Source organism: Tistrella bauzanensis (assembly GCF_014636235.1).
Lineage (GTDB): Bacteria > Pseudomonadota > Alphaproteobacteria > Tistrellales > Tistrellaceae > Tistrella > Tistrella bauzanensis.
The window spans coordinates 1-47463 of sequence record NZ_BMDZ01000044.1; the positions used below are offsets into that span (position 1 = coordinate 1).

The 47463-nt window shown below is 67.1% G+C and carries 47 protein-coding genes and 1 tRNA gene; 19 read left to right on the top strand and 29 right to left on the bottom strand.

Annotated elements, in window-relative coordinates; translation table 11 throughout:
* Nucleotides 1-194: 194 nt before the first annotated feature.
* The 4 genes from IEW15_RS16800 to IEW15_RS16815 form a co-directional block, all read right to left on the bottom strand.
* Nucleotides 195-467, bottom strand: a complete 273-nt coding sequence (locus IEW15_RS16800) for a hypothetical protein (RefSeq protein ID WP_188579979.1) — start codon at nucleotides 465-467, stop codon at nucleotides 195-197.
* Between the two features lie 138 nt (nucleotides 468-605).
* Nucleotides 606-1496, bottom strand: a complete 891-nt coding sequence (locus IEW15_RS16805; RefSeq protein ID WP_229708190.1) for a S49 family peptidase — start codon at nucleotides 1494-1496, stop codon at nucleotides 606-608.
* Nucleotides 1497-1635: 139 nt separating this feature from the next.
* On the bottom strand, nucleotides 1636-2481 hold the full coding sequence (locus IEW15_RS16810) for a methyltransferase (protein ID WP_229708191.1): 846 nt from the start codon (nucleotides 2479-2481) through the stop codon (nucleotides 1636-1638).
* Nucleotides 2478-2819, bottom strand: a complete 342-nt coding sequence (locus tag IEW15_RS16815) for a putative signal transducing protein (RefSeq protein WP_188579981.1) — start codon at nucleotides 2817-2819, stop codon at nucleotides 2478-2480. The genes IEW15_RS16810 and IEW15_RS16815 overlap by 4 nt, the downstream gene beginning before the upstream one ends.
* Before the next feature lie 287 nt (nucleotides 2820-3106).
* Between IEW15_RS16815 and IEW15_RS16820 the strand changes: the two genes are divergently transcribed.
* The 8 genes from IEW15_RS16820 to IEW15_RS16855 all read left to right on the top strand — a co-directional run bounded on the left by IEW15_RS16820 (nucleotide 3107) and on the right by IEW15_RS16855 (nucleotide 11938).
* Complete coding sequence (locus IEW15_RS16820) at nucleotides 3107-4108, top strand: polyprenyl synthetase family protein (RefSeq protein ID WP_188579983.1); 1002 nt, start codon at nucleotides 3107-3109, stop codon at nucleotides 4106-4108.
* A 57-nt stretch (nucleotides 4109-4165) separates the two neighbouring features.
* Nucleotides 4166-4242 (top strand) — tRNA-Pro (locus IEW15_RS16825).
* Nucleotides 4243-4576: 334 nt separating this feature from the next.
* A complete protein-coding gene (locus IEW15_RS16830) occupies nucleotides 4577-5866 on the top strand; it encodes a sensor histidine kinase (RefSeq protein ID WP_229708193.1) in 1290 nt (429 codons plus the stop codon).
* Between the two features lie 385 nt (nucleotides 5867-6251).
* The gene (locus tag IEW15_RS16835) at nucleotides 6252-7349 is read left to right on the top strand and encodes an acyl-CoA desaturase (RefSeq protein WP_188579987.1); all 1098 of its coding nucleotides are present in this window, start codon (nucleotides 6252-6254) and stop codon (nucleotides 7347-7349) included.
* 96 nt (nucleotides 7350-7445) lie between these two features.
* Nucleotides 7446-7733 (top strand): acyl carrier protein, encoded by a 288-nt coding sequence (locus IEW15_RS16840; protein WP_188579989.1) that lies wholly within the window; start codon nucleotides 7446-7448, stop codon nucleotides 7731-7733.
* A 45-nt stretch (nucleotides 7734-7778) separates the two neighbouring features.
* A complete protein-coding gene (locus tag IEW15_RS16845) occupies nucleotides 7779-8675 on the top strand; it encodes a class I SAM-dependent methyltransferase (RefSeq protein WP_188579990.1) in 897 nt (298 codons plus the stop codon).
* 51 nt (nucleotides 8676-8726) lie between these two features.
* On the top strand, nucleotides 8727-10649 hold the full coding sequence (locus IEW15_RS16850) for a fatty acyl-AMP ligase (protein WP_188579993.1): 1923 nt from the start codon (nucleotides 8727-8729) through the stop codon (nucleotides 10647-10649).
* Nucleotides 10649-11938, top strand: a complete 1290-nt coding sequence (locus IEW15_RS16855) for an enoyl-CoA hydratase/isomerase family protein (RefSeq protein WP_229708194.1) — start codon at nucleotides 10649-10651, stop codon at nucleotides 11936-11938. Before IEW15_RS16850 ends, IEW15_RS16855 begins: the two co-directional genes overlap by 1 nt.
* Before the next feature lie 49 nt (nucleotides 11939-11987).
* On the opposite strand, the gene IEW15_RS16860 is transcribed toward IEW15_RS16855, so the two are convergent.
* Nucleotides 11988-12194 (bottom strand): hypothetical protein, encoded by a 207-nt coding sequence (locus tag IEW15_RS16860; protein ID WP_188579995.1) that lies wholly within the window; start codon nucleotides 12192-12194, stop codon nucleotides 11988-11990.
* 151 nt (nucleotides 12195-12345) lie between these two features.
* Nucleotides 12346-12765 carry a hypothetical protein gene (locus tag IEW15_RS16865; RefSeq protein ID WP_188579997.1) on the bottom strand — a complete coding sequence of 140 codons (420 nt, stop codon included), beginning with the start codon at nucleotides 12763-12765 and terminating at the stop codon, nucleotides 12346-12348.
* 169 nt (nucleotides 12766-12934) lie between these two features.
* Here IEW15_RS16865 and IEW15_RS16870 point away from each other — a divergent pair, with 169 nt between their 5' ends.
* Nucleotides 12935-13750, top strand: coding sequence for a helix-turn-helix domain-containing protein (locus IEW15_RS16870; RefSeq protein ID WP_188579999.1), 816 nt, complete (start codon nucleotides 12935-12937; stop codon nucleotides 13748-13750).
* Here IEW15_RS16870 and IEW15_RS16875 read toward each other — a convergent pair.
* Together IEW15_RS16875 and IEW15_RS16880 are read right to left on the bottom strand one after the other, a co-directional pair.
* Entirely contained in the window at nucleotides 13738-14319 is a 582-nt protein-coding gene (locus IEW15_RS16875; RefSeq protein WP_229708195.1) for a YbhB/YbcL family Raf kinase inhibitor-like protein, read from the bottom strand. The two genes, IEW15_RS16870 and IEW15_RS16875, sit on opposite strands and share 13 nt — an antisense overlap.
* A gap of 117 nt (nucleotides 14320-14436) precedes the next feature.
* The gene (locus tag IEW15_RS16880) at nucleotides 14437-15309 is read right to left on the bottom strand and encodes a helix-turn-helix transcriptional regulator (RefSeq protein ID WP_188580001.1); all 873 of its coding nucleotides are present in this window, start codon (nucleotides 15307-15309) and stop codon (nucleotides 14437-14439) included.
* A 108-nt stretch (nucleotides 15310-15417) separates the two neighbouring features.
* Here IEW15_RS16880 and IEW15_RS16885 point away from each other — a divergent pair, with 108 nt between their 5' ends.
* Entirely contained in the window at nucleotides 15418-16335 is a 918-nt protein-coding gene (locus IEW15_RS16885) for a DMT family transporter (RefSeq protein ID WP_188580003.1), read from the top strand.
* A 7-nt stretch (nucleotides 16336-16342) separates the two neighbouring features.
* Here IEW15_RS16885 and IEW15_RS16890 read toward each other — a convergent pair whose 3' ends face one another.
* The 3 genes from IEW15_RS16890 to IEW15_RS16900 all read right to left on the bottom strand — a co-directional run bounded on the left by IEW15_RS16890 (nucleotide 16343) and on the right by IEW15_RS16900 (nucleotide 18136).
* Complete coding sequence (locus IEW15_RS16890) at nucleotides 16343-16981, bottom strand: LysE family translocator (RefSeq protein ID WP_188580005.1); 639 nt, start codon at nucleotides 16979-16981, stop codon at nucleotides 16343-16345.
* A 90-nt stretch (nucleotides 16982-17071) separates the two neighbouring features.
* Nucleotides 17072-17518, bottom strand: coding sequence for a cold-shock protein (locus IEW15_RS26780; RefSeq protein WP_188580006.1), 447 nt, complete (start codon nucleotides 17516-17518; stop codon nucleotides 17072-17074).
* A gap of 33 nt (nucleotides 17519-17551) precedes the next feature.
* Entirely contained in the window at nucleotides 17552-18136 is a 585-nt protein-coding gene (locus IEW15_RS16900; protein WP_188580008.1) for a hypothetical protein, read from the bottom strand.
* Between IEW15_RS16900 and IEW15_RS16905 the strand changes: the two genes are divergently transcribed.
* Nucleotides 18126-18473, top strand: a complete 348-nt coding sequence (locus IEW15_RS16905; protein ID WP_188580010.1) for a hypothetical protein — start codon at nucleotides 18126-18128, stop codon at nucleotides 18471-18473. The two genes, IEW15_RS16900 and IEW15_RS16905, sit on opposite strands and share 11 nt — an antisense overlap.
* 92 nt (nucleotides 18474-18565) lie before the next feature.
* Here IEW15_RS16905 and scpA read toward each other — a convergent pair whose 3' ends face one another.
* The 5 genes from scpA to IEW15_RS16925 form a co-directional block, all read right to left on the bottom strand.
* Entirely contained in the window at nucleotides 18566-20770 is a 2205-nt protein-coding gene (scpA, locus tag IEW15_RS16910) for a methylmalonyl-CoA mutase (protein ID WP_188580062.1), read from the bottom strand.
* A 46-nt stretch (nucleotides 20771-20816) separates the two neighbouring features.
* On the bottom strand, nucleotides 20817-22721 hold the full coding sequence (locus tag IEW15_RS16915; RefSeq protein WP_188580014.1) for a methylmalonyl-CoA mutase family protein: 1905 nt from the start codon (nucleotides 22719-22721) through the stop codon (nucleotides 20817-20819).
* Nucleotides 22722-22960: 239 nt separating this feature from the next.
* A complete protein-coding gene (locus IEW15_RS16920; protein WP_188580016.1) occupies nucleotides 22961-23647 on the bottom strand; it encodes an enoyl-CoA hydratase-related protein in 687 nt (228 codons plus the stop codon).
* A 133-nt stretch (nucleotides 23648-23780) separates the two neighbouring features.
* A complete protein-coding gene (locus IEW15_RS26830) occupies nucleotides 23781-23867 on the bottom strand; it encodes a small membrane protein YohP (protein WP_443742821.1) in 87 nt (28 codons plus the stop codon).
* A 159-nt stretch (nucleotides 23868-24026) separates the two neighbouring features.
* Complete coding sequence (locus IEW15_RS16925; protein ID WP_188580018.1) at nucleotides 24027-24539, bottom strand: DUF1344 domain-containing protein; 513 nt, start codon at nucleotides 24537-24539, stop codon at nucleotides 24027-24029.
* Nucleotides 24540-24813: 274 nt separating this feature from the next.
* Between IEW15_RS16925 and IEW15_RS16930 the strand changes: the two genes are divergently transcribed.
* A complete protein-coding gene (locus IEW15_RS16930; RefSeq protein WP_188580020.1) occupies nucleotides 24814-27111 on the top strand; it encodes a TonB-dependent hemoglobin/transferrin/lactoferrin family receptor in 2298 nt (765 codons plus the stop codon).
* A 6-nt stretch (nucleotides 27112-27117) separates the two neighbouring features.
* A complete protein-coding gene (locus IEW15_RS16935) occupies nucleotides 27118-28923 on the top strand; it encodes an ABC transporter ATP-binding protein/permease (RefSeq protein WP_188580022.1) in 1806 nt (601 codons plus the stop codon).
* A 4-nt stretch (nucleotides 28924-28927) separates the two neighbouring features.
* Here the strand turns inward: IEW15_RS16935 and IEW15_RS16940 are convergent, their stop codons facing one another.
* Together IEW15_RS16940 and IEW15_RS16945 are read right to left on the bottom strand one after the other, a co-directional pair.
* Nucleotides 28928-29878 (bottom strand): aldo/keto reductase, encoded by a 951-nt coding sequence (locus tag IEW15_RS16940; protein ID WP_188580024.1) that lies wholly within the window; start codon nucleotides 29876-29878, stop codon nucleotides 28928-28930.
* Nucleotides 29879-30003: 125 nt separating this feature from the next.
* A complete protein-coding gene (locus tag IEW15_RS16945) occupies nucleotides 30004-30762 on the bottom strand; it encodes an SDR family oxidoreductase (RefSeq protein ID WP_188580026.1) in 759 nt (252 codons plus the stop codon).
* Nucleotides 30763-31132: 370 nt separating this feature from the next.
* Here IEW15_RS16945 and IEW15_RS16950 point away from each other — a divergent pair, with 370 nt between their 5' ends.
* On the top strand, nucleotides 31133-32596 hold the full coding sequence (locus IEW15_RS16950; protein WP_188580028.1) for a thioredoxin-like domain-containing protein: 1464 nt from the start codon (nucleotides 31133-31135) through the stop codon (nucleotides 32594-32596).
* Nucleotides 32593-33168, top strand: coding sequence for a GNAT family N-acetyltransferase (locus IEW15_RS16955; protein WP_188580030.1), 576 nt, complete (start codon nucleotides 32593-32595; stop codon nucleotides 33166-33168). The genes IEW15_RS16950 and IEW15_RS16955 overlap by 4 nt, the downstream gene beginning before the upstream one ends.
* Here IEW15_RS16955 and IEW15_RS16960 read toward each other — a convergent pair.
* From IEW15_RS16960 to IEW15_RS16980, 5 genes are all read right to left on the bottom strand, one after another.
* A complete protein-coding gene (locus IEW15_RS16960; protein WP_188580032.1) occupies nucleotides 33108-33854 on the bottom strand; it encodes an NAD-dependent deacylase in 747 nt (248 codons plus the stop codon). The genes IEW15_RS16955 and IEW15_RS16960 overlap by 61 nt on opposite strands.
* Before the next feature lie 36 nt (nucleotides 33855-33890).
* A complete protein-coding gene (bluB, locus tag IEW15_RS16965) occupies nucleotides 33891-34538 on the bottom strand; it encodes a 5,6-dimethylbenzimidazole synthase (protein WP_188580034.1) in 648 nt (215 codons plus the stop codon).
* Between the two features lie 3 nt (nucleotides 34539-34541).
* On the bottom strand, nucleotides 34542-34958 hold the full coding sequence (locus IEW15_RS16970; RefSeq protein WP_229708196.1) for a hypothetical protein: 417 nt from the start codon (nucleotides 34956-34958) through the stop codon (nucleotides 34542-34544).
* Between the two features lie 104 nt (nucleotides 34959-35062).
* Nucleotides 35063-37198, bottom strand: coding sequence for a sensor histidine kinase (locus IEW15_RS16975; protein WP_229708197.1), 2136 nt, complete (start codon nucleotides 37196-37198; stop codon nucleotides 35063-35065).
* Between the two features lie 180 nt (nucleotides 37199-37378).
* Complete coding sequence (locus IEW15_RS16980; protein ID WP_188580036.1) at nucleotides 37379-38482, bottom strand: DUF2336 domain-containing protein; 1104 nt, start codon at nucleotides 38480-38482, stop codon at nucleotides 37379-37381.
* A gap of 355 nt (nucleotides 38483-38837) precedes the next feature.
* Here IEW15_RS16980 and IEW15_RS16985 point away from each other — a divergent pair, with 355 nt between their 5' ends.
* Together IEW15_RS16985 and IEW15_RS16990 are read left to right on the top strand one after the other, a co-directional pair.
* Complete coding sequence (locus IEW15_RS16985; protein WP_188580038.1) at nucleotides 38838-39251, top strand: c-type cytochrome; 414 nt, start codon at nucleotides 38838-38840, stop codon at nucleotides 39249-39251.
* Nucleotides 39252-39348: 97 nt separating this feature from the next.
* On the top strand, nucleotides 39349-39981 hold the full coding sequence (locus IEW15_RS16990) for a uracil-DNA glycosylase family protein (RefSeq protein ID WP_229708202.1): 633 nt from the start codon (nucleotides 39349-39351) through the stop codon (nucleotides 39979-39981).
* Here the strand turns inward: IEW15_RS16990 and IEW15_RS16995 are convergent.
* The 3 genes from IEW15_RS16995 to IEW15_RS17005 form a co-directional block, all read right to left on the bottom strand.
* Nucleotides 39978-41105: a serine aminopeptidase domain-containing protein gene (locus IEW15_RS16995; RefSeq protein WP_188580040.1), complete on the bottom strand. Its 1128-nt coding sequence runs from the start codon at nucleotides 41103-41105 to the stop codon at nucleotides 39978-39980. The two genes, IEW15_RS16990 and IEW15_RS16995, sit on opposite strands and share 4 nt — an antisense overlap.
* A 68-nt stretch (nucleotides 41106-41173) precedes the next feature.
* Nucleotides 41174-41986 carry an enoyl-CoA hydratase/isomerase family protein gene (locus tag IEW15_RS17000; RefSeq protein WP_188580043.1) on the bottom strand — a complete coding sequence of 271 codons (813 nt, stop codon included), beginning with the start codon at nucleotides 41984-41986 and terminating at the stop codon, nucleotides 41174-41176.
* A 129-nt stretch (nucleotides 41987-42115) separates the two neighbouring features.
* A complete protein-coding gene (locus IEW15_RS17005) occupies nucleotides 42116-43300 on the bottom strand; it encodes a thiolase family protein (RefSeq protein WP_188580045.1) in 1185 nt (394 codons plus the stop codon).
* A 255-nt stretch (nucleotides 43301-43555) separates the two neighbouring features.
* Between IEW15_RS17005 and IEW15_RS17010 the strand changes: the two genes are divergently transcribed.
* Nucleotides 43556-44593, top strand: a complete 1038-nt coding sequence (locus tag IEW15_RS17010) for an NADP-dependent oxidoreductase (RefSeq protein WP_188580047.1) — start codon at nucleotides 43556-43558, stop codon at nucleotides 44591-44593.
* Nucleotides 44594-44931: 338 nt separating this feature from the next.
* Nucleotides 44932-46221 (top strand): sensor histidine kinase, encoded by a 1290-nt coding sequence (locus IEW15_RS17015; protein WP_229708198.1) that lies wholly within the window; start codon nucleotides 44932-44934, stop codon nucleotides 46219-46221.
* Between the two features lie 28 nt (nucleotides 46222-46249).
* Here the strand turns inward: IEW15_RS17015 and IEW15_RS17020 are convergent, their stop codons facing one another.
* The 3 genes from IEW15_RS17020 to IEW15_RS25995 all read right to left on the bottom strand — a co-directional run.
* Nucleotides 46250-46705: an META domain-containing protein gene (locus IEW15_RS17020; protein WP_229708199.1), complete on the bottom strand. Its 456-nt coding sequence runs from the start codon at nucleotides 46703-46705 to the stop codon at nucleotides 46250-46252.
* A gap of 187 nt (nucleotides 46706-46892) precedes the next feature.
* Complete coding sequence (locus tag IEW15_RS17025) at nucleotides 46893-47045, bottom strand: hypothetical protein (protein WP_188580052.1); 153 nt, start codon at nucleotides 47043-47045, stop codon at nucleotides 46893-46895.
* Nucleotides 47046-47058: 13 nt separating this feature from the next.
* Nucleotides 47059-47463, bottom strand: a 405-nt coding sequence (locus IEW15_RS25995) for a hypothetical protein (protein WP_229708200.1), incomplete at its 5' end; no start/stop codon positions are given.

Sequence of the window (47463 nt, forward strand, 5' to 3'; positions counted from 1 at the left end):
CCAGGCGCAAACTTGCTACGTGGGACACACAATACCTCATGGCGGCTCTGCAAGCGCGTTAACCTGGACTCGTTGCCCTGGCGCTTCACGCAAGAAGCTGTCGCGGGCCGTCAGGCCGTTCTGCGAGCCATCCTGACCACAGGGTGTCGATAGATCATCGTGTCAAAAAATGGACACCCCCGGAACGGGGTGGATCATCCGGCGACCGGGCAGCCGCTGCGACCGCATGGCGCGGCACCTGGCACCACGAAGCTGCCGCATCGGGCGCAGCGGTCGGCTTCGGCAACCGCCGGCGCTTCGCGTCGGCGGCGGCTGGTGTGGCGGGGGGCGGCACGGTCGTCACGCGCCCTGCCACCCTCGCCCGCGATGCCGGCGCGGCGCTCGCTGAAGATCCGGCTCACCCGCGCGCCCACGATGACGGCAAGCACGACCAGCACCAGAAGCAACAGCTTTGACAGGCTGAGCATCACATCAACTCCGGGTAAACAAGCGGAAGACAGCGGGCGCGATGCGGCGCCTCAGGCGTATCGCGGGCAGGCATTATCGCACAACCCGCCGAACGATGCATGCGCGGCGCGACAGCCACGGCAACCGATGACGCCGGCCTAGAGCCCGTAACGCTGCCAGAGGGCGCGGCTGTCGATGGCATCGGCCACCCCCGACACCATGGCGGCAACCCCATCGGCCCGGGCACCGGCCCGCGCCGTAACGCCGATGCCGACCCGTCCCAGCAATCCCTGCTTCTCGCGGATCGCAACCAGCTTCACGTCGTCGCCGAACCGGTTGCGCAGCACGCCACGCAGGTCGCCCACACCATCGGCCAGTCCCACGTCCACAGCCGCCTGCCCGACCCAGACATCGCCATTGAACAACGGCGTGTCGCCGGCCTTGTCCAGCCGTTCGCCCCGGCCGGTGCGGACAATCTCGATGAACCGGTCATGGATCTGCTTCTGTATCGCGCCCAGCCAGCTCACGTCATCAGGGTTCTCGGGCTGAAACGGATCGAGCCGCATCTTGTTCTCGCCAATGGTATGCACCCGCCGGTCGACCGCCAGCCGCGCGATCGCCCGATCGAAGCCGAAACCCGCCGAGACCACCCCGATCGATCCCACCATCGTGGTCTCGTCGACATAGATCTCATCGCCGGCGACCGCCAGCCAGTAACCACCGCTTGCCGCCACATCCTCGACGAAGGCCAGCACCGGCAGCGTCTTTTCGGCCGCCATCGCCCTGATATGCTTGTAGATCAGCGACGACTGGGCGGGCGATCCGCCCGGCGAATTGATCACCAGCGCCACCGCCTTCGCCTCCGGCACCTTGAAGGCGCGGTCGATCAATGGCTGCAGACCTTCATAGGACAGGTTCGATCGAAAGCCGCGACCGGCCATGATCGTGCCGTCCAGGCGCAGCACGGATACCACCGGTGGCGGATTGCGAAAGCGCTTCACTGGCAGAAAACGCAGCAGGCGGCGCAGGCCACGGCGGTTGGTGCTCAAGCGGATGATCTCCTGGAACGACGTGGGAAGGCTTGGACGCGCGCAGGCGGCGCGCCGGGTGATGGCGCCGGATCGACCTTCCATATCGATGCCGCGCACGGCACTGTCAACGCCGCGATGGCGAATAGGGCGGCCGGTGTCAGCCGCGCACCGCGCGCGGGTCCAGGACCAGCGGTGCCGCGTCTTCCAGCACCGCACGCGCCACAGGCAGCCACGCCCGCCCCTGCCCGGCCAGAACCAGCGGTGCCAGCAGCGACAATGGCGTCCGACGGCCCTTCACCGCCTGAACGATCACCCGCTTGGCCGGCCGGCCATCGGCGACCGTATGCACCGGCAGCACCCGGATATCGCCGGCCGGGCCCGACAATGCGGTCAGAACCACATCCAGCCGGTCCGCACGCATCACAATGGTGATGCTGCCGCCGGGCTTCAGCCGGCGCAGACCGGCCGCGATCCAGTCGCTGAGCCCGATCGCCGCTTCGACATGCGCGGCACGGCGGCCGCCATCGGGCGGCGGATCGGCGCGGCCGGGCTCAAGATAGGGCGGGTTGGTCAGGACATGATCGAAGGACAGCCCGCGCGGGTCCGCGGCGTGGGTCGCCCTCGCGCCCACATCGGCTTCGACCACCGCAAGATCGGCACCGTTCAGCACCGCATTGGCGCGGGCCAGTGCTGCCGCCGACGCGTCGCGTTCGATCCCGACCAGCGAGACGCCCGGCACCCGGGCCGCCAGACAGAGTGCTGCCGCACCGGCGCCCAGGCCCAGATCCAGCACCCGCTGCCCCGGTGCGGCCGGAACCGCCGCCGCCAGCAGCACCGGGTCGACGGCCGCGCGATAGCCGTTGCGTGCCTGGAACAAGGCGACCCGTCGCCCAAGCAGATGATCGAGCGTCACCCCCGCCGGATCGAGGCCATGGCCGCGGGCCAGTTCGGCGGCATCCCCGGCCGATCTGCAGGCGGCCGGCCCGATCTGCCCATCGCTCACGATGCCGGACCGAACAACCGGGCGGCAAGGCGCCGCCAGATCCCGGTATCGGCCCGGGTCGGAACAGATCGGGCCGGGGCAGATCGGGCCGGGGCAGATCGCGATGGCGTGGAGACCGGCGCCCCCTCGTTGAGATCATGCGCCGCGTCGTCCAGCAGCCGGCGCGCGCGGACGGCGTCGTCGCCGGCCACCATCAGCCGGCGCGGAAAGGCCCCGATCGAGCCTTCCGCCATGCTCATCTGTTCGTCGAAGACCAGGGTTTCTATGCCCTCCGCAGCCAGCACGGCGCGCGCCCAGGACAGGCGCACGGGGTCTGTGGTCACCAGGATGGCATCCATGAACGGCCCTCGACGTCGAAAAATGGTGGCCGGACACAAGGGCCGGCGGTGATTGCGGCAGGCGACGCGGCCGCGCGGCACATCAGCCGTGCACCACCCCGCTTGTGCATTGCACACGGGCGCGGCAGGATGGCCGGGCGACGTGAAACCGTGCTCCTTTACCTCTCAGCGCATCTTGACCGCGCAGCACGGCACTTCATATGCTCCCCAGCGCCGCGCGGAGCGTCAAGCCCTGCCGGCCCCGGGCGCTTCTTTGCCCTGAAACAAGACGGATCGGCTGCTCTCTCGTGGATGCGCGCGCACACTCCTCGCAAGAGGTTCTCTCCACGCTTCAGGCTCTGGTCGCAGATGACCTGAGGCGTGTCAATCAAGTCATTATCGACAACATGCAGAGCGAGGTGGGGCTCATACCCCAGCTCGCCGGCCATATCGTGTCGTCCGGGGGCAAACGGCTGCGGCCCTTGCTGCTGCTGATGTCCGCCCGGCTGTGCGGCTATCAGGGCCGCAGGCACGTGCCTCTGGCCGCCTGCGTGGAGTTCATCCACACAGCGACCCTGCTGCACGACGACGTCGTCGACGAAAGCGCGCTCCGCCGGGGCAAGGCCACCGCCAACGCGGTGTTCGGCAACAAGGCGAGCGTGCTGGTCGGCGACTTCCTGTTCAGCCGTGCGTTTCAGCTGATGACACGCGACGGTTCGCTCGAAGTGCTTCAGATCCTGTCCGACGCCTCGGCGGTCATCGCCGAGGGCGAGGTGATGCAGCTGCTCACCTCGAACGATCTGGAAACCAATGAAGCCGCCTATCTGCGGGTGATCGAGAGCAAGACCGCGAAGCTGTTCGAGGCGGCCTGCCGCATCGGCCCCGTGGTCGCCGACCGCCCACGGAGCGACGTCGATGCCTTGGCACGCTATGGCATGGCGCTGGGGGTGATCTTCCAGCTCACCGACGACATCCTGGACTATTCGGCCGAACAGGCGGCGCTGGGCAAGACCATCGGCGACGATTTCCGCGAGGGCAAGATCACCCTGCCGGTTATCGTCGCCTATGAGCGCGGCACCGAGGACGAGCGCCGCTTCTGGTCGCGGACGATGGAGCAACTGGAACAAAGCGATGACGACCTCGATCACGCTATCGGCCTGATGCGCCGCCACGACGCCTTCGGCGAAACCCTCAGGCGCGCAGAGGCTTACGGCAATACCGCCCGCCAGTCGCTGGCGGGTTTCGATGACGGCATCGAGCGCCGCACGCTCGACGATCTGATCAGCTTCTGTATCGCGCGCGGTTTCTGAACAAATCCCCCTTGCAGGGGCCGCTTCTTCCCGTTATAAGGCGCCCCACGGACGCACCGGAGTGTAGCTCAGCCTGGTAGAGCACCGTCTTCGGGAGGCGGGGGCCGCAGGTTCGAATCCTGCCACTCCGACCAACTTCGGTATGTCCGATCTCAACGCCCCGGCAGGATTCCTGCCGGGGCGTTGTCGTTTCAGGGCCGTCAACCTGGAACCGCCACACATCCGGACCGCCGGCCACACCGACCGACGGGGTGCGTCCTCCGGTTGTTGTACCTCTGCGCCCGCCACTTTTCTGTGCATGACGAATATTGAATCAGAAAACGCCGAGGCACATTGCAACTCGACGTCGATCGCGGCACGATATGGATAGGATGTGGTTCAAATGCTGTGCGCTGGTGCCGCGGGTCCACATCCCTGACCGCTGATCGTCGGACGGGAATGGTCGACGGATACCCATTGGAACGCACCATGAGCGACCAGACGCAGCACGCCGACAGGCTGTTGCGCATGGCGGTGAACCGCCTGCCCGAAGCCGTGATCATTTACGACACCGACGATCGTGTCGCCTTTGTGAACGAAGCCTATCGGAAATTCTTTCCGCACATGCCGCCGGTCGAGGATCTGCTGGGCCTGCGCTTTGAAGACGTGATCCGCTACAGCATGGACACGTCCGGCGTGGTGCTGGACCCGCTGGCGCGCAGCGACCCCCATGGCTACATCGAAAAGCGGCGACGGCGCCTGCACCACCCGCAGGCCAACCCGTTCGAACAGCTGACCGGCGGCCGTTGGCATCTCGTGCGCGAATTCAGGGTGCCGGGCGTCGGCTTCTTCAGCCTGCGCAGCGACATTACCGAGATCAAGCAACGCGAAATCGAGCTGAAACTCACCCGCGACCACCTGTCACGTCAGGCCCAGCAACTGGCGGAGGCCCGCGAGCTGGCGGTGAGAGCGCGTGAAACCGCCATTGCCGCACGGCTGGAGGCGGAACGGGCAAATCGGGCGAAATCGGACTTCCTGGCCCGGGTCAGCCATGAACTGCGCACACCGCTGAATGCCATTCTGGGCTTCGCCGAAATCATCCGCGATCGTCTGCTGGGGCCATCCGCCACCGATCGCTATGCCGAATATGCCGCCGACATCCACGGCGCCGGCAATCATCTGCTGAAGCTGATCGACGACATCCTGGACATGGCCAAGATCGAGGCCGGCCGTCTGGAGCTGTCGATCGACTGGTTCGATGTCCGCAGCCTGTTTCGCGACCTGCTGCATACCTGCCGGCCACTGGCCGCCCGCAACGACAATCTGGTGCTGGCCGATCTGGCGCCGGATCTGGGCGCGATCAACGGCGACGTCACCCGCGTCCGTCAGGTGCTGCTGAACCTGCTGTCCAATGCCTGCAAATTCACCCGGGGCGGCGAGATCCGCATCACTGCCCGGCGGATCGTCGCGGATGACGGCGGCGAGCGCGCATCGCCGGGCGACTGGATCGAGATCGTTATCGCCGATACAGGCATCGGCATGACCGAGACACAACTGGAACGGGTGTTCGACGATTTCGTTCAGGCAGATGCCACGATCTCCCGTGCCTATGGCGGCACCGGCCTGGGTCTCGCCATCTGCCGCCGGCTGTGTGACGCGATGGGTGGTGACATCCGGCTGACCAGCGCTGTCGGCTTCGGCACCTCGGCCACTCTGCGCCTGCCGGTCGATATCGCCCGCAGCGATCTGTCGCCGCAGGATGGCCCTACGATGTACTGATCCGCATGCGCAGACAGAGACCGTGACGGAGGGCGCCGTGACGACGGGGCATATCCCCGTCCACGACCATCTGAACCGGCATCTCAACCGGCCTTTGACGGCGGCGAACGCGGCTGCATTCCCGGCCGGCCTGTCGGGAAAATTCGACATGAAATGGGCTTGATGAATCCCGCATAAGTTGCTCAAATATATTCCTACACAACGGACAATACATGTCCGATGTCGCGCCACCGAAGATCGGACATAAGCTCCCACGTTGCCCGGCGGCGATCACGCGCCGATCGGGATGCGGAGAGGAGAGGCTGCGACCCATCAGGCACAAGGCGCATCGTCGCGACAGCGATCTGCCTCTGGCCATTGCCGGAATGATCTGAGGGGGGACACCATGTCGTCCGACCAGTCGACCCCGGCCGGGGCACCGCCCGGCGGCGGACGTGCGGCCAGGGACGGCGGCCGCGCGGCCCCATCCGCGACGCGGGCGACAGCCCTGCGTGACCCGCGGTTGATGCGCGCGCAACGCCGTCATGCCTGGGCCATCCTGGCCTTGCCGCTTGCCGGCAGCGCTCTGGCCATCGGGCTCGCCATCGGGGATGGCGGCGTGCCCTGGCAGGCGCTGGCGATCCTGGGCGTGTGCTATCTGCTGACCTATGCCGGGATCACGGTGGGCTTTCATCGCCTGCTCAGCCATCGCGCCTTCGAGACCGCCACCTGGCTCCGCAATCTGCTGGCCGTTCTGGGATGCATGGCCGCACAGGGGCCGGCGATCTATTGGGCGGCCAATCACCGCCTGCACCATATCCGGTCGGATCGCGACGGCGACCCGCACTCGCCACGCATCGCCCATGGACGGGCACTGGGGCGCTGGGAGGGTTTCTGGCACGCCCAGATCGGCTGGACCTTCAACCACACACCGGCCGATGTCTTTGCCAATGCACGCGACCTGACCCGCGACCGGTCGCTGATGAAGATCAACCAGCGCTATCTGTGGTGGGTGGCGCTGGGGCTGGCCGTGCCGGCCCTGGCGGGACTGCTGATGCTCGGCGATGCCTATGGGGCGTTGCTGGGCCTGCTCTGGGGCGGCGCGGTGCGGCTGACGCTGAGCTACCACTTCACCAATGCCATAAACTCCGTCACCCATATCGTCGGCACCCGCCCCTTCGGCGGCCGCAACACCTCGACCAATTTCTGGCCGATCGCGCTGCCGACCTTGGGCGAGGCCTGGCACAACAACCATCACGCCTTCCCCACCTCGGCGCGCTTCGGGCTGGACTGGCGGGAGCCGGATATCGGCTGGTGGATCATCCGCGGCCTGGAAGCGGCCGGGCTTGCCCGCAATATCCGCCGTCCCGCGCCTGAGAGCATCGCCGCCAGACGGGCGGCGGCCGCCGATCAGCGCGCCATGCCCGGCCCTTCCGTCGATCTCGGCCGACCCGACGCCAAGGATGGCGACGCGCGGGATGGCGACGAGGATCTGGCAGCCTGACCGCGCCGCCTGTCCCGCATGACATCCCTCACGGCCGGTCCCGGCCACGACGTGTCCGCATCACGCCGGATGCCGGCGTTCAGGAGATCAGAGACCATGACCACCCAGACCACGCTTCCCGCCGCCCGGACCGCCGCCCGGGCCACCGAGCGTCCCGATGCCGCGGCCATCGAGGCCTGGCTCATCGCCTATCTTGCCGATCGCCTGGGCCATGACCCCGCAGAGATCCGCCGCAATGTCCGTTTCGAGCGCATGGGCGTCGACAGTCTGGCGGTGGTGTCGATGACCGGCGAGTTGGAGGAATGGCTCGGCGTGAAGGTGGAGCCGACCACCGCCTATGACAATCCGACCATCAGCGACCTTGCGGCCGCCCTCGCCGCCTGACGGCCCACGGCCGAATTGCGGCCAACCACGATCGGAGGCAGTGTCATGGCGCCCGACACCACCCAGGCAACCCATCTCGGCGGCGGCCACCCCGGCACCTCGTCGGATGCGCTGCGTTCGCATTACGACATCGGCACGGATTTCTTCGGCCTGTGGCTGGACCCGTCGCTGACCTATTCCTGTGCGCTTTATGAAGACGGCGACACCGACGACGCCGCAGGTTTCCTGAAGGCGCAACTGCGCAAGCTGGATATCCACATCGACGCCGCCCATGCGGCGGGTGCCGATCGCGTGCTCGATATCGGCTGCGGCTGGGGGTCGATGATGCGGCGGCTGGCCGATGACCGGGGCGTGGGGCACGTGACCGGCATGACGATGACCGAGGCCCATCGAACCCATGTCAATGCCCTGGGCAATCCGAAGCTGGCGGTGGCACTGACCCCCTGGGCGGGGTTCGAGCCCACAGCACCCTATGACGCTATCGTCTCGCTGGAAGCCTTCGAGCATTTCGCCCGGCTGACATCGACCGAGGACGAGAAGCGCGCCGGCTATCGCGCCTTTTTCGAGCGCGCCCACGGCTGGCTGAAGCCGGGCGGGCGGATGTCGATCCAGACCATCGTCTATGGCACCGCCACCAAAGCCGATTTCAGCACCTTCTGTGCCACCGAGGTCTTTCCCAACAGCGATCTGCGCCGGCTGCACGAGGTGATCGAGGCATCCGACCGGCTGTTCGAGGTGGAGCGGCTGCGGATGGACCGACAGATGTATGTCCGCACCATCCAGAGCTGGCTCGACGGCCTGCGCGCCAACCGGGGCCGGGCCGAGGCGATCGTCGGCGCCGACGTCGTCAGGCGGTTCGAGAATTATTGCGGCGTGTTCATGATCGGCTTCCACACTGGCCGCATGAATCTGGCCCGCATCTCGTTCCGCAAGCTGGGTTGACCGGCACATCCGCATGGGACAATCCACCGGCGACAGGGAGACCGGGCTTCAATGAACGCACGCAGTCATGCCGACGGCTTCGTCGAGACGCAGGCCCCGACGCTTGCACACCGGCTCGATGAACTCGCCCGCGGTCGGGGCGTCCATGGCGGCCATGACGGGTTGGCCTATGTGTTTCTGGGCGATGGTGAGCACGAGGACAGCCGCCTGACCTATGCCCAACTGGCCACCCGCGCCCGCGCCATCGGCCGGCACCTGCTCGACATGGCCAGGCCCGGCGACCGGGCATTGCTGATGCATCCCCCAGGCATGAGCTTCATCGAAGCGTTCTTCGGCTGCCTGATGTCGGGCATCGTGGCGGTGCCGGCCTATCCGCCGCGCCGCAACCAGTCTCTCGATCGGCTGGGCGCCATCGTCGGCGGCTGCGCACCGCGCCTGATCCTGGTGGCCGAAGAACAGCGCGGCCAGCTTGAACCCCGCTTCGCCAATGCCGGCGACGAGGGCGTCGCCGCAATCGCCTGCGCCCAGGTGACCGCCACCGACACCATCGCCAACATGGCTGCCACAGGCACACTCCCGACAGGCACCCACCCGACCGGCACATCCCTGGCCGATACGCCACCGCCGGCGGTGCGCCCCAATGATCTGGCCTTTCTGCAATTCACCTCGGGTTCGACCGGCGATCCCAAGGGCGTGATGCTCCATCATGGCGCGCTGATGGCCAACCAGCGGCTGATCCGTCATGGCATGGGCCATGGCGCCAATACCGTCTTCGCCGGCTGGCTGCCGCTCTATCACGACATGGGGCTGGTGGGAAATTTGCTGCAACCGCTGTATCTCGGGATACCATCGGTGCTGATGGCACCGGCCGCTTTCCTGCAGAAGCCGATGCGCTGGCTGCGGGCGATTTCGGACTGGCGGGCCACCACCGCCGGCAGCCCCGATTTCGGCTATGACCTGTGCGTGCGGCGCTTCAGGGCCGATGCCTGTGCCGGGCTCGACCTGTCATCCTGGACGGTCGCCTATAATAGCGCCGAACCCGTCCGCGCCGATACGCTCGCCCGCTTCGCCCGGACCTTCGCGCCCTATGGCTTCCGGGCCGAGGCCTTCTATCCCTGCTATGGCATGGCTGAAACCACGCTGATGATCACCGGCGGCCGCCAGGGGGTGGCACCACCGGTGCTGACGGTCGACGGCGTCGCCCTCGACAGGGGCTTGCTGATGCCTCCGCCGCCGGCCGACACGCCGGCCGCCACCCTGACCCCGCCCCGGCGGCTGGTCGGCTGCGGGCAGGCCGGGCTCGGCCTCGACATCGCCATCGCCGACCCTGAGACCGGCCAGCGGCTTGGTGACGGCCGGGTCGGTGAGATCCGCGTGGCTGGCAGCAGCCTCGCCCGCGGCTATTGGCAGCGTCTGGACCAGACCGCCCAGGTCTTCGGGCAACCGCTGACCGGGGCCTCCGACACCGGTCGGGCCTGGCTGAAGACCGGCGATCTGGGCGCGATCATGGATGGCGAGCTGTATGTGACCGGCCGGATCAAGGATCTGATCATCATCCGCGGCCGCAACCATTATCCGCAGGATGTGGAGGCAGCGATCACCAATGCCTGTCCCGATCTTGCAGCGGGGGCCGCCGCGGCGGTTTCGGTCGAAACCGGCGGCGCCGAGAGCGTGGTGGCGATGGTCGAGGTCGAGCGGGAACGCATGCGCCGCTTCGACGGCCCGATGCTCTATGGCGATGCCATGGAAGCCGTGGCGACGGCCCTGGAACTCAGACTGGACCGGCTGGTGGTGCTGCGTCCCAACACCATCCTGAAGACATCCTCCGGCAGGGTCCGCCGACGCGAGATGCGCCGCCGCCTGCTCGACGGCACGCTTGACGTGCTGTGGGACAGCGCGCCGCCGCGGCCGGTCGTGCCGGCGGACGCGCGCACCGAGGTCATGGCCGACATCATCGCAGAGGGGCTTGGCTGATGACCGGACGGCAGCACGACCAACAGGCCATGGGGCAGCAGGCCAGGGAGCAGCAGGCCTTGGGGGCGGCATTGGACACCCTGCCTGCACGGATCGCCGGCGCTGGTGACACCGTGGCCGCCACGACGACCCGCCGCGATTTTCTGGCCCGACACGCCATCGGCCTCTACGACCGGCTGACCGCCGGTCGCAGCCGCTTTCTGCGGGTGGGCGAGCTGTTGCTGGCCGCGGCCGATGCAGCACCGGGGCTGGTGCCCGATCGCCAGGCCCTTGCGGCCGAGGCGGCGCGGCCGCTCTCGGCCAAGACCGGCATCGAGATGGCCCAGGCCGAGTTTCTGGCCGCCATCTTCGCCGATCGCGGCGCCGGCCTGCATCTTTGCCACGCCATGATGCTGCCCCGGCCCGAGGCGCCAGAAAATGCGGCCCGTCTGGCCCGCGACGGCGTGCTGGATCTGGGACTGGTGCGGATCATGCGCCAGGGCCGGCTGCTGATCGTGGAAAACCGCAATACCGGCCGGCTGAACGCCGAGGACGTGCCCACGATCGACGCGCTGGAACATGCGGTGGATGCCGCACTTCTGGATGCCGACAGCGCCGCCTGCATCCTGCGCGGCGGTGTCGTCGACCACCCGCGCTATGCCGGCCGCAGGCTTGCCGGCGCCGGGCTGAACCTCACCGATCTCTACGAGGGCCGCGTTCCTTATGTGATGTATATCGAACGCGAGATGGGCTGGGTGTCCAAGGTGTTCCGGGGGCTGGCCTCGCCCGGCGAACTGCCCGACGAAACCGCCCAGACCGTCGAAAAAGCCTGGATCGGCGTGATCGACACCTTCGCGATCGGGGCCGCCGCCCAGGCGCTGCTGGTCTGCGATGCGGTGGTGGCGGAAGCCGGTAGCTGGTTCAACGTGCCGGCCCGCAAGGAAGGGCTGGTGCCCGGCGCCACCAATCTGCGGCTGCCGCGGATCATGGGTGACCGGCTGGCGCGCCAGATCATCATGACCGGCCGCACCATTCAGGCCGACAGCCCCGAAGGCCGCCTGCTGGTCGACCGGGTGGCCCCCGCAGGCGAACTGGATGCCGCCATCGCCGAGGTCGCGGCCGATCTGGTCGATGGCGGGGTGGTGTCGGTGGCCGGCAACCGCCGCGCGTTCCGTGTGGGCCAGGAGCCTCTGGACCTGTTCCGCGCCTATCTGGCCACCTATACCCGCGAGGTGGCGATCTGCCATCTCAGCCCCGCCCTGGTCGCCAATCTGGAACGGCACTGGACCGGGCGGCGCAAGGCCGGGTGACCGCACCGGTTCCGATGTGACCGGCAGCCGCCGATCATCGCCGGTTGCGTCATCGCCGGTTGCGGGCCCGTCTATAGGCCAGGGCACGGGTCAATGCCGGCAGATCGGCCGACAGCCCGCGCTCGGTGGCAAGCTCGGCCACGATTGCATCCACTTCAGCCTGGCCTGACGCGCTGGTCAGGCGCGCGACCGCCAGATGGTCGTCGCGGATGCTGTCGATGAAGCGGTTGATGACCGGGTCGGCGGCACTGGTCATGAGGCGGGTCTCCGCAGCGGGACTGGCAGCGACATTCCGCAAGCGGATCATGCCATCCGGTCACATGACAGCATGACCGCCCCCCTGGTATCCAACCGTTTACATCACCGCCGCAACCGATGGCTCACACTGCGCCGGCCATCATATCGGCTCAGACCATGCCCCCGGCCGGCCGGCCCCGCTTCAGGCCGATGATCTGGATCTCGGCGATCACCAGCACCGCCACCGCCTGCACGATCACGAAGGCGAGCCCCAGGCCGTTGGGCTCGACCCAGCCCAGCGCCAGGATCAGCAGGCTGTCGATCGCCCACAGGATGTTCACCACGGCGATCGCCCAGACACCGGTGCGAGGAATGACCGGCCGGCTCGCCACCGCCACGACGACGGCGGCAAAGCCGATCAGGATCAACGCACTGGCGGTGAGCAGGCCCACCGGCAGACCAAGAAAGCCGCCAAGCCCGCTGCCGCCGATCAGCAGCAGGGCCGCCATCAGCAGGCAGGTCGCCGCGTCGAAATAGAGCACGGGCCGCAGGAAGCGGGGTTCCGTTCGGGCGGATGTCGACATCGACATGATCGGTCTCCTCAAGGATCGATCGGCCGGGCCCCATGCCCGCCGTCTGCCATCCATCAGGCACCGCTTCGTGCCCGAATGCGATTACCCGGCAGGTCATGGCCGGCAGGCCCGGCCCCCGCTAATCTTGAGCCTGAGCCCGCAGCCTTTGCCTTGAGGACAGCCCCTGATGACCACCGCCACCCTGAACGCCACCCGCCCGTTCGGCGAGCAGTTGCGCGACTGGCGCCAGCGGCGACGGCTGAGCCAGATGGCGCTGGCGCTGGACGCCGATATCTCGACCCGGCATCTGAGCTTCATGGAAACCGGCCGCGCCACGCCCAGCCGGGCCATGGTGCTGCGGCTGGCGGAACAGTTGGAGATCCCGCTGCGGGAACGCAACGACATGCTGATCGCCGCCGGTCATGCGCCCGCATTCGCCGAACGGCGGCTGGATGATCCGGCACTGTCGGCGGCACGCCGGGCGATCGATCTGGTGCTGAAGGGCCATGAGCCCTATCCGGCACTGGCGATCGACCGCCATTGGACGATGGTTGCCGCCAATGCCGCTGTCCCGCCGCTGCTTGATGGGGTTGCGCCGTTCCTGCTGGAGGGGCCTGTCAACGTGCTGCGCCTGAGCCTGCATCCCGACGGGCTGGCGCCGCGCATCCTGAATCTGGCCGAATGGCGCACACATCTGCTCGACCGGCTGCGCCGGCAGATCGATATGAGCGCAGATCCCGTGCTGATCGACCTGCTGGCGGAGCTGAAGGCGCTGCCGGCACCCGTTCATGTCGCCAGCCCGTCGATCGCGCACGATCCCTATGGCGGGCTGGTGGTGCCGGTCAGGCTGTCGACCGCGCAAGGTTGCCTGTCGCTGTTCACCACCACCACGGTATTTGGTACCCCCTTGGACATCACCCTGGCCGAACTGGCGGTGGAGGCCCTGTTTCCGGCCGATGCCGCCACCGCCGAGGCGCTGGCGCGAATGGCTCAGCGGCCGTAACGCGCCTCCAGCCGGGCCGTGCCAAGAGCGTTCGCGCCGGCCAGGAAGCCGACCAGCGCCGGCATCGCATCCGCCGTCACCGGTGGCAGGTGATCGACCGCCAGCGCCGTCAGCGTAAAGACATAACGATGCGCCGAACCTTCCGGCGGACATGGACCGCCATAGCCCGGCGCGCCGAAATCGGTGCGGGTTTGCAGGGCGCCGTCTGGCAGCATCGCCGGATCGCCGGCGGCTCCCCGCGGCAGGCTGCCGGCATCGGCCGGAATGTTGGCCACAACCCAATGCGTCCAGCCGATGCCGGTCGGGGCATCGGGATCATGCAGGGTCAGCACGAAACTGCGCGTTCCGGACGGCGCACCCTGCCACGACAATTGTGGCGACTGATTGCCGCCATCACAGCCGAAGCCATAGTCGGCGCTCAGCACGTGGTCGCGGCCGATACGGCCATCGGCAAGATCCGTGCTGGTCAGGCGGAAACCGTCACCGGCTAGGGCGGGCACCGCTGCCACAACCAAAGCGCAAGCCATCGTCAGGGCCGCGACCCCGGCCTTCATTGTCATCATGGTCATCGCGACCACCTCCGCCTCGTTTGTCATGTGGCGGAAAGTCTGACCGGGTCTGCACACCATCGCGCGCCTGATCCGCTCAGATCCGATGCCGGTCCGATCAGTCGGCGCCCTTTGACGTCATTTGGCTGAAATACCAGTATTTTCATCAGTGTAAGGTTGCACCGTCATCCGGTCCGCGACATGCTCGCGCACGGCCGCCGGCGGATGTCCGAAGCGCTGCCGGAAACGGGCGGCGAACCGCGACGGGCTGTCATAGCCGACATCGAAGGCAATGCGGGTGATGCCCAGATCGGTTGCCTGCAACAGCATCAGAGCATGCGACATCCGGATATCCGCCAGCAGGCCGGTCAGCGACAGCCCCTCGGCGGCCAGTCGGCGACGCAGGGTCGCCTCGCTCATCGCCAGCCGGCAGGCCAGATCATTGCTGCGCCATGTGGCGCGCAGATCGCGTGAGACCAGCGCCCGTATCCGCGCCGCCACCGATGGCGGGGGCGGTGCCGCAAACCGGCCGCCATGATGCCCGATCCAGCCCAGAACCTCGCGGATACGCTGCACCGCCACCATGTGCGGCAGATCGCCGCCGGCAAACACGGCGGCCCGCGCCCGATCGAAGGCCGATGTGAAATCAGGCGCCATCGCGCCGATCGCCATGGCCTCGGCAATCGGCCGGCCGGCCCCCTCGCCGTCTGCGGCGAAGCCGGCGATCACCGTCGGATCGCAGACCAGCCATTCGGCCTCATAGATGCCGCCGGCGGCGGGACGATTGATCACGTCGAAGATCCGCCCGCCGGCGATGGCCGCGGCCCCGCCGGCCGGGATCGTGATCTCGCCGCCCGGCCCGATCAGCCGCTTGCTGCCCTGGCGCACCACCATCAATGTCGGCAGATCCACCACGATACGGGTCAGCAGCAGGGCACGCCGCTGAATGATCCGCGCCGTGGCACCAACGCCCTCGCGCTGCACCACGCACCGCTCCGAACCGCTCGTCATCACCGTCATGGCTTATGCCAGCCCTTCCATGTCGCCACCGACGCGCTATCCTGCCCAGCCGCCAGTCTCCACGACACCCTCCCCGTCCTGCAAGGCATCACCGATCACATGGCCCTTTCATCACAGGCGCGCGGCACATGGCTTGCCACCGCAGGTATCCTGACGCTGACCCCGGATACACTTCTGGTCCGGTTGATCGATGCCGATCCGTGGATCCTGCTGGCCTGGCGCGGCAGCCTGATGGCCCTGATGGCACTGCTCGGCTGGTGGCTGATCGGGCGTCAGGCGCCATGGCAGGCGCTGGCCCGCATCGGCCGCCAGGGCTGGGCGTCAGGCATCGCCTTCGGACTGGGATCGGTGTGTTTCATCCTGTCGCTGGCCCATACCAGCGTCGCCAACACGCTGGTGATCATCTCGTCGGGATCGCTGTTCGGCGCGCTGCTGTCGCGCAGCTTTCTGGGCGAACCGGTGCCCGGCCGCAGCTGGGCCGCGATCGCTGCGGCCACCGCCGGCATCGCGATCCTGGTCTTTGGCGGCACCGACAGTGATGGGCCCGGCCGGGGCAACTGGCTGGGCGACATCATCGCGGTGGGCGCGGCCCTGCTGATCGCGATCCATTTCGTGATCCTGCGCGCGGGCGCCGGACGGATATCGTCCACGCCCGTCGTGGCCGTGGGCGGACTGACCTGCACCGCCGTGGGGCTGGTGGTGGCGCTGGCGACCGGTGTCCGGCCCCTGCTGCCGGCGCCCGATGTCCTGCCGCTGGTGCTGGTCTATGGTCTGGTGGTCCTGCCGCTGTCCTTCGCGCTGATCTCGGCCGCTCCCCGCTACATCCCGGCGGCGGAGGTCAGCCTGATCATGCTGGCCGAAGCGGTGATCGGCCCGTTCTGGGTGTGGCTGGCGGTGGATGAAGTGCCGGCCACCGCCACCTTCATCGGCGGCGCGGTGGTTCTGGCGACGCTGCTGCTGCACGGGCTCGCCGGCTATCGCGCCGAACAGCGCCGCCGGGCCGCAGCCATAGGCTGATCAGCCGTCAGCCCGCGCCCCGCCGCCAGCCGGCCGCCATCACACCAGCCCCGATCATCAGCGTGCCGCCGGTGCGGTTGACCGCACGCTGCACCGATGGCCGCCGGATCAGACGTCGCGCCCGCGTGGCCAGCAGGCCATAGGCGGTGACATTCGCCACCACCAGCGCCAGGAAAGTCGCCTCCAGAACCATCATCTGGCTGACCAGCGGCCGGCCGTGATCGATGAACTGCGGCAGGAAGGCCACGAAGAACACGATGCCCTTGGGGTTCAACGCCGACACCAGCCAGGCATGGCCGAAGATCCGCCAGGGCCGGGTCTCGGTGGGGGACGATGCCACCATGCCATCGGCACCGACAGCGACCGGCGCCCGCCACAGCCGCAGGCCCAGCCAGACCAGATAGGCGGCGCCCGCCAGCTTGACCGCCATGAACAGATCGGCCGATGCCGCCATCAGCGCCCCCAGGCCCAGCATGGACGCGGTCATGGCGGTGGCGTCGCCCAATGCCACACCGGCGACCGTGGCGCCGGCCGCGCGCCGGCCGTGGCTCAGCGCATAGGATATGACCAGCAGCACCGTCGGCCCCGGCATAACGAGCAGCGCCGCAGAGGCGGCCGCGAAGGCGATCCAGGTTTCGAGCGACATGAAAGGAAACATCCTTCGGATTAAGCTGATCCACCGATTCTATAACTTTACACATAAAATGGATTTAGAATCAATCATTGACAAAACGCTTCAGTTAAATAACATTAGAATAAAAAAAGAAAACATCATAAAGGTTATTATTCCATAGATGAGCCTTCCTATTCTTGAATCCACTACAACAAAGGATTTATGCTGTTTTCCACAGAAGGGGCAAAATGACTCATGCGGCGTTCCATTAACCATCCACACTCGCGGAACCATTCTCTTTCCGCACGATCCACATATGTCGCGGTCGTCCGCTCTCAGGCTGCCCTGCAAAGATGTCGCCCGCTCGACGATTCTCACATGTTCAGCTTTGGGCCCCCGGGGCCCTGTTGCCGGCAGGAATGTCACGACGTCCCCTACTCCGGGAAGGTCTGCTCCCACAACCTGCGTCACATGAAAATGGCGATCAAGACGATCATCTCCGTCATGGACGAAGCCGAAGCCACGAGACGCGTCAAAGAACTTGACCTTGCCCGAGCGGGAGATAGACATTCCTTGAAGTTCCCGATAGAAATTTTAGACCAATCAGAATGCTGACTTTACCTTCGATGCCTCTTGCTCCTTTTCCTTTTTATTATATGCCGCATACATCTTTATAAATTCTTGCGTCTCAATCAGAACTTCAGCCTCAAATGATACATGGGCATAGGTGACTTCCGCGGTTGTCTTCTTACTACTCGATTCGTATCGCGCCAACCCGTTTCCGAGCCGAGGGAGGTTTCGGGCCTTCTGAACATATTTCCCGGCCAGAGCGTCGGCGATCTCACCAGCTCGATGCTTAGGGATTGTCAGAACAATCCCGGCCACTTTCTGATCGGGGCCGCAGAGCATGACACCATTCTGCACAAAATCGAATCCGAAGGCATTTTGACCCAGTTTGACGGCAGGACTATCCGTAATAGCACTGACGAACGTCTCTGTGACGCTGCCGCTCTGTTCCGCGAGCGCGATAGCCTCATCACAGGCAGTCACGCCGACTTCGATATCGCCAAACCCGATTTCTCGGGCGTTGGCATCGAACGTCACCGTCACTGCCACAGCGAGGAGTCCGGTGGCGATCAGAACTGTGTATAGTTTTCTCATATTCTCTGGATCCAGAATGCTGTTCATCGCGAGAGGATGCGTAGCGGGTCAGGGGTGCGGACAACTTCACTGTTCCGCCAGAAGCTGGCCGCATCGGAAGGTGAGCGATTGGCAATATCTCGTACTTTTGCCTGGTTCAGCGTCGATCGAAACTATCGTACACGCTCAAAATCACGGCGTCGATCGCCTTCTGGACGGGGAATATAACGTCATCGGCAATAAGAATCATGATCCACGCGCTCTGATTGGCGCTTTACTCATGAAAGCTGACTTAGATGCCCAGGTTCAAAGCACAATTGTGCTAAAAAATGCACCGAAAATTTTTCTCAAACATATGATGTGCGCAGTATGGTTGAGTTTCTGAGGATAAAAAGCTCCTCTCCCGGTGGCATCAGGAGAGGAGCAATACACGGGCCTGCATCCGCGACAAGCGGCGATCGTAGGCAGCCCTCCCGATCAATCGGCGAAGGCAGAGTCCGCCGGTCGCGGCTGGGTATAACCAAGCTGCTGGTTCAACTTGTCGATCAGGTTGATGGCCGCCTCGGCGATCACCGTGCCGGGGGGGAACACGGCCGCGGCGCCGGCATCCAGCAGGGCCTGGATGTCCTGATTGGGAATAACGCCACCGACCACGATCATCACGTTGGATTTTTCCTGCGCGTCCAGTTCGGCCCGCAATTCCGGCACCAGCGTCAGATGGCCGGCGGCCAGCGAGCTTGCACCCACCACATGAACGCCCGCCTCGGCCGCGGCCCTGGCGGCTTCGGCCGGGGTCTGGAACAGCGGCCCGATCTCGACATCGAAGCCCAGATCCGAGAACGCCGTCGCGATCACCTTCTGGCCACGGTCATGACCATCCTGGCCCATCTTGGCCAGCAGGATGCGCGGCGGCCGGCCATCGGTATCCTTGAAGGCGCGGATCATCTCGCGCGCCCGCTCCACCATCGGGTTGCCGTCGCCCACCTCGCGCAGATAGATGCCCTTGTTCGACCGGATCTGGGCGCTGTGGCGCCCGAAGACCTTTTCCAGCGCGAAGGAAATCTCGCCGACGGTCGCCTTGGCACGGGCGGCATCGACCGCCAGCTCCAGCAGGTTGCCGTCACCACGGGCGCCGGCTTCCAGCGCCGCCAGCTTCGCGTCGACCTCGTCCTGGCTGCGTTCGGCCTTCAGCCGCGCCAGCTTTTCAAGCTGCTGGCGGCGCACGCCGTCATTGTCGACCTTCAGCACCGGGATATCGTCGGCCTCGTCGGGCCGATAGCGGTTCACGCCCACCACGCTCTGCCGGCCACTGTCGATCCGCGCCTGGGTGCGGGCGGCGGCTTCCTCGATCCGCAGCTTCGGCACGCCGGCCTCGATCGCCTTGGTCATGCCGCCCAGCGCCTCGACCTCCTCGATATGGGCCAGCGCGCGCCGGGCCAGATCATGGGTCAACCGCTCGACATAATGGCTGCCGCCCCAGGCATCGATCAGCCTGGTCAAACCGCTTTCGGTCTGAAGGAACAACTGGGTGTTGCGGGCGATCCGGGCCGAAAAATCGGTCGGCAGCGCGATCGCCTCATCCAGCGAATTGGTGTGCAGGCTCTGGGTCTGGCCACCGGCCGCCGCCATCGCCTCGACGCAGGTACGCGAGACGTTGTTGAACACGTCCTGCGCCGCCAGCGACCAGCCCGAGGTCTGGCTGTGGGTGCGCAGCGACAGCGAGCGGGGGTCTTTCGGATCGAAATGCTGCTTCACCAGCTTCGCCCACAGCAGGCGCGCCGCCCGCATCTTGGCGGTTTCCATGAAGTAGTTCATCCCGATCGCCCAGAAGAAGCTGAGCCGGGGCGCGAAGCGGTCGACATCCATGCCGGCGGCCACGCCGGCGCGGATGTATTCGATGCCGTCGGCCAGCGTATAGGCCAGTTCCAGATCGGCCGAGGCGCCAGCCTCCTGCATGTGATAGCCGGAAATCGAGATCGAGTTGAAACGCGGCATCTCACGGGCGGTATAGGCGAAGATGTCCGAGATGATCCTCATCGACGGCTCGGGCGGATAGATATAGGTGTTCCGCACCATGAATTCTTTGAGAATGTCGTTCTGGACAGTGCCGGTCAGCTTGTCATGCGGCACGCCCTGTTCCTCGGCGGCCACGATATACAGCGCCATCACCGGCAGGATCGCGCCGTTCATGGTCATCGACACGCTCATCTGGTCCAGCGGGATGCCGCTGAACAGGGTGCGCATGTCATAGATCGAGTCGATCGCGACGCCGGCCATGCCGACATCGCCCTTCACCCGCGGATGATCGCTGTCATAGCCGCGATGGGTCGCCAGATCGAAGGCCACCGACAGGCCCTTCTGACCGGCCGCGAGATTGCGGCGATAGAAGGCGTTCGAATCCTCCGCGGTCGAGAAACCCGCATACTGGCGGATGGTCCACGGATTGGTGGCGTACATCGTAGGGTAAGGGCCGCGCACATAGGGCGCCACGCCCGGATAGGTGCCCGCGAAATCGATGCCGGCCACGTCCCCGGCATCATAGGCGGGCTTCACCTCGATGCCTTCGGGCGTGATCCAGGGATCGACCGCCGCCGCGACCGCCGCCGCCGGCATTTCCGCCGGGGTGACCGCGTCGAAATCGAGCGCGGAGAAATCGGGCAGCCCGCTCGCCGCAGACGTCATTGCCTTCGCCGCAGGCGTCTTTGCCATGGAGTTGTCTGCCATCGGATCAGGCCTCCGTCGCATCGGGGGTGAAGGCCGCATGGGCCCGTTCCAGCACGGCCAGCGCATCGCTGCCGGCGGCAAGGAAATGCTCGACACCAGCCGCGGTCAGCGCGCCTTCCAGCGCGCCGGGTCGCCCCGCCAGCCAGACATGGGCCGCGCCCGCGGCCTTCAGCGCCAGGGCGGTCTCGACCGCCGCCTCGTCATAACGGGCATCAGACGAGCAGATCACCGCCAGCCGCGCGCCGCCGGCCTCCACCGTGTCCGCTGCCTGAATGTCGGCGGCGATGCCGCCGGCGGCAAGCAGGTTGCGGGCAAAGCCGACCCGCGCGGTGAAATCCGCCGCCGTGCCAAGGGTGACCAGCAGCGCCGTCGCCTCCAACCCGGCCGCGCGCTCACGCAGGGCCTCGAACGGCTCCGCCAGACGCATCTGGGCCAGTGGCGCACAGGTCGATATGGCCCCGGGCAAGGTCACATCCAGTGCCGGGCGGGCAAAGGCGCCCGGATCGACCGGGTCCAGTGTCGGCGGCACGTCGGCGAGATTGGGGAATTCGGACACGCCGATCAGGCCGATGGCGCGCTTCGCCACGGCCGCGTTCAGTGTCGCCCGGGTCTCCGCCACCTTGTCCTGAACCAGCCCGGCTTCCAACGCCGCGATCACGCCGCCTTCGGCCTCGATCGCCTGGAAGGCGGCCCAGCCGGCGCGGGCGAAGCTGTCGGTCAGGGCTTCCAGCGCCCAGGCACCGGCCGCCGGATCGGCGACCCGGCCCAGATGGCTTTCCTCCATCAGCACCAGTTGCGTGTTGCGCGCCTGCCGCCGTGCCAGCATGCCGGGATGACCCAGCGCATCGGTGAACGGGCTGAGGATGATGATATCGGCACCGCCGACCGCGCCGGCAAAGCCTGCCGCTGTCAAGCGCAGCAGGTTCACCCACGGGTCGACCCTGGCCAGCATGCGGGCAGACGATCGCGCCTCGACCCGCGCCTGCACGGTGGAACCGGCGGCACCGATGATCCGCGACCAGATGGCCCGTGCCGCACGAAGCTTGGCCAGCGCGGTGAAATACTCGCCGTCGACAGCAAGGCCCAGCGTGACCCGGCCGAAGGCATCGTCCAGAGCAAAACCGGCATCGACCAGCGCCCGGACATACTGCACGGCACTTGCCGCCATGAAGCCCAGTTCCTGGGCCTCGCCGCCACCGGCCTCGTGCACGACCTGGCCCGAGGCCAGCATCATCCGGGCCTCATAGAAGCTGCCGGCATGGCGCTTGGCGGCCGTGGCCGCGGCCGCGATATGGTCACCAATCGGCCCCGGCGCCTCGCCCGCGCGGGCAAAGGCCGATACCGGGTCCATGTTGAAGGCCAGCGGCGCGCGCGGCGCGCCGGGCATCGGCTTCGCCAGCGCCGCCAGCCAGTCGGCGGCCTGGACGCCAAGGAAACCCGCATCGAGCCCGATGGGCGCCAGATCGATCAGCACCCCCTCCAGCACCGCCGCCAGATCGTCGACCGAGGCCACGGCGATCCCGTTCCGGCCCGTGGGGTCGAGCCGGAGCAGCACCGACGCCGCGCCGTTTTCCAGGTCGTCCAGAACCTGGGCATTGGCCGCCTGCGGGTCGGGATGACGGATGATGGTGCGCAGATCCCACGGCCGGTCGGGATCGGCCGAAATCATGCGCGGCAGGCTGTGGGCCGCAATGCCATCTTCCGGGGTGTAGAGCGGCTCGACGCTCAACCCTTCGCGCGTTTTCCAGCGCAGCTTCTTCTCGAACGGTGCGCCTTTCAGCGTCTTCTCGACCAAGGCCATCCAGGCCGCGCGGGAGGGCGCGTCGAAATCGGCGGCCAGCGGGCTGATGGTTGCAAGGGGGTTGATCGTCTGCACAGAGTTCACCACGGCAATCTTCCGATCCGGCATCTCCTGATCCCGCGGCGCAAGGCCGGCGCGGCAGGTCGGAGAGGGTATCAATGGGTCAACGGCGGTCCGGCGTCTGGTTCCTTATCGATCGGGCCCCGGCAGCGTCGTCGGGGCGATCTGCCGCAACAAGCAGCCACGAACAGGGACTTCGCGAGACATATACAGCAAAACCGGGTCGATCTGGAATTGCGAACCGCATTGCAGCATCGCCATTGCACCATCCACGGCGGATCATCCGCCTAGCCCAGCGTCGCCAGATCGTGATCGAGGCCGGCCAGCGCCGCCGCGATCGCCGGACCGCGCAGCCGCCGCTTGGTCTGGGCATAGGCGGGCATCGACAGTTCACCCAGCGCACGGGCGGCACCGATGGCGCGGGACAGCGTGCGTCCGGCATCGATCTCGATACCGTCGATCAGGTTCTCGCCCAAAGCCGCTTCCGGCGAGAAGGCGCGCGCATGCAACAGCGCCTGCGCCTCCAGATGCCGCGGCACCACGCTGCGCGCCACCTGGATCATCCAGGCCGGCATTGCCATGCCGAGCGCCGTTTCGTTCAATTGCAATTTGTAGGGACCGGCGGCCATGAAGCGCTTGTCGCAGGCATAGGCCAGGATCGCGCCGCCGGCGATCGCATGTCCGGTCAGGGCCGCGACGGTCGGGATCGGCAGCCCATGCAGCCGCAGCACGCTGCGCGAGAACTGGCCCAGAAACCCTGTGAACCCCTCCTTCGACAGCGTGGGCAGCAGCTTCAGGTCGAGCCCCCCTGAGAACATGCCGTCGCGCCCCGCCAGCACCAGGGCGCGCGCGCCTTCGGCTTCGGCCTGGTTCATCGCATGGTCCAGCGCGTCGAAAAACGCCGGCCCCATGGCGTTCGCCTTGCCGTCATCGATGCGCAGCACCGCCAGCTTGTCGTCGAAGGTCAGTTCCATCACCGGTCACTCCTCCCTGCTCCGGCGCGCCCCTTCATCCGGAGGCGCTGCGGCCGAAGGGTATCATAGCGTCATGATGGCGAGCGGGTCACGGCACGGTTCGGCCCAGGCGGTGCAGGCAGATGCGCACGGCTTAAAAGATCAGCTTCAACAGGCCCAGAACCACAAGCAGGCCGATCAGAAAAATGATCAGCCCGGTCCAGCCCAGGAAACGCAGCATGTCGATATCTCCTCGTTTGGTGATAAGGCCGGCCGGGCGCCGGCGGTAACGGCACCGACACTGTGGCCGGACATGACGACGGCGAAGCACCCGCCGGGCGCTCCGCCGTCGTCATGTCCGGCCCGAGGGCAGATCGGGCCGGAGAGGGTTGCGCCAGGGTCAGCTACCCTTGGCGCGGGGCTGCGCACCAAGCTGGCCGCCACCGCCGGTGCCACCCGTGCCGATATCGTTGCCGTCGGCACCCGTGCCTTCGACGCTGTCGGTCACGCCATGCTGAATCGAGGTGGCACGCTTCATGCCGTTTTCCTCGTGATAAGTGATCGTGACCGTGTCACCCGACTGCGCCTCGGTAAGCTGCGGATCGCCGATCACATAGGTCGAGCCATCATCCAGAGTGATGGTCGAGCCGCTGATGCTCGCGATCTTGCCCTGGGTGGTGTGAGTACCCGAGGTGCCGCCCACGGCGCCAGCCGCGGCCGACCCGGTGCCGGTGCCCACGCCGGGCGTGGTGGTGGGGCTGGTCGGATTGGTGACGGCACCACCGGTGGTGCCGCCGGACGAATTCATCGTTGCCGTCCCGGACTGCCCGCTGGCGGAACCGCTCTGCGCCATGGCGAGCGACGAGCCGCCGATCATCAGGGCCGCGACGAGGGTCGGAAGCGTCATACGCATGGGGGAGATCCTCCGGTCTGTGGAACTGAGAGACGCCACCTGTTGCAATGGGGAGGTGTTTTGTGTGGCGCTCCTTGCCCCCTACAACGAGACCGGCGGCGATGAGTTCCGGCAGGCGGCCGGATTTTGGCTGATTCCGGCTCCATGATCGGGGCCGCGCGCCTTCACGCTTGGCTTACATTGCCTGCGGGCGTATGGTGCCGCTCACTTGATAATAAGAATCATTCGCAATTAAACGAGAGACGAGTCCCTGAGCATCGAAGGGATCGGTCACATGAAAAGACGACAGCTGGCAAACAGGCTGGGCCATGGTCTGGTGGCATTGTGCATGGCAGCACCAGGGGCCGCCATGTCGGCACCCCTGGGTGACGCCGTCAGCGTCGACGGCCGGGAAGAGCGCGAGGACGAGGCCGCCGGCGGCGCGGCTGAGGCCCTGCCCGCCATCTCGGTCATCGCCACCCGTGGCGCGCGCGCCGTCGACGAGATTCCGGCCAATGTCACGGTCATCGGGCGCGAGGAACTCGACCTGCGCATGGTCGACGACATCGGCGAACTGGTCCGGCATCTGCCCGGCATCCAGGTCGACCGGCAAACCAGCGGCACCAATCCGTTCGCCGACCGGACCGGCTTCACCATCCGGGGCGTTTCGGGCAATCGCATCCTGACCCTGGTCGATGGCAGCCGGACGCTGGAGCGGATCACCGACGGCACCCGCGACGTGGTGGAACTCACCCATATGAAGCGCGTGGAGATCCAGCGCGGCCCCGCCTCGGCGCTGTGGGGCAGCGACGCGCTGGGCGGCGTGGTCGCCTTCGAGACCATGGACCCCGAGGATTATCTGGCGCAATCGGGCCGCGACACCGCCTTCCGCCTCGACACCACTCATTCGACCCTGGACAGGTCCACCGGCGGGGTCGGTGCGGCGGCGCTGCGCTATGGCGATATCGCCGCCTCGATCTCGCTGGGCCGCCGGGTGGGGCACGAGCCGGAAAACCGCAATGCCCGCGGATCGCTGGCCGCCGGCGGGGTGTGGGACTGCTATCGCAATGTCGGCGCCACTCCCTGCGGCCAGCTCGACAGCGCCGATATCCGCTCCGACAACGCACTCGGCAAGCTGGTCTGGACCCCCGGCAACGATCATCGCATCGGCCTGACGCTGGAGTCCTTCGAGCGCAAGACCGAGGTCGACCAGCGCTATGATTACGGTCTCGACACCAGCGGCAACGCGGTGACCAATTACGACCGGACCCAGACCCTCAGCCGCCAGCGCATCGCGCTTGAACATGACTGGACGGTGGAATTCGGGCCGATCGACCAGATCCGCTGGCAGCTTTCGCATTCGCCGCAGAAGAGCAAGCGCGAAGGCGCCCGCGACCGCATCCTCGCCAACGGCACCACCGAAACCCGCTACGATCTGCTGGAATATGAAGAAGCCTTCACCGAATTCGACGTGCAGTTCGATGGCGGCTTCGACACCGCCGGCATCAGCCATCGCCTGACCTGGGGGTTCGACGGCGACTATACGACAAGCGAGTATGAGCGCGTCGATACCACCGTCAATCACACCACCGGCACCACCACCGTCGCCCGTGCCGGCGGCTTCAACTTCGCCAATGCGACAACCATCCGCGCCGATGCCTATATCCAGGACGAGATCGGGTTCATGGATGGCCGGCTGCGGGTGACGCCGGCCATGCGCCTTGCGCATTATTCCATCGATCCCGATCCCAACGCCGACTACAAGCCGGTGGATGGCGCCGAGCCGCGCAAGATCACCAAGACCGAACCCACCTGGAAGCTGGGCGCGGTCTATGACCTCGACCGCAACTTCTCGGTCTATGGCCAGTATGCCGAAGGCTTCAAGATGCCGACAGCACAGCAGCTTTACACCTCGCTGCCCAGCACCTTCTTCAATCTGGTGCCGAATCCGGATCTACAGCCGGAATCGGTCAAGAACTACGAAGCCGGCCTGCGCGGTCGCTTCCGGGACGGCAATTTCTCGGTCGGCGGTTTCTATGCCGATTATACCGACTTCATCCAGTCCTTCGTGATGCTGTCGAATGGCGACATCACCTATGACAACCTCAGCACGGTCAAGGTCTGGGGCCTTGAGGCCAGCGGCGAATTGTATCTCGACGAGGCCTGGAGCGTCAGCGGCGCATTGTCGGCCCAGCGTGGCGAACAGGTCGCCTCACCCGGCGCAGACACCACCGCCTTCAACGGCGCCATTCCGCTCGGCAGCACGCTGGGCCTGCACTATGACGATCAGGATATGGGTCTTCGGGCCAGTCTCTATGGCACCTTCCAGCGCGGCGTGACCCGCACTGAAAGTGACGCCTCCTACAAGCCCGCCGGCTATGGCGTGTTCGACTTCGCCGCCGCATGGCAGCCCATGCACTGGGTCACCCTGCGCCTCGGCATCGACAACATCTTCGACAAACGCTACTTCCCAACCTCGGCCGTCGCCTATGATGCGACGCCGTCGACCACCGCCGTCGCCAACACCAACCCGATCGAGGCGCAGGTCCAGCCGGGCCGGTCGTTCTCGCTCGGCGCCACGCTGACCTTCTGACCCCAGATGACCGTCACCACCGGTCCCGGCCGCCCGTCGGGCGGCCGGTTGCGCGGCGCCCGCCGACCCGGCGGGCGCCTGCGCTGCTTCCTGCGTCTTGCCCTGCCCTTCTTCCTCGCCCGGGAAGGTCGGGGTGCCGCGATCAAATTCGCCCTCGCCTTCGGTCTCGCCATCGGCGCGGTCTGGATCGGGTTCGAGCGCAATGCCTGGAACCAGACCTTCTTCGGCGCGCTGGAACGCCGCGATGCCGCGGCGGTCGCCTGGGCAACGCTCGACTGGGTCTGGCTGCTGGCGCTGCTGGTCGGGGTGTCGGTCCAGCGCGCCTATCTGGAGCGCATGGTGGTCATCGACTGGCGGACCTGGCTGACCGGGCGGCTGCTCGATCGCTGGCTGGGTCGCGGCCGGCTGTGGCGCATCGAAAGCCGGGGGACCATCGATAATCCGGATCAGCGCGTCGCCGAGGATGCGCGCCTTCTGGCCGACCTCACCGTCGATCTCAGCCTGCGCGTGCTGCTCGATCTGGTCGAACTCGGCCTGTATATCGGCGTGCTCTGGTCGCTGTCAGGCACGCTCGCCCTGCCCCTGCCGGGGGGCGGGTCGCTGGACCTGCCCGGTTACATGGTGATCGCGGCCCTTCTCTATGCAGGTATCGCCAACCTGGTCGCCCACAAGCTGGGCCGGCCGCTCGCCGGGCTGTCGGCGACCCAGCAGCATCGCGAGGCGGATTTCCGCTTCGGGCTGGCACGGCTGCGCGATGTGGCGATCGAGGTCGCCCTGCTCGGCGGGGGCCGGCGCGAGGCCGGGCTCGCTGCCCGCCGCTTCGCCGATGTCCGGCGCAATGCCGTCGATCTGGCCCGCCGCCACCGGATCTATGCCCTGTTCCAGACCCCGTTCAGCTATACCGTGCTGAACATCTCCATGTTCGTGACAGCCCCCGCCTATCTGGCCGGACAACTCGACCTGGGCGGGATGATGCAGGCACGGGGCGCCTTCTCGACCGTCGTGGCCAGTTTCGCCACCCTGGTCTTCGCCTATCCCAAGCTTGCCGAACTCAGCGCGGTCCTGACCCGGCTGGAAGCCTTCGACCGCGCCCTGGCCGATCGCACGCCCCGCCATTGCCCGCATCCGGCCGGCCGCCGCGCCGCCGCCGACAGGCTGGTGCTCGACGGCGTCGTCGTGACGGCGCCGGATGGCCGGCCGCTGACCCTGCCGGTGGATCTGGTTCTGGCGCCGGGCGAGCGGGTGGCACTGACCGGCGCGTCCGGCACCGGCAAAAGCCTGCTGATCGCCGCCATCGCCGGCGCCTGGCCCCATCATCGGGGCCGGATCATCCATCCGTCCGGCGGCTGGCCACCGGTGGTGATCACCCAGCGGCCCTATCTGCCGATGCTACCGCTGGCCGAGGCGCTGCGCTATCCCGCAACCGACCTGCCCGGCACGGCGGCCGAGATGGCGCAATTGCTGGACGCGGTGGGGTTGGGCCGGCTGATCGCCGCTCTCGACGGCCCGGCCCATGACTGGGACCGGGTGCTGTCACCGGGCGAGCGCCAGCGCCTGGCCCTGGTTCGGGCGGTTCTGCGCCGGCCGCGCTGGCTGTTGATCGACGAGGCGACATCGGCGCTCGATGCCGCCAGCGAAGCCCGTGTGCTCGATGTGCTGAAGGGCCTGCACCCGCCACCGGCGGTGCTGATGGCCGCCCATCGCGACACGGCGATCGCGGCCTGTGACCGGGTGGTGCGGCTTTCATCCGCTGCCGGCATCATCGGGCCACATCGGACTGTCAGCGTCGATGGCTCTTCAGCGCGGTCATAGCCGCTCAGGCACCCGCCGCGTCGAGGGCGGTCATCTCCTCAGGCGTCAGCACAAGGTCCAGCGACCGCACCAGCCCAGCAAGCTGGCCAAGGCTGGTGGCGCTGGCGATCGGCGCCGTGACACCGGGGCTGGCGATCATCCAGGCCAGCGCCACTTCGGCGGGACTGGCGTCATGGGCGGCAGCGACATTGTCGAGTGCCGCCAGGATCGCGAAGCCGCGCGGGTTCAGATATTTCCCGACCCCGCTGCCGCGCTGGCTCTGCGACAGATCGGCCTCGCTGCGGTATTTGCCCGAGAGAAAGCCCGATGCCAGGCTGAAATAGGGGATGACACCCAGTCCGCGCGCGATGCACAGGTCGCGCAGCTCTCCCTCGAAGCCACTCCGGTCATAAAGATTATATTCCGGCTGCAGGGCCTCATAGCGGGCAAGGCCGCCGGCGGTCGAGATGTCGAGTGCCTCGGCAAGCTGCGCCGGATTGAAGTTCGACGCGCCGATCGCCCGCACCTTCCCCGCCGTCACCAGCCGGTTGAAGGCTTCGAGCGTCTCGTCCTGAGGGGTGCCGGCATCCGGATAATGGGCCTGATAAAGATCGATCCGGTCGGTCTGAAGACGGCGGAGCGACGCCTCGACGCAGCGTTCGATGCGCCCGGCTTTCAGGCCCTTGTCGTCGGGCCGCATCGGCGCGCCGACCTTGGTCAGGATCAGCACCTTGTCGCGCTTGGCCGGATTGGCCGCCAGCCATTTGCCGATGATGGTCTCGGACTCGCCGCCCGTATGGCCGTCGACCCAGACCGAATAGACGTCGGCCGTGTCGATCGCGTTGATGCCGGCATCGACCAGCGCATCGAGCAGGGCGAACGAGGTGGCCTCGTCGACGGTCCACCCGAAGACATTGCCGCCGAAGACGAGCGGCACGATATCGAGGCCGGACTGGCCGAGCGGACGCGTCTGCATGGGATGACCTCCTCGTTGGGGCACGTGCGTATGGCCGGCCGATCGTGATCGGGGGCCGGAAGCGGGTGACACATGGTCGCGCGCTCCCGACCCCCGATGCAAGGCAAAGAGAGGACGCCGGCCGATCAGATGCAGCGGCCGCCATCAACCTCCATGCACACGCCGGTCAGGAACGACGCGGCATCCGAGGCGAGGAAGGCCGTTGCCTCGGCGACGTCGCGCGCCGACGACAGCCGGCCGAGCGGGATGGTCTCGACGATCTTGGCCCGCGCCTCAGGGGTATCGGGCTGGCCCAGGAAGGCGCTGGTCAGGCCGGTCGGACCCATCACCGGGTTGACAGCACAGACCCGGATATTGTCGGGCGCCAGTTCCACGGCCATGGTCTTGGTGATCACGACGGCGGCACCCTTGCTGCCATTGTACCAGACCAGGCCCGGGCGCGGCCGCACGGCGGCGGTGGAGGCGATGTTGACCATCACGCCGCCCTTCTGGGCGCGGAACACCGGCACCGCGTGCTTCGCGGCCCAGAACAGGCTCTTGACGTTGACGTCGAACACCTTGTCGAAGGTCGCCTCGTCGACATCGGTCATCGGGCCGCGGTTGTGAGTATAGCCGGCATTGTTGACCAGCACGTCCAGGCGCCCGAAGGCATCGGTCGCCGCCTTGATCATGCCCGCAGTGCCGGCATCGGTCGCGACATCGGCATGGATATAAACCGCCTCGGCGCCGGTGGCCTTGATCTCGGCCGTCACCCGCTTGCCACCGTCATCATTGATGTCAGCGACCACGACCCTGGCACCCTTTTCGGCGAACAGCTTGGCGATGCCCTCGCCGAAGCCCGAGCCGCCGCCGGTGACGATCGCAACCTTGCCCGTCAGGCTCATCTTCCCGATCCTCTTCTTCATGCGTCCTGCCCGGGCACCGCGCGGGGGTGTGGTAGCGCGGCCCGGTCCCGGTATCGTGGACCTCTCTGTCTCTCACGGTACACGCGGCGTCCACTCTCGGAAAACGCGAGCGGACCGCGAAGACATTCGCGGACAATAGCACGTCAACCGGGCTTGAGAAGAGCCGGTTGCGGCGCCGGATGCCCCTTGAAAAACCGCCATGCCCGCCCTGCGCGGAGGGTGCGATGCGGCATTCCCGCCCAACGCCGCGCGCGCAACCATACGTTTCAAATTGACACCCGAACGCACGGCACGCACAGTCGGGCGACCAGCGGCCCCGGCAAGAGGGCGACCACAGGAGGAAGACCCTATGGCGGTACATGCCCCGCAGTTCCCGACCGACGGCATCACCTGGTTCAACATCGACGGTCCGCCGCCGACGCTGGCAAGCCTTCGCGGCCGGCTGGTGATCCTCGATTTCTGGACCCTGTGCTGCATCAACTGCATGCATGTGCTGCCGACCCTGGCCGAGATCGAGCGCCGCTATCCCGACAGGGTGGCGGTGATCGGCGTCCACAGCCCGAAATTCGCCGCCGAACGCGACCCGGCCAAGGTCGAGGCCGCCATCGCCCGCTATGGCATCACCCATCCGGTGATCCACGATCCGGCCATGCGGATGTGGCAGGCGTATGCGATCAAGGCCTGGCCGACATTGGGCTTCATCAGCCCCGATGGCGCCTGGCTCGGCGGATCGGCCGGCGAACCGGCGCTCGACAAGCTGGTGACGCTGATCGACCGGATGCTGAGTGAAGCGGGCGATGCGGGCCAGTTGCAACCGGCCGCGATCGGCACAAGCATCGCGGAGCCCGCGCGCTCGATGCTGCGCCACCCGGCCAAGCTCAAGGAATTCCGCCATGGCCGGGGGTCCGCCGGCTGGGCGATCGCCGATGCCGGCCATCATCAGATCGCGCTGTTCGACAATGCCGGCAACGAAATCCGCCGGATCGGCAGCGGCACCCCCGGATTGATCGACGGCCCGGCCGACAGCGCCGCCTTCAATCGCCCGCAAGGGCTGATCGCCGCCCCCGGCGCGATCTATGTCGCCGATACCTGGAACCATGCCCTGCGCCGCATCGACATCGCAACCGGTGCGGTGACCACGCTCGCCGGAACCGGCCGGCGCGGGCCGGTGCTCGACGGGCCGGTGACGGCGGCCGACGCCAGTCTGGCCAGCCCCTGGGATCTGGACTATCAGGATGGCCGCGTCTTCATCGCCAATGCCGGAACCCATCAGCTGCTGGTCTTCGACATCGAGGCAGGCACCGTGGCGCGGCTGGCCGGCAGCGGCGTGGAAGCCCTGATCGACGGGCCGGCCGACACAGCCGCCCTGGCACAGCCGTCGGGGCTGGCCTTGCGCGACAATATGCTGTGGTTCATCGACAGCGAAACCTCCAGCCTGCGGCGGCTGGATCTCGGCACCGGCATGGTCAGCACACTGGTCGGCGAAGGCCTGTTCGACTATGGCCATATCGACGGCCCGCGGGAGACCGCGCGCTTCCAGCACCCGCTGGGGCTGTGCTTCGACATGGCCGGCAACATCCTGGTCGCCGACGCCTATAACGACGCCATCCGGGTGGTCGACCCCGAGACCGGCGCCGTGTCGAGCCTGGACGATCCGCCCTATGACTGCTTCGACGACCTGTGCCGGCCACTGTCGGAACCGGCCGGCGTGGCGGTGGATGACGACGGCGTGGTGTTCGTGGCCGATACCAACAACAACCGCATCTTTCTGTATCACGACGTGTTCCGCACCAGCCGCACCTGGGCGGAATGACGCCCGACGCCATCAGTATCCGGCCGGGCCGCCCCGATGACGCACCGGCACTTGCCGCCATCGAGGACGCGGCGGCGGGCCTTTTCGCTGATATCGGCATCGCGCTTGGCGCCACGACCAGCGACCCGGCGGTGCTGGCGATCGCTGCCCGCCAGCACCGGTTGCTGGTGGCCACCGATAAGGACGACCGACCCCTCGGCTTCGCGCTGACGACGATCGTCGACGGTCACGCCCATCTGGCGGAACTGGATGTCGCCCCCGCCTTCGGGCGCCGGGGTATCGGCCGCGGTCTTATTGCCGCCGTGGCCGCCCGCGCGGCTGCGGCCGGCCATGACCGGCTGACCCTGACCACCTTCCGCGACGTGCCCTGGAACGGGCCGTTCTATCGGCGCCTGGGCTTCCGGGTGATCGCCCCCGACGACATCGGACCCGGGCTCGCCGCCATCCGGGCGGCGGAAGCGCTGCGGCTGGACCCGTTATCGCCCCGCGTCGCCATGCAGCGCCCGCTGGATCAGAGCCGGCCCAGCAGTTCGTCGACAAAGGCCGGCACCACCAGGCTTGCCGGCCCGTAACGGCCCTCGGCAAACAGGCTGGCGCCATCCGACGGCTCAAGGTTCAGCTCCACCGTATGGGCCATGCCGCGATGGCGGATATCGGCGACGAAACCGGCCGCCGGATAAACAGTGCCGGAGGTGCCGACCGAGACGAACAGCCCGCATTCGGCAAGCGCGCCCCAGATCCGCTCCATCTCGAACGGCATTTCGCCAAACCAGACGATGTGCGGCCGCATCCGCCCGCGGCTGTCGCAGGCGCCGCAGACAGTGGCGTCATGCAGGGCATCGGCATGGCTGACCACGGTCTCGCAGCTCAGGCAGCGGGCCTTGGTCAATTCGCCATGCATATGGATCAGGTTACGGCTGCCGGCACGCTCGTGCAGGTCATCGACATTCTGGGTCACCACCAGCACGCCGCCCGGCCATGCAGCTTCCAGCCGCGCCAGCGCCTGATGCGCCGGATTGGGATGAACGGCCGGCAACTGGGCCCGACGCCGGTTATAGAAATCCTGCACCAGCGCCGGGTTGCGGGCGAAGCCTTCTGGCGTCGCCAGATCCTCAAGGCTGTGGCGGCGCCAGACGCCATCGGGATCGCGGAAGGTATCGAGCCCGCTTTCCTTCGAGATGCCGGCACCGGTCAGCACCACGATCGGCAGATCGGGCGTCAGGTCATCGAGACTGGTATCCGGGAGAAAACTGGTCATGCGGTATCCGGGCTCCCACAGATCGGGCGACGCGGATCAGCGCCGCAGCACTTGGCGGCAATCGGACTGGCGATCCTGCCAGCCCCGGCGTTCAAGCTCGGGCACCTCGTGCAACTCGGCCGGGCGGCCGATGCACAGATAGCCGATGAACCGCCAGTCATCGGGCACATCCAGCAGCGCCACCACCGGTGCCGGGTCCAGTATCGACACCCAGCCCACTCCGATGTCATAGGCACGCGCCGCAAGCCACAGGGTGTGGATCGCCAGCACCGCCGAATAGGCCACCGTCTCGGGCATTGTCCGCCGGCCCAGCCCGTGGCCCTGGTCGGGGTCGTCGACGGCGAACACCGCAATCTGCACCGGCGCGCGGTCCAGCCCTTCCAGCTTCAGCGCCTGATAGGCGGCACGGCGCTGGTCGTCCTGCGCGCCGGCCGCATCGGCATTGGCGCGCAGCACTTCCGCGCGCACGGCCGCACGGGTTTCCGGCCGGTCGACCCTCACGAACCGCCAGGGCTGCGAATTGCCCACCGATGGCGCAAGGCAGGCCAGATCCAGCAGATGCTCGACCAGATCGTCGGGCAGCGGATCGGTCAGGAACTGGCGGACATCCCGGCGCCAGCGCAGCAGGGTTTCGAAGCCGTCCCGGAAATGCTCGTCGAAATCAGGGTGGGCCGGGTCGTTCATCGCTCACCGCCCATCCACGATCAGGCCGCGACGCACACGGAACTGGGTGCCGTCATCCATGCGATGCAAGCCGTCTTCCAGCCGCCGGCGTGACCCGTCGGGCATCATCAGCGTCGCCTGCATCCGGAACTCGGTGGCATAGCGCGCCGGTCCGATCATGATCGGACGCCCGTCCGACAGCAACCGGACAACCGTGTTGGGCGGCAGGGGCGGCGGTGCTTCCGGCGTCAGGGTGCCATCGGCCGGCGGCGTGGCACCAGGTGCAGAGGGGCTGATAGGGGCGGCGGGACTGACGGGGGCGGAGGGGGCCGGCTCGCGCGACCGGTCGGGCGGAATCTGCGCCAGAACCGGCACAGTCACCATCAGCCCGACGGCCATGGCGAAACACGCGATCAGGGTGAAGCGGGCACGAAGCAACATCGGGGGCAGGACCATTCCGAACAGGGCAAGGGCAGTTGCGGCAGGTCGATGGCGACCCCACACCACACCCGGCCGACCGGGGTTCCATCAACCACAGATCAACTCTAGATATTGTCTCGACGGATGATCTGCAAGCGCTCGATGATGTCGTCGGCCTCGTCGTCATCCGCGCCGGCATCAGGGATCAGCCGGCTGTCGGGCAGCAGAACCCGCACGGTCGTGCCCTGGCTCGGCTGGCTTTCAAGCAGCACCTCGCCGTCATGCAGGTCGACCATCGCCTTCACCAGCGACATGCCAAGGCCGGTGCCCTCATAACGTCGCGACAGTGAACTGTCGATCTGCTCGAACGGCTGGAAGACCCGTTGAATGTCTTCGGCCGCGATGCCGATGCCGGTATCGGCGACATAGATCTCGATCGTGCCGCCAGCGCCGTCGGTTCCATGGTGGTGGCGCACGCCCAGTTCCACACGCCCCCCCGGATCGGTGAACTTGACTGCGTTCGACAGCAGGTTCAGCAGAACCTGGGTCAGCTTGCGTTCATCGGCGCGAATCTCGGCGTTGCGCAGCGGTTCCGGCAGGTCGACCACCAGATCCAGCCCGCCGCGACGCGCACGCTCGGCCACCATCCGGCGGCTGCGCTCCAGCAGGAAGCGGATCGGCACCTCGGCATTCTCGACCGCCAGCTTGCCGGCCTCGGCCTTCGACAGGTCCAGGATGTCGTTGATCAGCGACAGAAGATGCTGGCCCGACTGGCGGATATCGGCGACATATTCCTCCTGCTTGGCACTCAGCGGTCCGAACAGGCCGGATTGCAGCATCTCCGAGAAGCCCAGAATGGCGTTGAGCGGTGTGCGCAGTTCGTGGCTCATATTGGCCAGGAATTCGGCCTTGCTGCGCGCGGCCGCCAATGCGGCATCACGCGCCAGGCTCATCCCCTCGGCCAGTTCCACCAGCCGCGCGGTTTGTTCCTCCAGCCGTTCGCGGGTGTCCTGCAACTCATGCAGGTTTTCTTCCAGCTGCCGTTCCTTGACCTTGATCGCGGTGGCATCGACATGCACGCCCACAACCAGCCCGCCGGTCATCAACCGCTCGCGGATCTGCAGCCAGCGGCCGTCGACATTCCGCTGATCGAGGATGCCGGTCGGATTGCGATGCTTGCGGACCCGCTCGGCGATCCAGGCCTCACGCTCGGTCAGCCCCACATCGATGCGCCCGGAATCGATCTCCTCGCGCAGCATGGCGACAAAGGCGGTGCCCGGACGGGTCAGATGCATCGGCACGCCATAAAACTCGCGATACCGGCTGTTGCAGAACACCAGCCGGTCTTCGGCATCGAACAGCACCAGGCCCGCCGACATCGCATCCAGCGCCTCGTCCAGCACCCGATGGCTGCGTTCCGCCGCCTGAGTCTCGCGCCGCTGGTCCGAAATATCGACCAGAGTCCAGGCCACACGGTCCAGGGCATGGTCTGTGTGCCGGTCGGCCACCGCCGCCAGGCGCAGCCAGCGGCCATCGCCCGCGGCGCCGATCTGGCATTCCACCGACAAACGGTCGCGCAGTCCGCGCCGCATCTCGTCCAGAAGCGCCGTCACCCGCGCACCTGCCATCCCCAGCCGCGACAGGAACGCCTCCAGCGACAGGGTACCATCGCCATCCGCGATCAGCGCCACAGCCCGGGCATTGGCGATCCGCACCCGTCCATCCGGATCCGTGACCAGCAGCCCCACCTCGGCCGCCTCCACGGCCAGCCCCACCGGCGCCTCGGCCTGGATGGCGGGCCGCATGGCGGCGGCATCGTCACCGGTTGAGGCCGCCTGATCGAGCGTGATGGCGATGCCGCGCATGGTGATGCCGCCCGAGCCCGAGACCGCGCGTGCCCCCAGGGCGACGACCAGATTGCCCGCCGTCCAGCTGCGTGGGGCGCCGGTGGTCAGGGCGCGCAGCAGCACAGCCTCCAGATCATCGGCCGCGACCGGCGTCAACCGGCATGCCAGTTCGTCCAGCCCCATCAGCCGGTGCGGCTCATCGGTCAGATGCGCGGACGGCACCGGCGAGGCGCCGGTGGCCGCGGATGGCCGCTGCCAGATCATCACGAATGTCTGGCCCGGTTCCAGACGCCGGACGTCGGGCGACACGCCATCCGCCACCGGCAGCATCTGGCCAGGCTGCCCGGTCGGGCCGGCCATCTCTGACTGAAGCGGCTCCGGGCGCCAGATGTCCGGGCCGCCTGTCTCGCTCACGGACGTTGTTTCGCCCATACCGTCGCTCACACCACCTCTGTCATCAGCCCGCCGCACATGGTCACGGAAGGGCGGTCCATACGGGGAGACAGCGCGATACTATGCCTGTCGCGCCCACATCACCACATGAACCGAACCATTGCGGGGGAACCAAAAGGACGCGGGGGGCGTCTCATCCGCTCAGGCCGCCCGATCATCGGTGGCAAGACGGCTGATCAGATAATCCAGATTGTCGCTGTCGATCCCTTCGACCTGGGTCAGAACCCGCTCGATCAACGTGGAGCGGTATCTGAGCCGGTCACCCGGGCGACCATCATACTGCATTTCACGGGCAACGTCGATGGCCGCCATCATCGCATTCGCCAGCGGCGGCGGTATGCGGGCGGCATCGAGCAGCCGCATCAGCCCCTTGCGGCCCGGATCCTCGATCAGGCGCTGGGCATTGACCAGCGTCACGCCGGCCAGCCGCGAGATGCCGCGATCGAAGAAGCCGCGATCGCCGATGCACAGCGCCCGGAACAGAATGGTCGGCGTCAGCCGGCGTGCCGCGTACAGCACATCGACCAGCGCGTCCGGATCGTCGGTGCCCGACGGGTCGATCAGGCCGATGACCGCACGCTCCCGCCCCGCCAGAGCCAGTCCCAGCGCCATGTCGGCCGGCACGTCGCTGCGCCGGACAAGCTGGCTGCGCAACCGGTCGGACACAACCGAGACCAGCCGCTCGCTGACCTTCACCGGCAGGACCGGTCGCGAGATAACCCCTTCCTGCACCGTCTCGTTGGCAGGAAAGCGGTCGATCGCGGTCATCAGTGCCGTTTCGGGAAGGTCCGCCCCGGGGTTGTTCACCACGGTCTCCACGGCCTCTTCCACACCGTGCGCCACGATGGTCTGGCTCAGTTCGGCCGAAATCTCGCGCCGCCGCGCCACGGCCTGCTGGGCGGCACCAGGCTGGGCACGCACGATCTCCATCAGATCGTCATCGGTCAGCGCTTCCGAGAATTCAAGGATCGGCGTCGCCACCGGCACCACGTCGCGGGCCAGCGCATGCGCCACGTCATGCGGCACGCCGGGATTGTCCTTCAACGCCTCCGACAGTGCTGCGCGAACCCGCACCTCCGCGTCGCGCAGCATCAGCCGGAAAATATCCTCGGCAAGCCGGCGCTCGGCATCGGTCATTTCACCCCCGGCATGAACGGCGGCGACCTTGCGGGCCACGTCTTCGCGCCGCTCAGCCGTCGGTTCGGCCAAGAGACGGCGAATGTCTTCCTCGCTCAATTTCGACATCGACGACCTCCCAGGTCCGCTCTCATTCGCACTCTGTCATGATCCATGACCTGTTCGTCTTGACAGACGTCCGGGCTGCGTAGCGTCCCGTTGCGGAGCGAACACTTGCAGTGTACGACATCACCGCGTCGGGCGCCACGCACGACGCGGATACCGGCAAGCGGGCGGGAAACCGGGGGAGCGGAGAACCGTCAGGCAATGCGGCGACAGGACGCACCAGCCCCCCGCATCATCTGCGCTAGATTGACCGGAGCGCCCGGACGGGCCGGTCGGGGCAGCCGGATCGTCCGCCGAGTCGCCGCCATAAACCGCGCGGGCACCGAATGTCCCGCCGAAAGACGTGAGGACAACAGTCATGTTCCATCCCCGGCACATCACCCGCCATTCCGTCACCAGAGTGCGGGCCGCCGCATTGACCGCCGCCACACTCGCAGCACTGGCCGCCGGCCCGGCCCTGGCCGATGGCGACGCCGCCAAGGGCGAGAAGATCTTCGCCCGGTGCAAGGCCTGCCACACCATCGACGCCGGCGGCCCCAACCGGGTCGGCCCCAATCTGCACGGCGTGGTCGGCCGCGGCGCCGGAGAGACCGAAAGTTTCAAATATTCCAACGTCATGAAAGACAGCGGCATCGTCTGGACGCCCGAAAACCTCGATGCCTATCTGACGGCCCCGGCCAAGTTCCTGAAGGGCAACCGGATGAGTTTCGCAGGGCTTGCAAAAGCCGAGGACCGCGCCGACATCATCGCCTACCTGTCGGCCCAGAAGTAAACGCGCGGCCGCAACGCCGTGATCGCAGCCCGTTGACCACGACAACCCTTTGACCGCGACCCTGCCCTCTCAGATCATGGACCGGCTGTGTGGCGCGATGCGCGCCCCGCAGCCAGCCACGGCCGATACCGCCGCCGCACTCGACGATGCCGTCGCGGCAGCACGCGCCTGCACGCTGTGCGCGCCCGCACTGCCGCGTGGGCCGCGGCCGGTGCTGCGCGCCCATGCCACCGCGCGCATCCTGGTCGTCGGCCAGGCCCCCGGTACCCGCGTTCATGAAACCGGCATCCCCTGGAACGACCCCAGCGGCGACCGGCTGCGCGACTGGATGGGGATCGACCGTGCCGTGTTCTACGATGCGGATCGCGTGGCGATCATTCCGATGGGATTCTGCTATCCGGGCCGTGGCGCCGGCGGCGATCTGCCGCCCCGCCCCGAATGCGCCCCGGCATGGCATCCGCGCCTGCTGCCGCATCTGCCCGACCTGCGACTGATGGTGCTGGCCGGCGCCTATGCCGTGGGTGCCTATGCCCGCCCGCTGCTGGGCGCCGAGATGGCCCGGCGGCCCTTGTCGGAGGTGATCGCCGCCTGGGCGCGACTGCCGGCCGTGATCATGCCCCTGCCCCACCCGTCGCCCCGCAACCGCCGCTGGTTGAGCCAGCGACCATGGTTCGACACGATCGTGGTGCCGGAACTGCGCCGGCGGGTGGCGGCGGCGCTCGACAGCTAGTCGCCGTGCCGCACCACCCAGCGCCCGACATCGGCCCAGACCACCGGCGCGTTCAGGTCGCGCAACAGCATGTGCCAGCCTTGGGGATAGGTGTGGATCTGCACGGCCGTGCCGCCGCCCGCGGTCAGACGCTCGCGGAAATTCAGCACCGCCCGCCGCGGCAGAACCTGTTCGTTGCGGCCATACAAGGCCAGAACCGGCCTGTCGATATGATCGGCGGCGCTGGTTGCCTGTTCCATCAGATCGACCAGACCATAGATCGCATCGGCGCGGGTGGTTTTCAGCACCAGCGGGTCGCGGCCCAGCGCATAGAGCATCGCCAGATTGTCCGACGGCCGGATGTCCAGCCCGCCGCCATCCAATGGCAGCCACGGCGCGACATGGGCGGTCGACCACAGCATCCAGCGTTGATACGGCTCCAAGGTCGACCAGCCCCAGACGGCGGGCGCCACCAGCACCAGACCTGCGGGGCGTGCCTCGGGCGGCAGTTGATCTGCGACACGGGCATTGGCGGCGATGACCACAGCCCCGCCCATGCTTTCGCCCATCCAGATCAGCGGCAGCCCGGGATGGCGGGCCGCGATGACCCGCGTGGCATCTTCCAGATCGTGGACCAGCGCATCGGTGCCGGGCCAGATACCCGCACGCGGCGCCTGACCGAAGCCGCGCTGGTCATAGGCATAGGTCTCGATCCCAGCCGTGGCCCAGACCGGCGCCGGCAGGGCGAAGGCCCGGCGATAATCGTTGAAGCCATGCAGGGCGATCACCACGGCACGGGTGGGCGTGCCGGCGGGTGGCCGCCAGTGCCACATGGGCAACACCGTGCCATCCGCCACCTGAAGCCGCGCCGCAACTGGCTCGATCCCGGCGGCGGCCGATATCGCGGCCGGGCTGGTGGGCTCGGCCAGCACCAGCCGCGCCTCCTGCCAGGCGACCGATGCCGCCTCGGGCGAGCGATGGCGATGGCGCAGCGATGCCGGCGGCAGAACGCCGGCGGCATCGCCATAGGCCACGGCCGGCAGAGGCTCGGGCTCGATCTGGACGTCATGGCGCTCAGGGCCGCGACCGATGCTGAGCGGCGCGCAGCCGGCCGCCGCCGCGGCGGCCAGAAACAGCGCCAGCATCAGCGGCGCGCGCCCGCGCAAGACGCGCCCGCAAGCGGCGAGGCGCGCACGATCTGCGATGTCACAGTTCACCGGCCTTCATAGACGGGCTTGCGCTTGGCAAGGAAGGCGCCAAGACCAGCATCGAAATCATCGGTGCGGCTCGATGCCACGAACGCTTCCTGTTCACGCGCCAATTGCTGCCCCAGCGGATTGTCGAGGCTCTCCGACACCAGCCTGCGGGTGCGGGCATAGGCAAGCGTCGGCCCGGCCGCCAGCTTCGCCGCCAGCTTCGCGGCTTCGGCCGGCACCTCCGCCGCCGGCACGATCCGGTTGACCAGCCCCCATGCCCGGGCGGTTTCAGCATCGACCGGTTCGTTCAACAGCAGCATCTCCATGGCGAGCTTCGGCCCGATCAGCCGGGGCAGCACGAAGGTGGACCCGCCATCCGGGCTGGTGCCGATACCGGTATAGGCCATCACCAGCTTGGCTTCCGCCGCCATCACCACCAGATCACAGGCCATCGCCAACGACACGCCGGCGCCGGCGGCGACACCATTCACGCCGGCGATGATCGGCTTGGACAGCCGCGCCATCGCCAGCACGATCTCGTGAAAGGCGGCAACCAGCTGATTGGCCCGATGCGGGCGCTCGGCCCCTTTGGCATCGTGCAGATGTGACAGGTCGCCGCCGGCCATGAAGGCGCGACCCGCGCCGGTCAGCAACACCGCCCGCACGGCCGGATCGCCATCGGCGGACATAATGGCTTCCAGCAGATCCACCCCCATCGCCGGGTTGAAGGCGTGCAACACCTCCGGACGATTGAGCGTGATGGTCGCAACGCCGTCCGCCACCGCGAGGGTGACGGTTCCGGACCCGATCGGGCGGGCGGTATCGGTCATGGCACAGGGTCTCCGAACAGGGGCACATGATCAATGCGTCGGCAGCGAACCGACGCATTGATCATCGACTTCAGGTGGACAACATTACCAGCAGCACAACGCGCCGTCAGCGCGAGACGCGCCGCCGGTTCAGCGGGCGACGTTCTCGTAGAGAACCGCCATGCCCTGACCCGCACCCATGCACATCGACACGATGGCATAGCGCTGGCCGGTGTTCACCAGATGATTCATCGCAACGATGGTCATCCGGGCGCCGGTCGCTCCGGGAGGATGGCCGATCGAAATGCCGCTGCCGTAAAGATTGGTCACGTCGCGCGGCACGCCAAGCTTTGCCTCGGCATGCAGATTGACCGCGGCGAAGGCCTCGTTGATCTCGTAATAGTCGATGTCCGATACCTTCAGCCCGCGCTTGTCGAGCAGCGCCTGGATCGCGGGCACCGGGCCACAGCCCATGATCCGCGGCGGCACGCCGACGATCGCCCAGTCGACCAGCCGCACCACCGGCGCCACGCCCTCGGCTTCCAGCGCCGCGCGATCGCCGACCACCACGAAGGCCGAGCCGTCGGTGACACCGCTGGAATTGCCCGGCGTCACCCGGCCGCCCTTGCGGAACACCGGATTGAGCCTGGCCAGCTTTTCCAGCGTCACATCCGGACGCGGGAACTCGTCCATGTCCATGATGCGGGTCTTGCGACCCTCACGCACCTCGATCGGCTTGATCTGGGCGGCCAGAAAGCCATTCGTCATCGCGGCGCCGGCGCGCTGCTGGCTCATCAACGCCCATTCATCCATGGCCTCGCGGGTATAGCCGCAATCATCCGCCAGGTTCTCGGCCGTCTCACCCATCAGCTCGCGGCTGAACGGGTCGCGATAGGCCCAGTCGAGGGTGTCGATCACCTCGCCGGGGCCGCGCTTCATGCCCCAGCGCACGCCGGTCATGACATAGGGGCCACGGCTGAAATTCTCGCCGCCGCCGGCAAGCGCCATGCGCCCATGGCCTGAGACGATCTGTTCGGCCGCACTCAGAATGGCCTGCGTGCCCGACCCGCAGGCCCGGCTGACATTCAGCGCGGCACTCTCGATCGGCATACCGATCTTGAGCGCGATGGCCCGGCTGGCGAAATAGCCGTCATGGTCCACCGGCAGCACATTGCCCCAGACCAGATGGTCCATCTTCTCAGGCCCGATCCCCGCCTTTTCCAGGCAGGCCGTGGCCGCGTGGGCGCCGAGCTCGACCATCGGCACGTCCTTCAGCGACTTGCCGTAGTCGCCGAACGGCGTGCGCATGCCGCCGGCCAGCACGATCTCGGTCATCGGTTTCTCCCTTGTGTTCTGATTGGTGGATCATCGATCGGACATGCGATCGACGGCGCATGCCATCATACCCGCATGCTGCACGGCCCTGAGCATCAGGCAGGCGGCACGTTCGGGCAACCCTGTTGATCGATGCATCCCGTTGGGCGATTTTGCGCCCGATCCTACTTCAAACAAACGAGTGTTTGAAGTAGGCTGCCGGTCACGCCGCATCCGGCGGCCCAGCCTGTCGCCATCAACCGAGAGACCCCGCCGATGACCGAGATCCGCAACCGCCGCATCATTCTGGCCTCGCGCCCTGTCGGCATGCCGACCACCGACAACCTGCCGATCGACACCGTCACCCTGCCGGCACCCGGCGCGGGCGAGATGGTGGTGAAGGTGCTGTACCTGTCGCTCGATCCCTATATGCGTGGCCGCATGGATGCGTCCAAATCCTATGCGGCGAATGTGGCGCTGGGTGATCCGATGGTCGGTGGCGCCGCCGGACGGGTCATCGCGTCCAACAATCCGAAGTTCAAGGAAGGCGACTATGTCTTCGGCATGTTCGGCTGGCAGGAATACGCCCTGTCGAACGGCGCCGGGGTGCGCAAGCTCGACCCTGCGCAGGCGCCGATCACCACCTCGCTGGGTGTTCTGGGCATGCCGGGCATGACCGCCTATGTCGGCCTGCTCGACAAGGGACGCCCGAAGGCCGGCGAAACGGTGGTGGTGTCGGCGGCAAGTGGTGCCGTCGGCGGGCTCGTGGGCCAGATCGCTAAAATCAAGGGCTGCCGGGCGGTCGGTATCGCCGGCGGTCCGCAGAAATGCGCCTATGTGGTCGATGAACTGGGCTTCGATGCCTGCGTCGATTACAAGGCCGATGACTTCCGCGAGAAGCTGAAGGAAGCCGTGCCGGCCGGCATCGACGTCTATTTCGAGAATGTCGGCGGCGCGGTTTCAGAAGCCGTGATGACGCGGATGAACGACTTCTCGCGCGTCGCACTGTGCGGCCTGATCGCGCATTACAACGATACCGGCGCCGCCGAGGGCGTCGACCGCCTGCCCCGCTTCATGTTCTCGATGCTGGCCAAACGGATGAGCCTGAACGGCTTCATCGTCAGCGACCATCCGGAACGCGCCGGCGACTTCTTCAAGGACATGACCGCCTGGGTCCGCGACGGTCAGGTGCGGTATCGCGAAGATATTGTGTCCGGCGGCCTCGACAAGACTGTCGAGGCGTTCCAGGGGCTTCTCACCGGCCGCAACTTCGGCAAGCTGATCATGCAGATCGCCGAAGACACGGCTGCCTGACAGGCGAAACATAACTTATGATTGTATGAAATCTGGCCCTGTGCCTGCCGCCATCACGGTGGCAGGCACAGGGCCGATTTCATTTTTCTCGTTGAAGTTGCGCGTGTCGCCGCAGCCTGCCTGTTTATGACGGGTACGGCATCTTTTACCGGCGCCATCTCGTCAGATCGGTGGATCACCCACAACAGGTGGCTTCATAGTGGTGGTGACCTTCACCGACACGAAGAGCCGACACCGACGATGACGATCCGACGCCTGCCCCGCCTGCAGATCGTTCAACGCCCGGCACCACCGACCCCATCCATGACCATCATCCCGACCATGGCTGCGAGGTGTCGATGAACCGCAACCTGTCGCCCCCCATCGGAGCGGCCGGCCCGATCGATCCGGAGACGGTAGTGGCGATCCCCGCTGCCGGCGACGCAGGCATGGTGGCCGCGGAAGCCGTGCTGATGGCCACGACCGACGCCATGGTGCTGACCGACAGCAGCCGGCAGACGGTCGTGCTCAACGATGCAGCACGCCGCCTGCTCGGCAGCGACCGCATGCGGCTGAACTTCGGCCGCATGGCAGCCCTGGTACGGGGCCTGCGCCAGCGATCACCCGACGACAGCCGGCTGATGGCCCATTTTCAGGCTCTGACGGCCAACCCGGCCCGAAGCTGCCGATCGGACATTCAGTTGCGCGGCCTGATCCCTCAGATTCTGGCGGTCATATCACGACCGGCCTCGGCCGATGGCCGGCTTCAGATCTGGGTGATCCGCGATCAGTCGGACGCCATACGGGTTGCCGCCAACTGCCGCAGTTGCGCAAGCGACGCCCGCGCGATCCATGACGCGCTGCTGGCCCGCACCGAGGCGATGAGCCGGGCACGCACCGCGGCCGAGGCCGCACGCGCGGGTGCCGAGCGTGTCAGCCGGGCCAGAACCGAGTTCATGGCTCATCTGAGCCACGAACTTCGCACGCCCCTGAACGCCATTCTGGGCTTTTCGGAGGTGATCGCCCGCGAGATGATGGGGCCGGCCGGCAGCCCGACCTATGTCGATTACGCGCGCAGCATTCATACCAGCGGCACCGAACTGCTGTCGTTGATCGACGACATCCTCGACCTGTCGCGGATCGAGACCGGACGGCTGCCGATCAGGTCGGAGCCGATCGATCTGTGCGGGCTGGTCCGTCGCATCTGCGACAGCCGGGCCCATCCGGCTGATCATGATCGTCCAGCCGATCACGATCAGGCGGTCGTGCTGACCGACCTGCCGAACCACCCGGTGATGATCGATGGCGACACTGCCGCCCTTGCCCGCGCCATCGGCCATCTTCTGGATACCGCCCTGCGCGCGGCGCCGCCGGCATCACCCGTCATCATCCAGGTCACGCAGTCGCGGCATCGGACCGGCATCGCCATCATCGACGCTGGTTCGGTGATGACGGCGGTCGAGATCGAAAACGCCCTGGCCGCCTTCGGTGATACCGACAGCCTGATCGCGCGCGGCGGCCGTGGCCGCGGATTGGCGCTGTCGGTGGCGCACGCGCTGGTGCGGCTGCAGGGCGGCACGCTCGACATCGCGCCGCGCGACGAGGGCGGCATGATCACACGCATTCATTTTCCCGTGGCAGCATCCTGAACCGGTGCCGCCGGGGTCGGGACAGTCGTCATTGCATATCCGACCCGGGATCAGGTGCGGTCTCGTCGTCGACCGCCTTGAAACCCAGACGGCCGCCCTCGGCGGTGACGATGGTCAGGCGGTTGCCGTCGACCAGCGCCTGGCGGGCCGAGAGCAGCCCGTCGATCAGATCCATCTCGGCATCGGTCACCGCCGCCGGGCAGGCCATGCGGGTGGCACCGATACCGCCGAAGCGCAGGCTTCCCTCCAGATCGTCGACGCCGCGCTGATAGCGGCCGAACATCCGGTTGCAGGGGCCGCGCGCGCTCATCCGGCCGTCATCGTGGAACCGCAGCCGTGCCGACGCCGCGGCCGGAGCCGCCGGATCGGGCGCCCAGACGGTTCCGATGAACGGCAGATCGGGCCGCGCGCTGCCTCGCCCCTGCGTGCCATCACCCATGCCGGCACAGGCACCCAGCGCCAGCGGCAGCAGCATTGCGGCCATCAGCCGGCCCGGCCGGCGTCGACGACATGTTTCGTGGGCGTGTGCGGGCATCGGCTGTTCCTTGACACAGAGACGGCGGCGGTGGCGGACGGCGACGGCACGACATGTGCCGCGCCGACCGGCACTCTGCCCGCATGCGCCCCATCCGCCCAGCGGCGATCGCGTGTCAGCCACGCAAGCCCCGCCGTCAGACCGGGACCGGGTCGGTCACCACATCGAAATCGACCGGCATCGGGCCCGGGCGCCGCAATGGCGGCCGGTTGACGCCGATGGGCCGGATGATGGTGCGCGGATCGGCGGCACACTCCGGAGCGGGGTTGGTCAGCGTCTGCGTCGTCATGGCCGCAGGTTCCTTATGTTGGGCAGACATCGGTCGGGTCATCCTTGGGCAGGCCGGCAATCATCGCCGGATCGGTCGGGTTGCGGTCGTCGACCGGTCGCCATCGGCTGGTTCGGAAGGTGGCCCTGACATGCAAAACGGCCGCCTTCGTTTCCGAAGGCGGCCGTCGATATCGGGGTCTGGTCGATCTGCCTGTCAGATCCGCGCACCCGTTCGATTGGCCACCCCGGAAGGGCTCCACCAATAGAACGTAAACGAGACAGAGGCGATTGACCTGGACATGGGTGGCAGTCTGGCGCCCGAAGACGGCCCCGTCAAGCCCCGGCGGTGCGGCATCCAGGGCAATCGGGTGAAACTGTGCGTGACAGGGCGGAAAAAGTCTGAATCTCTCGTTGTCGACCTTTTTGGCTTGGGAGGG

What these genes read in the sequence shown, in the direction of transcription:
- IEW15_RS16800 (WP_188579979.1), bottom strand. Translation starts at nt 467, where the DNA reads ATGCTCAGCCTGTCAAAGCTGTTGCTTCTGGTGCTGGTCGTGCTTGCC.
- IEW15_RS16815 (WP_188579981.1), bottom strand. Translation starts at nt 2,819, where the DNA reads ATGGATGCCATCCTGGTGACCACAGACCCCGTGCGCCTGTCCTGGGCG.
- IEW15_RS16830 (WP_229708193.1), top strand. Translation starts at nt 4,577, where the DNA reads ATGAGCGACCAGACGCAGCACGCCGACAGGCTGTTGCGCATGGCGGTG.
- IEW15_RS16835 (WP_188579987.1), top strand. Translation starts at nt 6,252, where the DNA reads ATGTCGTCCGACCAGTCGACCCCGGCCGGGGCACCGCCCGGCGGCGGA.
- IEW15_RS16840 (WP_188579989.1), top strand. Translation starts at nt 7,446, where the DNA reads ATGACCACCCAGACCACGCTTCCCGCCGCCCGGACCGCCGCCCGGGCC.
- IEW15_RS16845 (WP_188579990.1), top strand. Translation starts at nt 7,779, where the DNA reads ATGGCGCCCGACACCACCCAGGCAACCCATCTCGGCGGCGGCCACCCC.
- IEW15_RS16850 (WP_188579993.1), top strand. Translation starts at nt 8,727, where the DNA reads ATGAACGCACGCAGTCATGCCGACGGCTTCGTCGAGACGCAGGCCCCG.
- IEW15_RS16855 (WP_229708194.1), top strand. Translation starts at nt 10,649, where the DNA reads ATGACCGGACGGCAGCACGACCAACAGGCCATGGGGCAGCAGGCCAGG.
- IEW15_RS16860 (WP_188579995.1), bottom strand. Translation starts at nt 12,194, where the DNA reads ATGACCAGTGCCGCCGACCCGGTCATCAACCGCTTCATCGACAGCATC.
- IEW15_RS16865 (WP_188579997.1), bottom strand. Translation starts at nt 12,765, where the DNA reads ATGTCGATGTCGACATCCGCCCGAACGGAACCCCGCTTCCTGCGGCCC.
- IEW15_RS16870 (WP_188579999.1), top strand. Translation starts at nt 12,935, where the DNA reads ATGACCACCGCCACCCTGAACGCCACCCGCCCGTTCGGCGAGCAGTTG.
- IEW15_RS16875 (WP_229708195.1), bottom strand. Translation starts at nt 14,319, where the DNA reads ATGACCATGATGACAATGAAGGCCGGGGTCGCGGCCCTGACGATGGCT.
- IEW15_RS16880 (WP_188580001.1), bottom strand. Translation starts at nt 15,309, where the DNA reads ATGACGAGCGGTTCGGAGCGGTGCGTGGTGCAGCGCGAGGGCGTTGGT.
- IEW15_RS16885 (WP_188580003.1), top strand. Translation starts at nt 15,418, where the DNA reads ATGGCCCTTTCATCACAGGCGCGCGGCACATGGCTTGCCACCGCAGGT.
- IEW15_RS16890 (WP_188580005.1), bottom strand. Translation starts at nt 16,981, where the DNA reads ATGTCGCTCGAAACCTGGATCGCCTTCGCGGCCGCCTCTGCGGCGCTG.
- IEW15_RS26780 (WP_188580006.1), bottom strand. Translation starts at nt 17,518, where the DNA reads ATGTCTATCTCCCGCTCGGGCAAGGTCAAGTTCTTTGACGCGTCTCGT.
- IEW15_RS16905 (WP_188580010.1), top strand. Translation starts at nt 18,126, where the DNA reads ATGCTGTTCATCGCGAGAGGATGCGTAGCGGGTCAGGGGTGCGGACAA.
- IEW15_RS16900 (WP_188580008.1), bottom strand. Translation starts at nt 18,136, where the DNA reads ATGAACAGCATTCTGGATCCAGAGAATATGAGAAAACTATACACAGTT.
- scpA (WP_188580062.1), bottom strand. Translation starts at nt 20,770, where the DNA reads ATGACGTCTGCGGCGAGCGGGCTGCCCGATTTCTCCGCGCTCGATTTC.
- IEW15_RS16915 (WP_188580014.1), bottom strand. Translation starts at nt 22,721, where the DNA reads ATGCCGGATCGGAAGATTGCCGTGGTGAACTCTGTGCAGACGATCAAC.
- IEW15_RS16920 (WP_188580016.1), bottom strand. Translation starts at nt 23,647, where the DNA reads ATGGAACTGACCTTCGACGACAAGCTGGCGGTGCTGCGCATCGATGAC.
- IEW15_RS26830 (WP_443742821.1), bottom strand. Translation starts at nt 23,867, where the DNA reads ATGCTGCGTTTCCTGGGCTGGACCGGGCTGATCATTTTTCTGATCGGC.
- IEW15_RS16925 (WP_188580018.1), bottom strand. Translation starts at nt 24,539, where the DNA reads ATGCGTATGACGCTTCCGACCCTCGTCGCGGCCCTGATGATCGGCGGC.
- IEW15_RS16930 (WP_188580020.1), top strand. Translation starts at nt 24,814, where the DNA reads ATGAAAAGACGACAGCTGGCAAACAGGCTGGGCCATGGTCTGGTGGCA.
- IEW15_RS16935 (WP_188580022.1), top strand. Translation starts at nt 27,118, where the DNA reads ATGACCGTCACCACCGGTCCCGGCCGCCCGTCGGGCGGCCGGTTGCGC.
- IEW15_RS16940 (WP_188580024.1), bottom strand. Translation starts at nt 29,878, where the DNA reads ATGCAGACGCGTCCGCTCGGCCAGTCCGGCCTCGATATCGTGCCGCTC.
- IEW15_RS16945 (WP_188580026.1), bottom strand. Translation starts at nt 30,762, where the DNA reads ATGAGCCTGACGGGCAAGGTTGCGATCGTCACCGGCGGCGGCTCGGGC.
- IEW15_RS16950 (WP_188580028.1), top strand. Translation starts at nt 31,133, where the DNA reads ATGGCGGTACATGCCCCGCAGTTCCCGACCGACGGCATCACCTGGTTC.
- IEW15_RS16955 (WP_188580030.1), top strand. Translation starts at nt 32,593, where the DNA reads ATGACGCCCGACGCCATCAGTATCCGGCCGGGCCGCCCCGATGACGCA.
- IEW15_RS16960 (WP_188580032.1), bottom strand. Translation starts at nt 33,854, where the DNA reads ATGACCAGTTTTCTCCCGGATACCAGTCTCGATGACCTGACGCCCGAT.
- bluB (WP_188580034.1), bottom strand. Translation starts at nt 34,538, where the DNA reads ATGAACGACCCGGCCCACCCTGATTTCGACGAGCATTTCCGGGACGGC.
- IEW15_RS16970 (WP_229708196.1), bottom strand. Translation starts at nt 34,958, where the DNA reads ATGTTGCTTCGTGCCCGCTTCACCCTGATCGCGTGTTTCGCCATGGCC.
- IEW15_RS16980 (WP_188580036.1), bottom strand. Translation starts at nt 38,482, where the DNA reads ATGTCGAAATTGAGCGAGGAAGACATTCGCCGTCTCTTGGCCGAACCG.
- IEW15_RS16985 (WP_188580038.1), top strand. Translation starts at nt 38,838, where the DNA reads ATGTTCCATCCCCGGCACATCACCCGCCATTCCGTCACCAGAGTGCGG.
- IEW15_RS16990 (WP_229708202.1), top strand. Translation starts at nt 39,349, where the DNA reads ATGCGCGCCCCGCAGCCAGCCACGGCCGATACCGCCGCCGCACTCGAC.
- IEW15_RS16995 (WP_188580040.1), bottom strand. Translation starts at nt 41,105, where the DNA reads ATGCTGGCGCTGTTTCTGGCCGCCGCGGCGGCGGCCGGCTGCGCGCCG.
- IEW15_RS17000 (WP_188580043.1), bottom strand. Translation starts at nt 41,986, where the DNA reads ATGACCGATACCGCCCGCCCGATCGGGTCCGGAACCGTCACCCTCGCG.
- IEW15_RS17005 (WP_188580045.1), bottom strand. Translation starts at nt 43,300, where the DNA reads ATGACCGAGATCGTGCTGGCCGGCGGCATGCGCACGCCGTTCGGCGAC.
- IEW15_RS17010 (WP_188580047.1), top strand. Translation starts at nt 43,556, where the DNA reads ATGACCGAGATCCGCAACCGCCGCATCATTCTGGCCTCGCGCCCTGTC.
- IEW15_RS17015 (WP_229708198.1), top strand. Translation starts at nt 44,932, where the DNA reads ATGAACCGCAACCTGTCGCCCCCCATCGGAGCGGCCGGCCCGATCGAT.
- IEW15_RS17020 (WP_229708199.1), bottom strand. Translation starts at nt 46,705, where the DNA reads ATGGCCGCAATGCTGCTGCCGCTGGCGCTGGGTGCCTGTGCCGGCATG.
- IEW15_RS17025 (WP_188580052.1), bottom strand. Translation starts at nt 47,045, where the DNA reads ATGACGACGCAGACGCTGACCAACCCCGCTCCGGAGTGTGCCGCCGAT.